34 protein-coding genes and 1 pseudogene are annotated in these 43,521 nt (G+C 66.0%); 20 read left to right on the top strand and 15 right to left on the bottom strand.

Going from position 1 to position 43,521, the window contains the following annotated elements; genetic code table 11:
* Positions 1 to 260 (bottom strand): putative quinol monooxygenase (locus D7Y21_RS18585; RefSeq protein WP_121714806.1); only part of this gene is annotated, 260 nt, incomplete at its 3' end.
* 87 nt (positions 261 to 347) lie between these two features.
* On the opposite strand from D7Y21_RS18585, the gene D7Y21_RS18590 reads away from it, so the two are divergent.
* The 4 genes from D7Y21_RS18590 to D7Y21_RS18605 all read left to right on the top strand — a co-directional run bounded on the left by D7Y21_RS18590 (position 348) and on the right by D7Y21_RS18605 (position 3,498).
* Positions 348 to 1,241 (top strand): 1,4-dihydroxy-2-naphthoyl-CoA synthase, encoded by an 894-nt coding sequence (locus D7Y21_RS18590; protein WP_120564234.1) that lies wholly within the window; start codon positions 348 to 350, stop codon positions 1,239 to 1,241.
* A gap of 36 nt (positions 1,242 to 1,277) precedes the next feature.
* The gene (locus D7Y21_RS42815; protein ID WP_233612182.1) at positions 1,278 to 1,757 is read left to right on the top strand and encodes a hypothetical protein; all 480 of its coding nucleotides are present in this window, start codon (positions 1,278 to 1,280) and stop codon (positions 1,755 to 1,757) included.
* An 8-nt stretch (positions 1,758 to 1,765) separates the two neighbouring features.
* A complete protein-coding gene (locus D7Y21_RS18600; RefSeq protein ID WP_121714761.1) occupies positions 1,766 to 2,143 on the top strand; it encodes a hypothetical protein in 378 nt (125 codons plus the stop codon).
* 74 nt (positions 2,144 to 2,217) lie between these two features.
* Positions 2,218 to 3,498, top strand: coding sequence for a transposase (locus D7Y21_RS18605; protein WP_121714763.1), 1,281 nt, complete (start codon positions 2,218 to 2,220; stop codon positions 3,496 to 3,498).
* A gap of 492 nt (positions 3,499 to 3,990) precedes the next feature.
* Here D7Y21_RS18605 and D7Y21_RS18610 read toward each other — a convergent pair.
* Positions 3,991 to 5,158, bottom strand: a pseudogene (locus tag D7Y21_RS18610) (IS4 family transposase).
* A gap of 206 nt (positions 5,159 to 5,364) precedes the next feature.
* Here D7Y21_RS18610 and D7Y21_RS41480 point away from each other — a divergent pair.
* The 3 genes from D7Y21_RS41480 to D7Y21_RS18625 all read left to right on the top strand — a co-directional run bounded on the left by D7Y21_RS41480 (position 5,365) and on the right by D7Y21_RS18625 (position 9,470).
* Positions 5,365 to 8,097: an ATP-binding protein gene (locus tag D7Y21_RS41480; protein WP_147469318.1), complete on the top strand. Its 2,733-nt coding sequence runs from the start codon at positions 5,365 to 5,367 to the stop codon at positions 8,095 to 8,097.
* Between the two features lie 333 nt (positions 8,098 to 8,430).
* On the top strand, positions 8,431 to 8,976 hold the full coding sequence (locus D7Y21_RS18620; protein WP_121714767.1) for a winged helix-turn-helix domain-containing protein: 546 nt from the start codon (positions 8,431 to 8,433) through the stop codon (positions 8,974 to 8,976).
* Positions 8,940 to 9,470, top strand: coding sequence for a transposase (locus D7Y21_RS18625; RefSeq protein ID WP_158627314.1), 531 nt, complete (start codon positions 8,940 to 8,942; stop codon positions 9,468 to 9,470). Before D7Y21_RS18620 ends, D7Y21_RS18625 begins: the two co-directional genes overlap by 37 nt.
* A gap of 44 nt (positions 9,471 to 9,514) precedes the next feature.
* Here the strand turns inward: D7Y21_RS18625 and D7Y21_RS18630 are convergent, their stop codons facing one another.
* Positions 9,515 to 9,727: a 2OG-Fe(II) oxygenase gene (locus D7Y21_RS18630; RefSeq protein WP_370038852.1), complete on the bottom strand. Its 213-nt coding sequence runs from the start codon at positions 9,725 to 9,727 to the stop codon at positions 9,515 to 9,517.
* Positions 9,728 to 9,756: 29 nt separating this feature from the next.
* The gene (locus tag D7Y21_RS18635; RefSeq protein WP_121714771.1) at positions 9,757 to 11,820 is read right to left on the bottom strand and encodes a lipoxygenase family protein; all 2,064 of its coding nucleotides are present in this window, start codon (positions 11,818 to 11,820) and stop codon (positions 9,757 to 9,759) included.
* A 283-nt stretch (positions 11,821 to 12,103) separates the two neighbouring features.
* On the opposite strand from D7Y21_RS18635, the gene D7Y21_RS18640 reads away from it, so the two are divergent.
* The 4 genes from D7Y21_RS18640 (at position 12,104) to D7Y21_RS18655 (ending at position 16,541) form a co-directional block, all read left to right on the top strand.
* Complete coding sequence (locus D7Y21_RS18640; protein WP_121714773.1) at positions 12,104 to 14,134, top strand: lipoxygenase family protein; 2,031 nt, start codon at positions 12,104 to 12,106, stop codon at positions 14,132 to 14,134.
* 21 nt (positions 14,135 to 14,155) lie between these two features.
* Complete coding sequence (locus D7Y21_RS18645; RefSeq protein WP_121714775.1) at positions 14,156 to 15,574, top strand: cytochrome P450; 1,419 nt, start codon at positions 14,156 to 14,158, stop codon at positions 15,572 to 15,574.
* A gap of 101 nt (positions 15,575 to 15,675) precedes the next feature.
* Positions 15,676 to 16,155: a hypothetical protein gene (locus D7Y21_RS42820; RefSeq protein ID WP_233612184.1), complete on the top strand. Its 480-nt coding sequence runs from the start codon at positions 15,676 to 15,678 to the stop codon at positions 16,153 to 16,155.
* Positions 16,156 to 16,163: 8 nt separating this feature from the next.
* The gene (locus D7Y21_RS18655; protein ID WP_233612185.1) at positions 16,164 to 16,541 is read left to right on the top strand and encodes a hypothetical protein; all 378 of its coding nucleotides are present in this window, start codon (positions 16,164 to 16,166) and stop codon (positions 16,539 to 16,541) included.
* Positions 16,542 to 16,619: 78 nt separating this feature from the next.
* On the opposite strand, the gene D7Y21_RS18660 is transcribed toward D7Y21_RS18655, so the two are convergent.
* The 3 genes from D7Y21_RS18660 to D7Y21_RS41485 all read right to left on the bottom strand — a co-directional run bounded on the left by D7Y21_RS18660 (position 16,620) and on the right by D7Y21_RS41485 (position 19,339).
* Positions 16,620 to 17,741, bottom strand: coding sequence for a DUF3103 domain-containing protein (locus D7Y21_RS18660; protein ID WP_233612187.1), 1,122 nt, complete (start codon positions 17,739 to 17,741; stop codon positions 16,620 to 16,622).
* Positions 17,742 to 17,957: 216 nt separating this feature from the next.
* Positions 17,958 to 18,158, bottom strand: a complete 201-nt coding sequence (locus D7Y21_RS18665) for a hypothetical protein (protein WP_120564241.1) — start codon at positions 18,156 to 18,158, stop codon at positions 17,958 to 17,960.
* Positions 18,159 to 18,727: 569 nt separating this feature from the next.
* Positions 18,728 to 19,339, bottom strand: a complete 612-nt coding sequence (locus tag D7Y21_RS41485) for a hypothetical protein (RefSeq protein ID WP_147469319.1) — start codon at positions 19,337 to 19,339, stop codon at positions 18,728 to 18,730.
* A 292-nt stretch (positions 19,340 to 19,631) separates the two neighbouring features.
* On the opposite strand from D7Y21_RS41485, the gene D7Y21_RS18670 reads away from it, so the two are divergent.
* Positions 19,632 to 20,036, top strand: coding sequence for a transposase (locus D7Y21_RS18670; protein ID WP_121714780.1), 405 nt, complete (start codon positions 19,632 to 19,634; stop codon positions 20,034 to 20,036).
* Between the two features lie 6 nt (positions 20,037 to 20,042).
* Here the strand turns inward: D7Y21_RS18670 and D7Y21_RS41490 are convergent, their stop codons facing one another.
* The 4 genes from D7Y21_RS41490 to ada all read right to left on the bottom strand — a co-directional run bounded on the left by D7Y21_RS41490 (position 20,043) and on the right by ada (position 23,364).
* Positions 20,043 to 20,378 carry a hypothetical protein gene (locus tag D7Y21_RS41490; protein WP_147469320.1) on the bottom strand — a complete coding sequence of 112 codons (336 nt, stop codon included), beginning with the start codon at positions 20,376 to 20,378 and terminating at the stop codon, positions 20,043 to 20,045.
* A gap of 1 nt (position 20,379) precedes the next feature.
* Entirely contained in the window at positions 20,380 to 21,408 is a 1,029-nt protein-coding gene (locus tag D7Y21_RS41495) for a PIN-like domain-containing protein (protein ID WP_147469321.1), read from the bottom strand.
* A 184-nt stretch (positions 21,409 to 21,592) separates the two neighbouring features.
* Positions 21,593 to 22,273 carry a 2OG-Fe(II) oxygenase gene (locus tag D7Y21_RS18675; RefSeq protein ID WP_233612189.1) on the bottom strand — a complete coding sequence of 227 codons (681 nt, stop codon included), beginning with the start codon at positions 22,271 to 22,273 and terminating at the stop codon, positions 21,593 to 21,595.
* 17 nt (positions 22,274 to 22,290) lie between these two features.
* A complete protein-coding gene (gene ada, locus D7Y21_RS18680) occupies positions 22,291 to 23,364 on the bottom strand; it encodes a bifunctional DNA-binding transcriptional regulator/O6-methylguanine-DNA methyltransferase Ada (RefSeq protein WP_121714784.1) in 1,074 nt (357 codons plus the stop codon).
* Positions 23,365 to 23,594: 230 nt separating this feature from the next.
* Here ada and D7Y21_RS18685 point away from each other — a divergent pair, with 230 nt between their 5' ends.
* The 7 genes from D7Y21_RS18685 (at position 23,595) to D7Y21_RS18715 (ending at position 36,993) form a co-directional block, all read left to right on the top strand.
* Positions 23,595 to 26,867 carry a C45 family autoproteolytic acyltransferase/hydolase gene (locus tag D7Y21_RS18685; protein ID WP_121714786.1) on the top strand — a complete coding sequence of 1,091 codons (3,273 nt, stop codon included), beginning with the start codon at positions 23,595 to 23,597 and terminating at the stop codon, positions 26,865 to 26,867.
* Positions 26,868 to 27,014: 147 nt separating this feature from the next.
* Positions 27,015 to 27,635 (top strand): TetR/AcrR family transcriptional regulator, encoded by a 621-nt coding sequence (locus D7Y21_RS18690; RefSeq protein ID WP_121714789.1) that lies wholly within the window; start codon positions 27,015 to 27,017, stop codon positions 27,633 to 27,635.
* Position 27,636: 1 nt separating this feature from the next.
* The gene (locus tag D7Y21_RS18695) at positions 27,637 to 29,268 is read left to right on the top strand and encodes a DHA2 family efflux MFS transporter permease subunit (RefSeq protein WP_120564248.1); all 1,632 of its coding nucleotides are present in this window, start codon (positions 27,637 to 27,639) and stop codon (positions 29,266 to 29,268) included.
* A 3-nt stretch (positions 29,269 to 29,271) separates the two neighbouring features.
* On the top strand, positions 29,272 to 30,504 hold the full coding sequence (locus D7Y21_RS18700; protein WP_121714791.1) for an HlyD family secretion protein: 1,233 nt from the start codon (positions 29,272 to 29,274) through the stop codon (positions 30,502 to 30,504).
* 239 nt (positions 30,505 to 30,743) lie between these two features.
* The gene (locus tag D7Y21_RS18705; RefSeq protein ID WP_121714793.1) at positions 30,744 to 32,753 is read left to right on the top strand and encodes a LodA/GoxA family CTQ-dependent oxidase; all 2,010 of its coding nucleotides are present in this window, start codon (positions 30,744 to 30,746) and stop codon (positions 32,751 to 32,753) included.
* Entirely contained in the window at positions 32,750 to 33,922 is a 1,173-nt protein-coding gene (locus tag D7Y21_RS18710) for a tryptophan 7-halogenase (protein ID WP_120564251.1), read from the top strand. Before D7Y21_RS18705 ends, D7Y21_RS18710 begins: the two co-directional genes overlap by 4 nt.
* On the top strand, positions 33,919 to 36,993 hold the full coding sequence (locus D7Y21_RS18715; RefSeq protein ID WP_147469322.1) for a hypothetical protein: 3,075 nt from the start codon (positions 33,919 to 33,921) through the stop codon (positions 36,991 to 36,993). Before D7Y21_RS18710 ends, D7Y21_RS18715 begins: the two co-directional genes overlap by 4 nt.
* A gap of 80 nt (positions 36,994 to 37,073) precedes the next feature.
* On the opposite strand, the gene D7Y21_RS18720 is transcribed toward D7Y21_RS18715, so the two are convergent.
* The 3 genes from D7Y21_RS18720 to D7Y21_RS18730 form a co-directional block, all read right to left on the bottom strand.
* A complete protein-coding gene (locus D7Y21_RS18720) occupies positions 37,074 to 38,111 on the bottom strand; it encodes a hypothetical protein (RefSeq protein WP_121714798.1) in 1,038 nt (345 codons plus the stop codon).
* A 196-nt stretch (positions 38,112 to 38,307) separates the two neighbouring features.
* On the bottom strand, positions 38,308 to 38,790 hold the full coding sequence (locus tag D7Y21_RS18725) for a GNAT family N-acetyltransferase (RefSeq protein ID WP_121714799.1): 483 nt from the start codon (positions 38,788 to 38,790) through the stop codon (positions 38,308 to 38,310).
* 5 nt (positions 38,791 to 38,795) lie between these two features.
* Entirely contained in the window at positions 38,796 to 40,082 is a 1,287-nt protein-coding gene (locus D7Y21_RS18730; protein ID WP_120564489.1) for an MFS transporter, read from the bottom strand.
* A gap of 193 nt (positions 40,083 to 40,275) precedes the next feature.
* Between D7Y21_RS18730 and D7Y21_RS18735 the strand changes: the two genes are divergently transcribed.
* Positions 40,276 to 41,841 (top strand): glucan 1,4-alpha-maltotetraohydrolase domain-containing protein, encoded by a 1,566-nt coding sequence (locus tag D7Y21_RS18735; RefSeq protein WP_121714801.1) that lies wholly within the window; start codon positions 40,276 to 40,278, stop codon positions 41,839 to 41,841.
* A 161-nt stretch (positions 41,842 to 42,002) separates the two neighbouring features.
* On the opposite strand, the gene D7Y21_RS18740 is transcribed toward D7Y21_RS18735, so the two are convergent.
* Positions 42,003 to 43,521, bottom strand: a 1,519-nt coding sequence (locus D7Y21_RS18740) for a hypothetical protein (RefSeq protein ID WP_121714804.1), incomplete at its 5' end; no start/stop codon positions are given.

The raw sequence follows: 43,521 nt of genomic DNA on the forward strand, positions 1-43,521 counted from the left end.
GCCATCATGGGGGTGACGGTGTCACGCCACGTGAGGTAGTGGGCGGTCTCCTTGTGCGCGGCGGGGGCGTCCGGGGAGCGGTAGGCCTCCACGAGGACGAAGCGGGTGGGGTCTTCGTTGTCCTGGCAGACATCGAAGCGGGCGATGCCGGGCTCCTTCACGCTCTCGCGGGCGTTGGCGAGGGTGGCCTGGAGGAAGGCGTCGACGTGCTGGGGCAGCACGTGCACATGGACATGGACGACGAGCAGGCTCGTGGACATGGCGCGCACGGTAGCGCGGGCGTCCCCGAGCGGAAACCGCTAGGGTTCCGGGCCGTTCACTCCCTCAATTTCGGAGCAAGACTGCGCATGGTCTCGGACCTCTTTGACGCGTCCCGCTGGCAGCCCGTGGAAGGCCACAAGTTCAAGGACATCACGTTCCACCGCGCGGTGGATCAGGGCACGGTGCGCATCGCGTTCAACCGGCCGGAGGTGCGCAACGCGTTCCGCCCGAAGACGGTGGACGAGCTGGCCCGGGCGCTGGAGGCCACGCGGTTCATGACGGACGTGGGCGTGGTGCTGCTCACGGGCAACGGGCCGTCGCCGAAGGACGGCGGGTGGGCGTTCTGCTCGGGAGGCGACCAGCGCATCCGCGGCAAGGACGGCTACAAGTACGAGCCCGGCGAGGACGCTGCGGACCCCGCGCGGCTGGGGCGGCTGCACATCCTGGAGGTCCAGCGGCAGATCCGCTTCCTGCCGAAGGTGGTGATGGCGGTGGTGCCGGGCTGGACGGCGGGTGGCGGGCACAGCCTGCATGTCGTGTGCGACCTGACCATCGCGAGCAAGGAACACGGGATGTTCAAGCAGACGGACGCGGACGTGGCCAGCTACGACGCGGGCTACGGCAGCGCGCTGCTGGCGCGGCAGGTGGGGCAGAAGCGGGCGCGCGAAATCTTCTTCCTGGGCCAGGCCTACACGGCTGACGAGGCGTTCCAGATGAACGCCATCAACAAGTCCGTGCCGCACAAGGACCTGGAGAAGGTGGCGCTGGAGTGGGCGGCGGAGATCAACACCAAGAGCCCCACGGCCATCAAGATGCTGAAGTATGCCTTCAACCTCCCGGATGACGGGCTCGTGGGCCAGCAGCTCTTCGCGGGAGAGGCCACGCGTCTGGGCTACGGCACGGAGGAGGCACAGGAAGGCCGCGACGCGTTCGTGCAGAAGCGCAAGCGCGACTTCAAGCGCTTCCCCTGGACGTACTGAGCAGGCGTTATCCTGAGGCCGCCAGGGGGGCATCGGATGCGCTTGTTGAAATGGGCGTCGTCAGGACTTCTGTTGCTGATGCTGGGCTTGGGATGTGCACATTCACCAAGCCCGGCTCCGCATGCCTACGTGATCACGGACTCAGCCGAAGGCGTAGGAGCGTCGCTTGCAACAGGAGGTGCGGGCGGGAGGGATTGTCAGGCGGAGCATGAAGCCTGTTTCCGAGAGTGCTGGCGGAAAAGCCGGCCTCCGTACCCGCATAAACATGACGAATGGTACTACAAGCGCTGCACGGCGGACTGCGGCAAGGCGTACAACGACTGCGTGGATGAGGTGGGCGAGCAGACCGCCAGCGCGCAACGCCTTGAGTTCGAGAGCGTCCATCAGGCCAGGAAATGGCTGCTGGAGCACAAGTCGGAAGTCGCGCTTGGCACGCTGGTCATTGTCGGCGGCACTGGCTTCATGCTGACCATTGGCGCGGCTGGAGCTTTGATCCTGGCCCCACTCGCTCTGTAGGAACACCCATGGCCTACAACTCCAATTTTGACGTCGACGCCGTGATGGCCGTCCTTGGGACGATCGGAGAGCGGTTCCAGGATGGAACTCCCGAGGACGAAGCGCTGAGAATCGCTGCGGTGGCGCTGCTCTACGTCCGCGAGAACGGGAAGCTGGAGGACTACCGGGAGTACTTCCGGAGGTTCTTCATCCCCGCTTCGGAGTCCATTGTCGTGGTCCAATCGTTCTCCACGACAGAGGAAGCTGACGCGTGGCTCGCGCAGAGACTGGGGCAGGAGGGCGACCTGGTGCGTGTCGCGGGAAAGGGCTTCCGGGTCATTCCTCGCAGGAAGGGCGGCGGGCTGATGTTTCTCCGCACTCCACTTCCCGAGGAAATGGAGCCCTGAGGGGGTGAGAAAAAATTAACGATTCTGATGCATCCAAGGGATGCATAAGTGCTGCTGTGCGAGCATGAATCGCCATGGCGGGGAGCAAACGGCCACGAGTGCGTGTGCTCCGGCCGAAACGGACGCAGGTGCTGGCGGCGCGGACCTACGAGCAGTTGGTTGACCGAGGTCATCCAGTGCGCGCCGTATGGGCGGCTGTCGAAGCGTTGGACATGTCGGACTTCGAGCGCGCCATCCGTGCGCGTCCCCATCACGCGGGTCGTGCGGCAGTGGACCCGAGGCTGTTGCTGGCGCTGTGGGTGTATGGGCAGATGGAGGGCCTCTCCAGTGCTCACGCCATTGCGGTGAGGCTGCGTACGGACGTTGCGTATTGGTGGTTGTGCGGCGGCGTCAGTGTGTCGGCGCATACGCTGTCCTCCTTCATGACCCGCTCAGGCCCTGCCTTCCGGGCGTTGCTGGGCAAGCTGCTGGATGACCTGTGCAGCCGCGGTGCCGTACACCGGCCACGGCGACTTGCGCAGGACGGCACGCGTGTGCGTGCTTCAGCAGGGGCTGCCTCTTTTCACCGCAAGGCCACCCTGCAGAAGCGGGCAACCGTGGCTGCTGCCGCCGGCCCGTGCCAGCAGGGCGCGAGTACCAAGGCACGTGCAGCACGCAAACGCGCTCGCGCCGATTTACAGGCCCGGGCGGCACTCGCGCTCGCTGCACTGCCGGCAGCAGCACGCCGTAAGAAACGTGCGAAGGGGGGCGCTCATGGCGAACCCCGAGCCTCTCTCACCGACCCACAGGCCCAAGTGATGCGCATGCCAGACGGCGGCTTCCGTCCTGCCTACAACGCGCAGGCCGTCTCGGACGTCGAGAGCCGGTTGGCATTGGCCGGTCGTGTCACCGATGCGGGGGCGGACGCTGCACAGTTGCTCCCCATGGTGCAATGGGTGGCCCGCGTCCTGGGACTCAAGCCCGAAGCCTGGTTGGTGGACGGGGCCTATCGGAATCTCAAGGCCTTCTCCGCGCTCGAGTCGCAGGGCATTCGTGTCTTTTCTCCCTTACCGGCGCGCAAGAACCTGCTTCCACCGGAGGGGCGGCGCAGGGGCCGACGAAGCGACCCCCTCAATGCGTGGCGTGCGCGGATGCAGACACCCGCCGGCAAGCGCACATACGCCCAGCGCGCACCGACGGCGGAGTTGCTCAATGCTCAGGTCAAGGAGCGCCAAGGACTGCGCAGGCTTCACGTACGAGGTCGCAAGCGAGCCGAAGCCGCGTGGTTGCTCGCACTCGTCGCCCACAACCTCCTGCTCGCCATCGCGCAAGGGTGGCTCGACGAGTCGGAAGGGTCATTTCTTCTCACGCCCTGAGCGCTGCGACAAGCAGTGTCCAAAGTCAGAGCCTATGTCCGCGCCATGGACGATAATTCCCGCCGTGAGAATCATGCGGGATCACACGCGACTGACACCATGGCGGACGTTGACGCGGTACGCCCCCGAGTGTGTGCCTTGGACGCGGTAGTGATGGCCTATGAAGACAACCGCATCTCCCTAACGTAGGGGGACGACCTCCGTGCGGGACCGCATCCGCAGCCGCTACTCCATCAGCACGAACTCTCCGCCCGTGAAGTCCCGTTCGGTTTCCGGGTGAATGGAAATTACCCTCTACAGGCAGTTGTAGCCAGCTCCTCCATGGAGCAGAAGCTGTGGCGTGGGCCGCACCTATCCGGCTTCATGGCAGCATGCAAGGCAGTCAACCTGTCCTTCATCCATTTCCTGCCGACGACTCACTTCTCCAGGTAGCTGTCTATGCCTCATCCGGTTTACGTGCTGCCCCTGGGCTGAGGCATCCCCTCATCTGAATCAGATAAGCCCGAAGGCTTCGCGGAACACGGCGTGCTCACGTACCAGTTGACCAAACCGTTCCACTAGCGGCTGCAGTCGCTCATCGCTCATGCGCGGCATGGCCATGAAGTAGTAGGCGCCTTGAGTGAAGAGCGAGTGAGTCCGCTTCTTCGCGGTGTTCACCTTCAAGTGCTTGTCGTAGCCGAGCGCCTCGCCCGCGGCGCCCAGCAGCGTCAGCAGCACCTGCGCCAGGGCGGAGATGAGAAGCAGCCGGTCTCTGCGGTCCGGTGTCTTCACACCAACCTGCTTCAGGCCCATGCCGAACTTGAGGTCCTTCACGTCCCGGAACGTCTCCTCGATGGTGAAGCGGCGGCCATAGGCGTCCATCACCTCCTGGGCAGGCGCCTGGTTGAAGCTGGTGGCCAGGCACCAGGACTCCTTCATCCCCTTCCTCTTCACACACACCACCGCCCCCACCTGGGCCCCTGCCGCAGTGACGCGAGCCCCCCGCAGCAACTTCGCCCGGCCGCCCTCCGGCACCCACTCGGCCGCCGGCTTCGTCTCCCCTTGCTCGGACGTGACGAGCACGTCCGAGCGGAAACGCACCACGTACTCGAAGTCCAGCTGCTTCAGCAGGGCGTAGAACTTCGCATCCGCGAAGCCCCGGTCCGCCAGCACCGTCACCTGCACGTGGGAGGGAACCAACTCCCGCAGCCGTTGGAGCACCAGGTCCTCGGTGAGCTGCCGATTTCCTGCGGAGGCCGATTTGACCAGCGTCGTCCACACCAGCGGCGTCGCTCGTCCATGACGGGTGACGAGGCTTGCCACCAGGGACTCCTGGTCGTCCTTCTCGAAGTCCGTCCAGTCCAGTGCGATGACGGCCTCCGTGCGCTCGGCCAGCACGAATGGCACCCAGGCCCCGAAGAGCTTCCAGACCTCAATGCCACCATTGGACAGCAACCGGTCCACCTGCTTCACGGCGTGCTTGGATGTGACGTCCTCGCCCCTCGCCCCTCGCCCACGCCATGGCTTTGCCGATAGCCGCCACGGACAGGCTGGTGGCCTGCACCGCCCCCAGCGTCGCGTGGGAGAGGGACAGGATGCGCTTGACGTGCAGGTCATCCTCGAACACCTCTGTCAGGAACGACCGCACCTGCTCTTCGTCGATGGCCACCTTGCGCGTCATGGTGGCCTGCCTCTGTGCCCAAACGCCAGGGCCACCGCACGCAGCCGCCGAGCGACCGGCTGCTGATCAACTCGCTAGATGAGGGGATCCCTCAGGCCCCTGGGGGCAGGCCTTCTTGGCTCCTACTCTCAAACTGGCCACCCTTCAACAGGCCTACGACTCCTCCTATACTCCCGCATCAATCATTAATTTGAGGAGTGAGTTTGATGCTCGATGGGTTTCGGCACAAGGTGATCACAACGCTGATTGAAGAGATTGCGCTGCTCGCCGGCGGGCGGTTTGAGCAATTCGGCTATGTTGTGATGCGGGCCATCCAGCCCGTGCATTGGAGCGAACGCGGCACAACGATTGTAGGGGCGCCACGCGGATATACGGTCGATACGTCAGCTAATGGGGCGGCGTTTGTGGCCGAGATGAGCTCGGATGACGACTACTTCCAGGGGAGCATGCCAAAGCCCAGGGACGACCTCTCTCATGCGATCAGTCTGCATCCGAATGTTCAAAAGATTTGGCTGCTATCTTCGCGTGAGGCAAGTGCAGGGGAAACAACAAAAATCGCGAACTTGGCTGCGGAATTCATGGCGGGTGGAACGTCTAGGAAAGTAGAGATCCTGGATTCAAGAGCCATCGCGAACCATATCTTCGATGCCATTGAATCGGAACGACTCGTTCGCGATCTTGCTGCATTCCTGCCGAGTATCGGGCGATTGGCTGACGAGCATGCGTTTAGTCATCACATTCCTGTTTATGGAGGCTACCTGCCACGAGCACTCGCCGAAAGGGCTGTCGCCGAGCGACTTGCAGTTGGGCCATTTGTAGTCATCAGCGGGATCAGCGGAATTGGAAAAAGTGCGCTCGCAGCTCGAATTGCGGAAACGCTCAAATCGACGTTTGAACTTGTGATTTGGCTTGATGCGCGTGAACTGCAAGATGTTAAGCAGCTTGCCGATGTGGACGTCCGGCGCACTGGCACGCGTCACAATGTCGCCAGTCTGCTCCGGCGACACAAATGTCTTCTAGTTCTGGACGACGCAACACTTCCATCGGAGCAGGTCAACTCCATGAACTGTGGGGCCTCAAAGGTGATTGTGACATGCCAGACGACCTCCGATCGGCTGGCGATCACTTTGGAAGACCTCGATCGTGACTCGGCGCAGACTCTTCTTGAATCAGGATTGACAGATCGGTGCCCCGAAGCGGTCTTGAAGCGTGTGCTCACAAACGTGGGCGGACATCCACTGCTGCTGAGGGCCTTGAATCGGGTGGCGCATGACGACGGATGGGAAGGCGTTAATGCATGTTGCTCGGATGCGGTGAGTTCCATCGAAGACGAACGGCACGACAAGGTCTGTCAACGTATCCTTCTGCGGCATAGGATTCCGCTGTCTGCTGAATTTGAGTTCATTAAATGGTGTGGCGAGGCGCGTGTTGATGCTGAGTTGATGATGGCCTGTGTGTCTGCGCTTGCGGTCAGGAATCTCAGGAAGCGTGCGTTCCTTGCGGCAACTGTAGCGGGGGCAGTGCGTGTGCATGATGTTGTGTATAAATCAATTCAGGCTGTTGTGACCGTTTCTGGTGAGCGCGAGTTGATGTTTCGCGAAAAGTTGGATGGATTTATTCGGGCTGAGCACGAGCGTGGGGACATGCTGGTCCGACGCGTTACCAGTGTCCATTCACGACTGCTGCTCCGCTTGCTCCGCACGGACCAGCGCCCTGCTTTCGTCTACTCAGCGGCGTTGGTAAGAGCCGCTAATACGCCGTCGGCAGTGCTTGATGGTTCCGTGGCAACCGCGCGAAACCTTGCCTCTTTGGATTGTTGGTCTGGACACGAGATTGAGATTCGGGCGGTTATTGAGAGCGTTGAAGCTTTGTATACGCTTACCTCGGCGAGTCGCGGTGTAGAGGAGGCTCGTGCCTCATTGAGAGAGAATATCAAGGCTCTCAAGATGCTTAGTGGTAGTCCAGCAGCGAACGGCGAGTTGCTTCGGGACCTCAATCACCACCATGCGAAAATGCTGGAGCGTCTCGGCGAGTATTCGCAGGCGGAGTCGGAATTTCGCGGAATTTTGCTCAGCCACCCACAGTTCGCAGCCGCTCGGCTCCAGTTGGCCCGACTCCTTGAGAAGACGCAGCGCAAATCAGAGTCGTTGGACCAGTGCCGGGAGATTCTCGTGCAATATGAGGCAGACGAAAGCACTGTGTCTTCAGCGGTCTTGCTCGAAACTCTGCGACTTTTTGCCGCGCAGGGTTCACCTGCGGAGTTGGTAGCTCAAGAATCGGTGCTTATGCGGAGTTTGGCGCGTGCGCGCGAGCTCGACCGCGGACATGCCTTCCAGCTTATTGCGTCAGTTTCGCAGAAGACTCACTACACAATGCCGGAGTTGACGCTGCGGTTGTTCGAGGCGATCGAGTGGCGCGACTCTGTTCCCTCGTCAGAGTCCGAGCGCTTCAACTGGGCTCAAGCGCATAAGGCTGCAGCGAAGGCCGTCCAGGCGAGCGATCCGCGTCGACGGGAGTTCTTGCTTGCGTCCGATGACGTCTACGCAAGCATGGCTGCGCCTAACAGTTACCAAAAGATCCAGCATTCAGAGGCGCTGATTTTGCTTGAGGAGTTTGCTGGCGCGAACGAGCGACTCGATCAGGTGCCAAGTAGGGATCGCCAGTGCTTCTGGTGGCAGCGAAAGGCACAGGCGCTTTTGGGCATGAAACAGAGCGCGCGTGCGCTGGATGCTATCAATGAGGCACTTGGTGGTTTGAAAGACGAGAAGTTCATGCCGGCATTTCTTCATGATCGGTTTAAGATTAAAGTGGCGCTCCTTGATTTGTCGGCGGGGCAGGACTTGATTCAGGCGATTGGTCTGTTGGTGCCAGGTGATAAGTACCGCAATGAGCTTGAGATGGAGTTTGTTCGATTTACAAAAAATAACCAAGCGGGCTGAGGGGCGGTGTGGTTGTGGGGGGCTTGATTGATAGTTGTGAGAAGGACTGAATTGGCGCCGCCCCGTTCACCTTGCAGAGTCTGTAGATTGATAGATGATGTCATGTCGACACCTAAGCCCTTGGGGCTCTACTCCCAACACGAAGTCGATTGCGCTCAGAATTGAGAAGTTGTCCACACAGGTGCGCCTCGCTTCTTCTTGGCCTAGGCAGTTTCAGTGGCAGTCCATGCGCAAAGGTGTCGACGAGGAACGCCGGTCATGACCTCTAATCCCCTTCAGGGAAGTTACCGAAGGGTGAAGGGAGTTACGCCATGAGGAGGCAGGAGGCTTCTCATGGCGTGGCAGCCGAGGAGGCTGACGACAGAGCAACTGGAGGAGCGCCGGTTGGAGGCGGCCCGGTTGCTGGAGAGTGGGCGCTACACGCAGGCGGAGGTCGCGCGCCAGTTGGGCGTGAGCCCGAGTACGGCATGCGAGTGGGCTCGACGCATCGAGGAGGCAGGAGTCGCCGGGCTGAAGTCCCGAGCGCGAAGCGGGCGCCCCTCGAAGCTGACGGAGGGGCAGTGGCTGGACGTGAAGGGAGTGGTGGAAGCAGGAGCCAAGACGGCGGGCTTCACCACCGAAAGGTGGACACTGAAGCGAGTGGCCCAGGTCATCCAGCGTCGCTACGGCGTGCATTACCACCCCAACTACCTGGCGGAGCCACTGCACCGGTTGGGCTTGTCGGTGCAACGGCCCAAACCCAAAGCTCGCGAGCGAGACGAGGCGCTGGTGGAGGCGTGGCTGAAGCGGGACTGGCCACGCATTAAAAGGGGGCTGCGCGCCGAGGGGCAGTCATTGCCTGCGTGGACGAGACGGGTAGTACGTTTCGGGCCCGGCTAGGTACCACCTGGGCTCCCATAGGCCAGCCGCCTGAACTGCGACGCGTCTCCATGAGACGTGAAGTGTCCAGCGTGGTGGCACTGGTGGCTCCCTTCGGGCGCAGAAAGGCCCGCCTCTATGCGCGGCATTTCGAGGGCAGCGTGCATAGCGCCCAGGTGGTGGCGGCCCTGCGTTACTTCCGGCGCAAGGTGGGCCACCCGCTGGTGGTGGTGTGGGACAGGCTGGGCGCCCATCGCTCAAACGAGGTGAAGCGCTTCGTCGAGTCTCACTCCTGCGACTTCGTCCTGGAGTCGTTTCCCGCCTACTCGCCAGAGCTCAATCCCGAGGAGGGCTGCAACAGTCAGGTGAAGCGCTCCATGCTCAACTCCACGCCCGAGTCGACCGCGGAGCTACTGCGCCAGGTGCGCGCTGCATTTGGCCGCCTCGGCCGCCATCATGCGGCCCTGCGTGGCTTCTTTGCCCACGCAGGGCTCTCCCTTCATGGACTTACCTGAAGGGGATTAATACCCTCCGCAATCCTGACTCTTGCTTTCATTGTTTAAGGACGGCCGCGTCGTGGAAGATGCTTCCATCTTCCAGCCGTGTGCCTCATGCCGGAGTGCACGCGGCTGACACCGTGCCGCAGATTGACGCGGTAGGTACCCCGCGTACCCTGGACCGGCCGTTGATGGACCGCGAAGACGACTGCATCTCCCTGGCGCAGAGGAACAACCTCCGCCCGTGACTGCATGCGCGGCCGCTGCTCCGTCAGGCGGTTCCCCTGGACGTACTGATGCCGCTTTAGATGTTGATGCGGGAGCTGACCGTCCGGACATCCAGGCCCAGGGCCGCGAAGTCCGCGGCATGGGCCCGGAGCAGCTCCAGCAGACGGGGATGCAGGTCTTCCTCTTCGTTGGACAGGATGAAGCCGTAGTTCGTCTTGGACAACATCCAGGAGATCCACAGCATCTCCGTCGCCGCGTCAGGCGGCGGCGCGACGTCCAGGTCTTCCTCGGTGGACAGCGCGCCGCCCTTGCCCCAGCGCAATCCCAGACACGAGTACAGGACCTCGCCCGCGTCCTCCCACTGGAGGTTGTTCGCCCAGGCGTGCCGGAACGTCGCGAAGAAGATGACATAGCGGCAGAGGTGCTTCAGCGCCTCCATCTCACCGGGCTGGGGCGTCTCCGTCCGCGTCACCGAGCTCACGGCCCTGGCTGCCGGCTCCGTGACCTTCGCGTCCAGGTCCATTCGCTCCGAGCGCACGAACCACGGCGCGTCCTTCCCTGGCACCTTCGCCCGCAGATAGCGGCACACGAACGCTGGCGCGGAGTGCGTGACGAGGTCGTCCGAGAACCTGCGCACCTCCTGCCATTGCGCCTCCACCTCCGCGCCGTGCTCCGCGAAGAACGCGTCGATGTGCTCTCCGAGCAGCTTCCAGAAAAGCCGGCCCGCGTGCGCGTAGCGGTGCCCCTCGCAGACGGGCGCCGCGGGGGCGAAGCCCTTCCAGTCATAGCTGCCCATCAGGTGCTCCAGCCGCTGGTGGATACCTGCTTCCGTCAGCGCACTGGCCCGCGTGATGTACCCCGAGGGCCCCACCAGGAACCCATTGGCGGCGTGGTTGATCAACACGACTTCGCGCAGGTGCGGCATGAGCAGCCAGCGCAAGGGATTGCGCCGCAGGTTGCGGTGCGCGGCGATGGCGTACTGCTCCACGTTGAAGTGGCACTGCCCCAGGTGATTGCCCAGCTCCACGTCCAGCGTCGCGCTCACCCGCGCCATCCGCTTCGCCGCCTCCCAGGCCGCGCCATCCGCGGGCGTGTATGTCCGCCGCGTCACCGGTGAGCCGGGCGCCGTCGCTCCGGGCTCCCGCATCCCCAGGATGATCCGCTGGGGCATCAGCTTCCCGTCCACCAGCCGCAGCCGGAGATCCACGTCCGGCAGGCAATGCACGCCGTCCTGCTCATAGGCATTCCACGGCAGGTACAGCCGGAAGGCCTGTTCGTCCCCAGGCACCTCCGGGTCGCGGTCCAGGAGGGTGGAGAACATCCCGTTGAGCAGCCGCTCTCCGAACCACGCATCGCTCCGCGAGGAGCCCGGGGACTCGCGCTCCATCCGGACCGTCATCGTCTCCGGGTAGTCCGCCTGGATCTTCGCGAGGCTCGGCGCCTGTCCCAGCCGGATCTGCATCTGGTGCTGGCGCTTCACCAGTTCGATGGGCGCGACGGCCTTGAGCATCGCCAGGGCTCGGCCGGGCGCATACGCCGTTGGCGGAGTGCCTTCCTCCACCACCAGCAACCGCGCCAGCGGCGTAGACGGGTCGTATTCCCAGTAGGGCAGCCGCAGCGTCCCGAAGTCGTGCTCCAGTCCAACGTGATCGTCCGGCCCGCGCTCCGAACCGATGCGCCTCCAGGTCTCCACCACGCGGCCGTCCTGACGGAACGTGTGCTGCGGCTCGAAGAAGCGCAGCTCCAGGTCCGGCGTGTCTCCTTCACCCGCGTCCGCCGGGTCGTAGCGGAGGGTGAATGAACCATCCGCGGCCGTGAAGCCTTCGCCCAGGAAGTCGTCCGGCGTGCCGAAGTCCCGGTCCCACAGCTCAAGCTTGATGTGATGCAGGGGAATGGGACCCTGGGGCCCGTCCTGTTCGAACATCAACCTGCCGGTGACGACGGCGGGGAGGGCCGACGAAGCCCGGAGCGCTCGCGGCGCACGCACCTGCTTGACCAGGTTGCGGCTGACCTCCAGCCGCTCCTTCAGCCCCAGCCCCGCGTACCACCGGGTCAGCTCCTCCGCCTCCAGGAGTGGCGGTTCCACGGCCTTGGATGAGAACCCCAGCGAGGTCAACAGCCGGCGCCACGCACCAGGCATCAGCTCCGCGCCTCAATGCCTGCCGTGGTCGGAGCCGACCCTCGAACGGTACCGCGGGAACCCCCCTCAGCCGGGGGACAACGGGAAGCGGGCTTCATCTCGCGGGAAGGTAGCATGCCTGCGGCAATCCCATACTCGCGCCCTCGCCCCCGAGGGCAGGCGGCTATCGGATCCACGGCAGCCAGCTGCCGTCACATGCTCCGCATGAGCGGTGACGCCTCCGCACATTGTCCGCCCCTCTTCCACCGGCGTACCTTGCGCGCCACGTGCTAGTGGAGAATCCATGGGTACCGATTACACGCTAACGATTCGCACGAGCTCGAAGCTCGGCGCGGGAACCAACTCGGCCATCTCCGTGGTCCTGGTGGGCACGAAGGGCGAGAGCCGGCCGTACCTCCTGGACAAGCGCTTCCACAACGACTTCGAGGCCGGCGCGGTGGATGCCTACACCGTCAAGGCCGAGGACCTGGGCGACCTGCTCGTGCTCCGGTTCTCCAACGCTGGCGGTGGCGTCGGGGGCGACTGGCTCCTGGACTCGGTGACCGTCACCACGACGGGGAGGCACTGGTTCTTCCCGTACTACCGCTGGGTCCTGGGCAAGACCACCGCCGACGTCCTCGAGGGCACCGCGCGGCTGCCCCAGCAGGTCCAGCACGAGCGGGAGAAGATGGCCCGGAACGACCTGCTCCTGGCCCGCCAGCGCATGTACCCCTGGCGCCCTGCGGAGGCGACCGCCGGGCTGCCCGGCGCGCTCGACATCACGGAGGCGCGTCCGCTGCCGAAGGACGAGCTCTACCGGGGGCTCGTGGATGGCAGCTACGAGGTCGTCATCGCGAAGACGCTCGCGGCCATCAAGCTGCACATGCCCGTGCTGAGCAAGGCGTGGAACGGGCTCGTGGACATCTTCGACTTCTTCAAGGGCCTCGAGCTGCCCACGCTCGCCCGGCGCTGGCAGGACGACGCTGAGTTCGCCCGGCAGGCGGTGCAGGGCATCAGCCCCGTCCACATCCAGTCCATCACCGCGCTGCCGGAGGGCATGCCCGTGACGGATGACGCGCTGAAGGGGCAGCTGTCGCCGGGCACGACGCTGGAGCAGGCGCTGGCCGGCAAGCGCGTCTTCCTGCTCGACTTCGAGATCCTGGGCGACGTGCCCATGTTCAAAAAGACCAACAAGGAGGGCGTCGAGGAGCGCCGGTGGGCGCCCGCGTCCCGGTGTCTGCTGTACCTGGATGACACGCGGCAGCTGCGGCCCATCGCCATCCAGCTCGGCCGTGACCCGGAGCAGGACCCGGTGTTCACGCCCAATGACAGTGCGCACGACTGGCTGGCCGCGAAGATCTACCTGCGGTGCAGCGAGGGCAACACGCACCAGATGGTGGGCCACGCGCTGCGCACCCACTTCGTGGCGGAGCCGTTCGTCATGGCGACGATGCGCAACCTCCCGGACCCGCACCCGGTCTACAAGCTGCTGCGCCGCCACTTCCGCTACACGCTCGCCATCAACGAGGGCGCGCGAAAGGGCCTGCTCGCGGAAGGCGGCGTGTTCGACGACCTCATCGCCACCGGCGGCCCCGACCAGGGCCATGTGTTCCTGGGCAAGAAGGGGTACCGGACCTGGAAGCTCACGGACAACCAGCCGCGCCAGGACATCGAGCGGCGCGGTGTGCTCGACCCCGCGGTGCTCCCGAACTACCCATACCGGGATGACGCGCTGCTGCTGTGGGACGCCCTGGAGGAGTATGTGGGCGGCGTGCTGGGGCACTTCTACAGGTCCGACGAGGACCTGGTGCACGACACCGACATGCAGCGATGGTGGAAGGACCTCACCGAGCACGGCCTGCCCGTGGAGAAGCTCCCGTGCGCGGAGCTGAAGCGCGTGTCCGACCTCACGGACATCCTCACCACGGTGCTCTTCACGGTCAGCGTCCAGCACGCGGCGGTGAACTACCTCCAGTACGAGCACTACGCCTTCGTGCCCAACGCACCGCTGTGCATGCGCCAGCCTCCGCCGCGCCAGAAGGGCGTCCTGGGGGAGAAGGACATCGAAGCGATGATTCCCTCCAAGACGCAGATGCTCTGGCAGGTGGCCGTGGGCCGCGCGCTGTCCAGCTTCGGTGACGACGAGGAGTACCTGCTCCACGAGGACGGCTGGCGCGAGGAGTACTTCCAGGAGCAGGAGCTCCTCGCCATCCGTGACCGTTTCCACTCCCGGCTGCGCGCGCAGAGCGAGGCCGTGAAGGCGCGCAACGCGAAGCTCGCGGTGCCCTACACCGTCCTGCAGGCCGACCGTATCCCCTGCGGCATCACCGTCTAGCGCCGTCAGGAGACACCGCCCGTGCCCAACGCCCTCTCTCGCGGCATCTTCAACCTGTTCTTCGGCGCGAAGCGAAAGCCGTTCGCGTCGCTGCCCGGTCCCCAGCCAGGGATCCTCGGCACGGCCGGGGACTTCCTGGGGGCTTCGCCCTGGGACGTCTGCGCCCGCTATGGCCGCGAGTACGGCGGCGTCACGCTCATCTGGATGGGACCCAATCCCGGACTGGTGCTCAACGATCCGGCGCTCATCGCGGAGGTCTACGAGTCCCCGCGCCGGATGGAGTTCGAGAAGGGGAACATCAGCGAGCAGATCCGCCCCTCCACGACGACCGACACGGCCTTCACGGCGGAGCTGCGTGGCGACTGGGTCCAGAAGCGCGCCCTGGAGCCCGGCGCGCAGCCCTGGGCCACGGAGTGGCTGGCGGACCAGGTGGGCCCCATGCAGGTGGCCATCTCCGAGTCCGTGGACGCGCTGCTCAAGCAGGGGACCATCGATTTCACGCCCGCGCTGCGCAGGCTGACGTTCGACGCGTTCTCGGTGGCTCAGGTGGGGGAGAAGCTGCCGGATCAGGTGTTCGAGGACTTCATGCTGCTCGCGAGGGCGGCGGACGCGCGCATCCAGTCGAAGCTGCCACTGAAGTTCGTGAAGCCGCCGAAGGACTTCGAGGCGGTGAAGGCGCGCTTCTACGGGCACTTCGTGGACCGCATCCGCGAGGCTCGCAAGCGGCAGGACCCGGGTGCCATGGACGTCATGTCCCGCTACCTGCGGGAGACACCGGGCATTGATGATCAGGTGCTGGCCCACATGCTGGGGGGCACGTATTTCGGCGGGGCGTTCTCCTCCAGCGTCACGCTGGTGGGCGCGTTCCACCAGCTCAACAAGTACCCCGAGGCCGAAGCGCGTCTGGCCACCGAGGCCGCCTCCCTGGTGGCGGACGGGCCGCTGACGTTCCAGAAGCTGGAGGCCGCGAAGTGGGCGGAGGCGGTGGCGTATGAAGCGCTGCGCATCCTGCCGGCGGTCCGGGTGATGACGCGCACGCCGTCGAAGGACGCGCAGTTGGCCGGGGTCACGTTGCCGGCGGGTTCGATGATCATGATCTCGAACCAGCACCTGCACCGCGACCCGGCGCACTGGCCGGACCCGGAAACGTTCAAGCCGGAGCGCTGGCTGGACGGAGGCACGACGCAAGACCCGCTGGGGAGCGGTCACTTCTTCCCCTTCGGGCGGGGGCCGCGCGCGTGCGTGGGCGCGGACTTCGCGATGACGTTCCTGAAGACGGCACTGACGACGATTGCTTCCCGCGTGAAGGTCCACCTCGACTCGACGGAACCCTTCGAGGAGGGCTTCTTCTTCGGCGTGGTGCTGCCGAAGGGCGTCACCGGGAAGCTCGTCGAGCGGGCAGCCCCGTCATCCGAGAATGTGCGCGCCCGGAGCGCTTAGGTCGCGTCGTGAACGTTTGTGCAGAAGAGCAGACGTAACTTCAAGCGGTTCCCCTGGACGTACCGAGCAGATGTTATCTTGGGCCGTCAGGGGGGCTTCGGATGCGCATGTTGATATGGGCGCCGTCAGTACTTCTGCCGCTGATGCTGAGCTTGGGATGTGCACATTCACCAAGTCCAGCTCCGCATGCCTACGTGGTCGCGGAGTCCGCCGAAGGCGTAGGCTCGTCGCTTGCGATAGGAGGGGCGGGTACAAGGGATTGTCAGGCGGAACATGAAGCCTGCTTCCGAGAGTGCTGGCTGAAAAGCCGGCCTCCGTACCCGCACAAGCATGACGAGTGGTATTACAAGCGCTGCACGGCGGACTGCGGCAAGGCGTACAACGACTGCGTGGATGAGGTGGGCGAGCAGACATCCAGCGCGCAACGCCTGGAGTTCGAAAATGTCCGGCAGGCCAGAGAATGGCTGCTGAAGCACAAGTCGGAAGTCGCGCTTGGCACGCTGGTCATTGTCGGCGGCACTGGCTTCATGCTGACCATTGGTGCGGCGGGCGCGTTGATCCTGGCCCCACTCGCTCTGTAGGAGGACCCATGGCCTATAACTCCAATTTCGACGTCGATGCCGTGATGGGCGTCCTTGGGACGATCGGGGAGCGGTTCCAGGATGGAACTCCCGAAGACGAAGCGCTGAGAATCGCCGCGGTGGCGCTGCTCTACGTCCGCGAGAAGGGGACGCTTGAGGACTACCGGGAGTACTTCCGGAAGTTCTTCATCCCCGCTGCGGAGTCCATTGTCGTGGCCCAGTCGTTCTCTACGGCGGAAGAAGCTGACGCGTGGCTCACGCAGGGGCTGGGTCAGGAGGGCGACCTGGTGCGTGTCGCAGGGAAGGGCTTTCGGGTCATTCTTCGCAGGACGGGCGGCGGGCTGATGTTTCTCCGCACGCCGCTCCCCGAGGAAATGGAGCCCTGAGTTGCAGGGACCCGGGCTGGATGCGCCCGGTCCCTGCTGGCCAAGCGAGCCGATACGACTCTCGGTGCCTACCGGCTGCTACTGGCCCACGAGCTCGTACGGTTTGAGAGACACCACCGCGTTGCCGCGTGCTCCGCTGTAATTGGTGTACGTGTGGTTCTTTTCCAGGGTGTAGAACGAATCGACATAGTCGTCGTCGTTGGTGAACCACTCACCCGGCATGCGATCCACCAGCCCGCTGCCCAGGGCCACCAGGGCGCCAATCTCCGGCTGGCCGATGGCGGTCAGGATCTGGCTCGCGACATTGAACAGGTAGCTCACCAGCTCCTGGTAGCTGGTGTTGTCGTCGTGCTCCATGAGGATGACGTTCGCCGCCGCCCAACGGTAACGCTCCCAGAAGATCAGGACCTGGTTCGGGGAGTAGGTCCTCCCCTCCGTGTCCAGATAGGGCATGTCGACGATGTCCAACTGCGGTGCGTCACGGCTGGGGTCGACACCATTGACGATGGCATAGACCTCCGCGTTACCGGAGATCCAGGGCTCCTCGTCGTCGTTCAGGTAGATGCGATCGAGGATCGTCACCGGCGTGCTGGTCGCCGCGGCGGCCGTGTCCAGGACGGGCAGGGGACGTTGCCCGAGGGCCACGAGGTGCTCGCGCATCAGCTTGATGCCGGCGGCCAGGTCTCTGCGCCCATCGATGTCCACCACCAACACCGGCTGCTCGGGCATGCGGTGCACGTCGAGGTGGTGCACGCGGCCCAGGCGATCGAAGGCCTCGATGAATCGCCACTGGGAGTCATTGCCATCCGGCTCGTACGCGTAGAGAGGTTCAACGCCTTGCTGCAATGCCGACAGCATGGACTCGCTCGCCAGACGAAGCTGCAGCAGGCTGTCGAGCTCACGATCGATGCCCTTGAGCCGACGGATGCTCAGGTCCGCTCGCTCCGCCACGCCCGTGACGGAGGACGGGGCCGACACGGTGCTCAGCCACTGCTTCAGATCCACCGCGAGCTGCTCGCCGCTCAATCGGGAAGCGAGAGCCTTTCGCATCACCGTGTCCTGCTTCGCCAGGGTCAGCGCCACCTCGCGCTTGTCGGCGGCCAGCGACACGCTGATGCGCTCGCGCAGCGCCGCTGGCTTCATGGCGGCGGCTCGAGCTTGGGGGACTACGTTCACGCAAATGAACAGCGCGATGACCATCCCTATCCGCTTCATTGGATTCTCCGGTGGGTGAGAGAGGGTGCTGGGCCAGCAGCCGCAGGTGCACGGCAACGCTGACCTGCCATTATTCATCATGGCCTGTATTCATGGATATAGAAGAAAAAGCAGGATTGCGTGAGTCGCTCCCGGTGAGGCCGCCTCTCGTTGCAGGGACCCGGGCCGGATGCGCCCGGTCCCTGCGGCTGGCTCACTTCATCAACGCGACATCGAAGCGAAGCCGTCCACGAACCCGATCGTCGGGGTGTACTGCTCCAGGTGCTCGCGGACCGGGCCGGGCAGGTCGGAATCCAGGGCGCTGGCCGAGTCCTGGACCGTCAACGGCTGACTCGCGACGACCGTCAAGGTGAAAGCACCCTGGTTGTTGTTCTCGTTGGTCTCCGCGACGTCATCGTCCACCCGTGCAGAAGCATCCGCCCGAGCGACTTGTAGGCTATCCTGTCTGATTTCCTTGAAGACAGCCCTCCAAGTCGCTCATACGCTCCCATGATCGTCGTGCCGGCGCGTTCCCTTCATATCCATCCCCTCGCGTGCCGCTTGCGCACAGCGGACTTGCGAGAACTTCAAGCGACAACTGCCGAGGCTCCGACGGCAGTTCTGGAACGCCTCCTGCGTCAATCTGCGCCCTGCCTCACGCTTCTTGGACAGGCGGGGGACGTGGTTGGGATGTTTGGCGCTGTCCCAAGCCACTCTCACTCTGGCGAAACGTGGCTCCTCGGGACGAACGAGTTCATGACGAACCCGGCGTCAATCGTGCGACTCACCTTTGAGTGGGTCCCAAAGCTCCACCAGAAATACCATTGCCTCTGGTGCAACGTGGACAGCAGAAACGTTGCGCATATCCGTTGGTTGCGCTGGGCAGGCTTTGCTCAAACGGCGACGCTTGAGTCTCATGGCGTCGAAGGACGGCGCTTCTATTGTTTTGCACGGTTTGCGTACACAGCCATTGGCCGGCGGTGAGGGGGCCGTCAGGGATGGCTATCCGCTGCCGCACAGCCATCGTCTGGCGGATGAGCGAGTTTTTCTTCAATCACCTGCAGGGGCGGCGCAGCGCCCTGGCGAATTCCGGCGAACTCTGCCCGGAGCCTGACACTCGCCCCCTCAGCAGCCCAGCCATCAACATCGCCGGGAGCGAAGACAAAGAATTCAAACGCCGTGGGTGACACCCAGTGGCCATGACCATGGTGGTGAGGCTTGGGCAATTCCCCCGAGTAACGCAGCGTTGCGAAGGGGGGGCGGCGGCCTGCCAGGTAGTCTTGCAGGGCCCCCAATTCGACAATGTGATAGCCCACCGAGCGCCCCAGAAAAAGCGCGACATGGCGACAGTCCGGAGAGAAAATGTTGCAGCTCCAGTCGGACGGGAACAACAGTTCTTCAGGCTTGAACTCCAGTTCCTCACCGCTCGGGAACTGAAAGCGCAGCGTGTGAAACCCGAATACAGGCGAAAACTCCTTTGGGACCGGCTCACCGAACCAGCGGGCAACGACACCCGTCGAACTCCCCGCCAATGAACAACGCAGCGTCGTAAGCGGGATGTCTGCTGGCGCTTCAACGACCGCAGGACCGGCATCGGTGGGCACGCCAACCCTGCTTCGTGCAACGTCGCCAGTGGATACTTGCTCTCGGGTGCAACCCCCTTTGGACCCGCAGGCCACAAGGAAAACCAAGGTGAGCAGCACATATGTGCGCATGGGGTTCAAATCCTCCAGGCCTTTTCGACATCCGCCCGTGGCGCGACGATAGCGCCGCTTCCCCATCGACCCAAGCCGCCCCATGATTCGAGACGCGTGCCTTCCATGACCCGTTCGCTCGTGCTCGGTTTGTCCCAGTGGACCTCGTACACGATCCCCGAAATGATGAGGCACATATGATATGCGTATTCCGACCATGCCGATCACTGAGTCCGTGACGGCCGCCAACGTCCACGACACGCACGAACTCTTCCTCCTCGTCGACTCCGTGCCCGCAGTGAGGATGCCCTCGGGCCAGCGGCGCCTGCTGCCTGGGAATCTGCATGGTGACAAGGCCTACGCCTCCAGGAAGAATCGGCGCGGGCTCCGCTTGCGTGGCATCGTCGATCGCATCGCGCGTCCCGGCGGTGAGTCCAAGGAGCGGCTCGGACGCTATCGCTGGGCCGTGGAGCGCATGCTGGCCTGGAAGAACCAGCTGCGCCGACTTCGAGTTCGCGACGAACGCAGGGACGACGTCCACTTCGGCCTTCTCGTCTGTGGCTGCCGCGTCATGCTCCTGCGTCGCCTCTGTCCTGACGTTTGTTAGAGACTGTCACTCGATGAGATCACCTGGGGTTGCCGACGCAGTGACTCGGACGCCATCAAAGTTGTCATCGAAATGCTGAAGAAGCATTTCTACAAAACGACCGTGGTAGATTGCGTAAAGCCCTACTGAGACATGCGTATCCTTCCTGCCAATCATGTTGAGCGTTAGTCGATCGGTGCTCGAACGAGCGCTGAACCAAGCCTGACGCTTATATGGCCCTTCCAAATAAGTAAAATCGCCATCTCCATCATATTCCCAGTTCGCAACCAGACCATCATCAATCGCGTTGCGGATCGCCCTTAAGAGTTCCCTGGGCATCTTGGCTTGGACAACGATAGCCATTCTAGTCGCCCTCGCCTGGGGTGAGCTTCATGTTCCTGTCGGAATCCGGTGATTTTGATTCGGAAACGCCCGAAAGTTTCTCTTCGCCACGACGCACTTTCGGCTGCTCTGTGCCCAAAGCCTTTGCAGCAGTAATCTTCACGTCCCGATCAGGAGAAGTCGCAGCCTCATGTGCCCTCAATTCCTCTTTTACGGGATCCGCTACCGGTTTGCCTAGAATCTCGCCAGCAAGAAAAATGAACGACTCAATGCGGAGCGTAAAGAAGTTCTGGCCGACGACGGTGCGATACTCCGCTATCAACTCTGGGCGTGCTCCACGTAGCTTCTTTGTAGCCGGATCTTTCTCCCACCAATCATCCTTGCTGTCGTCGATCACTAGAATAGTAGGGCACTCCTTCTTCTTGGCATGCTCAAGAATCTGGCTCCATCCAAAGTAGTCGCCGTACGCGAGAAGACCCTGCGCTTCTTTCGCTTGGTCGCGCCAGCCAGGAGGAATGTTTAGGCTAAACCTGAATTTTGCATCCTCAACCATTCTTCTGTAGTCAGCCATGGTTGGAGCATCGCCAGCCCTCGTGTCTATTAATTCCGAGAGTTGCTCAAGCCATGGGTCAACATTGGCCATGCTCTCCAGCGCCTTAAGATGCTCTTTTAATTCCTTCTCGGCAGCGTCATAAAAATTCTTGAGCGGATTGGCTAGATGCGTGCGCAGGAAATGGTCGGCGCTAATGTCGTTGTCGTACTGCGCGACAGGCTTCCGAAATTCCGAAAAAGCCTTGCTAATTGACTTATATCGATTGACTTGCTTGTGAATTACGCTCCGCCGATTTCGCAGAAACTCTTGCGCGAACTGGTGAGGCATCCATAGTTGCTTTTCGAGCCTTTTTAGGAAGTCTAAAAGGGTCAGTCGTGTCGTCTCTGAAAATGTGTATGTGTCCAGTAATGCACTGGCGTCGAATACAATGAGTGCTTGTGTCCAAAGAAGATTGTCTTTCGCGTCGCGTGCGAAGTATTCTGGAAATGCCTTCTTCATGCTCATGCCATGTGGAGAGGTCGGGTTAAAGTTCAGGCTGGAATGCAGTTTTTCTCACATGCCGAATGCTGCTTCAAGAGTTCACGATGGGTAGAAGGGTAGTGCTACTTGGTCGCTTCGGGCGCCCTCTGAGAGAGTCATCCCGGTGAATCGCTGGGTTTCCGAGGGGAGTGACCGAGCGGTATTAGATTGCATCATGAAAGATGATGCCCGTGGTGTGCCTCATGCCGGAGCGCACGCGGCTGACGCCGTGCCGCAGGTTGACGCGGTAGGTGCCCCGTGTGCCCTGGACCGGGCGATGATGCACCGCGAAGACGACCGCGTCTCCCTGACGCAGGGGGACGACCTCCGCCCGTGACTGCATGCGCGGCCGCTGCTCCGTCAGCACGAACTCTCCGCCCGTGAAGTCCCGTCCGGGCTCGGAGAGGAGGATGGCCACCTGGAGCGGGAAGACGTGCTCGCCATACAGGTCCTGGTGCAGGCAGTTGTAGTCGTCCTCGCCGTAGCGCAGGATCAGGGGAGTGGGCCGCACCTGACCTGCTTCATGGCAACGCGCGAGGAAGTCCGCGTGCACGTCTGGATACCGCACGTCGATTCCCATGGCCGTGTTCCAGCGGTTTGCGATGGGCGCCAGACACGGGTACAGCGCAGTGCGCAGCTCCGTCACGACCTCCGGCAGCGGGTGGTCGAAGTATTTGTATTCACCCCGGCCAAACCCGTGCCGCGCCATCACCACTCGACTGCGAAAGGCATCGTCCACGTCGTAGAGCAGCGCCAAGGCTTCGCACTCGTCAGGCGTGAGCAGTTGCTCCAGCACCGCGCACCCACGGGCATCCAGCTCCCGGCCCGCTCCCTCCCAATCCACCGCGCGAACCCGCCCCCTCACCGCTGCGCCTCTCGCTCCAGCAGCGCGCGCTTGCGCTCCACGCCCCACCGGTATCCCGACAGCGCGCCGTCATTCCGCACCACCCGGTGACACGGAATCACCACGGCCAGCGCGTTCGCGCCACAGGCCTGCGCCACCGCCCGCACGGACTTCGGTGAACCAATCCGCTCCGCGATGTCCATGTAGCTCGCCGTCTTCCCCGCCGGGATCTCCCGCAGTGCCTGCCACACGCGCTGCTGGAACGCCGTGCCTCGCACGTCCAGCGGCAGGTCCAATCCCACGCGCGGCGCCTCCACGAAGCCCACGACCTTCGCCACCAGTTGCTCGAACTTCGCGTCCCCGCCCACCAGCGTCGCCTGGGGGAAGCGGTCCTGGAGGTCCTTCGCCAGCGCGTCCGGATCATCCCCCATCAGGATGGCGCACACGCCCCGGTCGCTCGTGGCCACCAGGATGGGGCCCAGCGTGCACTCCGCGATGGCGAAGTGGATCTCCGTGTTCGCGCCCCCGGCGCGGAAGTTCGTTGGTGTCATGCCCAGAACCTGGCTGGAGGTTTCGTAGAAGCGACCGCTCGAATTGAATCCGGCGTCGTAGATGGCCTCGGTGACGGAGCCGCGCTTCGTCAGCCCCGTGCGGATCCGCTCCGCCCGCTGCGCCGCCGCGTAGCCCTTCGGCGTCAGCCCCGTGACGGCCTTGAACACCCGGTGCAGGTGATACGGCGACAGCCCCGCGCGCTCCGCCAGCTGCTCCAGGCTCGGCATCTCTTCAGAGGCCTGGATGAAGCGGCACAGCTCGGCCACCCGGTCCGCGTGCTTCACGGCGAGCGACGGCTCCCCCGGCTTGCACCGCTTGCACGCCCGGTACCCCGCCTGCTCCGCCGCCCCCACCGTCAGGTGGAAACCCACGTTCTCCGGCCGCGGCGTCCTCGCGCCACAGGACGGACGGCAGTACACACCTGTCGTCCGCACGGAATAGAAGAAGCGCCCATCCGCCGCCGCATCCCGAGCGACGACCGCCGCCCAGCGCGGGTCGCCCACCGTCGCCGCCGCGAGGGCCTCCGTCTTCGTCGCCATGCTCCGCCTCCTTTCGATGACCACGAGGCGAAACCTAACTCCCGGCTCCCAGGCCAGCACTCCGCGCCTTGCGGTCGAATTCGGACCGTCATGGAACGGGGCGTCATGGCGTGACGCTGTCCAATCGCGCCAGGAGTGAACCGTCAGCCGCGTCCACGCAATGCGTACCAGCACGCCCGCGTACGACGTGACAGGATGCCGCACCCTTTCCTCCTTCCCATGAGCAAGCCATGTCCCACCTGCGTCTGATGTGGAAACGCTCCCGTCTGCTCTGGCCCACGCTGGCCGCATGCGCCTCGGCCTCCGCCTGGGCGGCCCCTGCGTCCATCGCGGTCCCCAACGCCGGCTTCGAAACCGCCGCTACCTCCGGCCTTCCCCAGGGCTGGACGGCGTCGGGCCAGGGCAAGGTGTCCGCCCGCACCGACGCGAAGTCGGAGGGCAGCCGCAGCCTCGTCATCGAAAGCCCCCAGGGCGGCGCGGAGACCACCGTCGCCTCCGAGCCCGTGAAGCTCCAGGTGGGCCGCCTCTACCGGCTCTCCGCCTGGGTGCGCACCCAGGGCGTGCAGGCGGACGCGCAGGCCCGCTACCCCACGGCGCTGGGCGCGTGTCTGTCCATGCAGAGCTTCCCCTTCACCAACTGCTCTCCTCCGCAGGGCGCGGACCAGAGCGGCCGGGTGCAGGTGCTGTTCTTCGCCACCACGTCCAATGACCGCGTGCGCGCGCACCTGGGCCACAACGGCAAGGCCACCGGCACCGCGTGGTTCGACGACGTGAAGCTGGAGCCGGTGGACGACATCACCCAGTACATCCCCATGGAGAGCGTGCGGTGGGCCGGCAAGGGCTTCCGCTACGACGACGGCGGCTGGGTGTACGTGCACATCGAGGGCGAGCCCTACGAGCGCGGCCGTCAGTACGGCGAGCTCGTGTCGCAGGAGATCGTCCGCTACATCGAGAAGCTGGGCATCCAGAAGGACAAGGCGGACGCCGCGAAGGGCTGGGCGCAGGTGCGCCTGCTCGCGGACTCGCTGTTCCTGCGCCGCTTCGACCCCGAGTACCTGGAGGAGATGAAGGGCATCGCCGACGGCGCCAACGTGGGCGGCGCGAAGTTCAAGGGCCCGGATGGCAAGGAGCGCGACCTGGACGTGCTGGACGTCGTCGCCATCAACTCCGCCGTGGACCTGGGCCAGCTGGAGGACGCCAACCGCGTCACCGCGTCTCCGCTCTCCGGCCGCACCTTCCTCAAGGGCGAGGACGAGAACGGCCGGGCAGGGGAGGGTGACCACTGCTCGTCCTTCGTGGCCACCAAGTCCGCGACGAAGGATGGCCGCGTCGTCATGGGCCAGATCTTCATGTGGAACGGCTACACCGGCGTCCACTGGGACGTGATGCTGGACGTGCAGCCCACCAAGGGCCACCGCTTCGTGATGCAGACCTTCCCGGGCGGCATCCACAGCGGCTCCGACTGGATGCTCAACGACGCGGGCATCGTCATCGGTGAGACGACCGTGGGCCAGACGCCCTTCAACATCGACGGCACCCCGCAGAGCAACCGCATCCGCAAGGCCGTGCAGTACGCCAACTCCATCGACGACGTGGAGCGCATCCTCAAGGACCGCAACAACGGCCTCTACACCAACGACTGGACGCTCGCGGATACCAAGACGGACGAAGGCGCGTGCCTGCTCCTGGGCACCGCGAAGACGCGGCTGTGGCGCACCGGCAGCAAGGGCAAGGCCTCTGACACGCCTGGAAACCTCAAGGACTTCATCTGGGCCAACAACAACAACCGCGACCCGGAGGTCCGCAAGGAGTCCGTGCCCAACGCGAGCAACGCCCCGGTGGACCTGGCCTTCAACACCTGGAACCGCGACATCGCCTTCCAGGAGGCCTACGCCAAGTACGGCAAGGGCGGCTTCGACGTGGACAGCGCCACGCGCATGATGGCGTCCAGCCCCATCAACCGTCCGCACGCGTGCGACGGGAAGATCACCACCTCGGAGATGACCGAGAAGCTGATGTTCCTGGCCCACTACGGCAAGACGACGCTGCGAGAGAAGATGGTCGGCAGCCGCTGGATTCCCGACCTGCCCGGCGCCACGCCGCACCTGTCCCTGGGCTACACCGCCTTCAGCCCCATCTACGTCGCGGACCAACTGAAGGCCGCCAAGGCGAAGCAGAAGCCGGAGCCCAAGGCGGACAAGCCCAAGCGCGACTTCGCTCGCGTGAAGGACGCGCTGTCCTTCGACGAGAAGAAGCTCTGGGCCAACACGGTGTTCCCCGCGACGGATGCGGACAACTGGTTCGGCAGCGGCTCCGCCGCGTACTGGACCCAGCTGAGGGACCTGCCGGAGGGGGATGACCTCTCCAAGGCCTTCGACGCCCAGCGCGACGCGCTCGCGGACCTCAACGCCCGCTACCTGTACGTCACGGCCCGCGAGGGCGACGTGGTGCCCACCGCCGCTCGCACGGACTATGGCCGTTATGGCCAGTACGCGGTGCCTCGCATCAAGGGCACGTACCTGCTGCACCAGCTGCGGCTGACCCTGGGCAACGCGAAGTTCGCCAAGGTGATGGGCGCGGTGCACTCGAAGTTCGCGAACAAGAAGCTCACCACCCAGGACTTCATCCGCACCGCGTCCGAGGCCGCGGGCCAGGACGTGGGGCCCTGGGTGAAGCAGTGGGTGGAGCGCGGGGGCCTGCCCGCGCCGCGCCTCACCTCCCGCGCCCAGAAGGCGAAGGAGGGCTACGAGGTGACGCTGAAGGTGGACCAGTCCGGCACGCCCTGGCGCTTCGCCACGCTGGTGGAAGTGCAGACGGAGAAGGGCGCCGTGCTGGAGCGCGTGGAGGTGAAGGGCGCCAGCGACACCTTCACCGTGAAGGTCCCGGACCGGCCGGTGCGCGTGGTGTTCAACGTGGGCAACGACATCCCCGTGGCCCGCGAGCGCTACCAGACCCTGGCCAACACGCTGGATGACTGGGACAAGCTCCTCTTCGTGTACGGCTCCGCGCGCCAGGTGGAGTCCATGCGCACGCTGGCGACGAACTATCGCGAGCAGCTGGCGGATGCGTCCCCGGAGCGCCTGGCCCCGCTCAAGCCGGACGCGGAGGTGACGGACGCGGAGCTGGCGGACCGCGACCTCGTTGTCTTCGGTGGCCTGGAGGACAACGGGCTCATGGCGCGCCTGGCGGCGGAGAAGAAGCTGCCGGTGGAGCTGGGCCGGCGCTACTTCCGCTGGCAGGGCAAGACGTACGGCCGCGCGGATGACGGCCTGGCCCTGGCGCTGCCCAACCCCTGGAACCCGAAGCGCACGCTGTACCTCTTCGTCGCCAACAGCGGCCTGGAGCTGTGGCACATGACGCGCTCCTTCCAGCGCGGCCTCCAGAGCTGGGCCCTGTTCCGCGCGGGCGAGGTCAGCGGCAAGGGCTTCCACGCCACCGAGGGCTTCACCCAGGAGCTGTCCGTGGACCTGCCCGCGCCCAAGCTGGGCATGCTCACCCCCTGAGCCACCGTCGCTGAAAATCCAGCAGCGCCCAGGAAGGGCCGGCGGAGCGCACTCCCGCCGGCCCTTCTTGCGTTCGCCTGCTGTCTCCCTCTGGAAACCCGGTCGATTTGACTCCGGCGCGGAGAGGGTTAAATCTCCATTCATAAAATGAATCGAGATTCAAAATCTGAGGCGCCCGTCAAAAAGCTGCGCTCTCGTCTGAAGGAGGCCACCGCTGACGCCATCCTGGCGGCGGCCGCGGCGGTGTTCGCTCGCGACGGCCTGCACGCGGCGAAGATGGAGTCCATCGCCGAGCAGGCAGGCGTGTCGGTGGGGACGCTCTACAACCACTTCACCGACCGCGCGGCCCTGCTGGACGCGCTGCGCGCGAAGCGGCGGCAGTTGATGCTGGACCGGCTGGACGCGGCCCTGGCCCCCGTGGCCGAGCGGCCCGCGCGCGAACAGCTGCGCGCCTTCGTGACGGCGCTGTTCGCCCACGCGGCGGAGCGCGACGCGTTCGTGCGGGTGCTGGTGCAGCTGCCGGAGGACCCGGCGCGCAAGAGCCGCATCCTGGCGGAGCTCAGCAAGCGCGTGGGGGGCATCATCGACCGGGGCATCCAGGCCGGTGAGGTCCGCGCGGAGGGCCGCGCGTTCTACCCGACCCTCCTGATGGGAATGGTGCGCGGCACATTGGACCGCCTGCGCGAGGACGACGCCGCGAACCCTCCGGCAGCCGCCTGGGCGGAGGAGATCCTCCGCGTCTTCTTGAAGGGCATCGAGGTCGACTGAAATGGCGACAGCCGTCGCAACACCGGAGGTCCTGGCGCAAGTCGCGCCCAAGGCCCCCGTCAACAAGTGGCTCGTCACGCTGTCGGTGACGTTCGGCACGCTGATGGGCGCCATCGACTCGTCCATCGTGAACGTGGCGCTGCCGCAGATCCGCGGCGCTGTCGGCGCCACGGTGCAGGAGATCACCTGGGCCACCACCGGCTTCGTCATCGCCACGGTGATGGTGATGCCGCTCACGGGCTTCCTGGGCCGCATGTTCGGCCAGAAGCGCGTGTACCTGGCGTGCCTGGTGCTCTTCGTCGCGGGCTCGTTCCTGTGCGGGCTCGCGTGGAACCTGCCCACGCTGGTCCTCTTCCGCTTCCTGCAAGGGTTGGGTGCCGGCGCGTTGCAACCCACCGAACAGGCCATCCTCCGCCAGACGTTCCCGCCCAAGGAGCAGGGCACCGCGATGGCCATCTTCGGCATGGCCGTGATGGTGGGCCCGGCCATTGGCCCCACGCTGGGCGGCTACATCGTGGACAACTGGCACTGGTCCTGGATCTTCTTCATCAACGTGCCGGTGGGCATCCTGGGCTTCTTCATGGTGGCCCGCTTCGTCCAGGAGGACGAACAGCTTCGCGCCACCGCGCGCCAGGAGGCCGAGAAGCAGCGCAAGCACATGGACTGGTCTGGCATCACGCTGCTCTGCATGGGCTTGGCCTCGCTCCAGTACTTCCTGGAGGAGGGACAGGCGGATGACTGGTTCGAGTCCCCCGTCATCGTCATCTGCGCGCTGCTCTCCGCCACGTGCCTCATCGCCTTCGTCATCCGCGAGCTGACCGCGGAGGCGCCCGCGGTGAACCTGCGCCTCTTCAAGGACCCGGTGTTCGCGTCCGGCACGCTCCTGGGCGCGCTGGTGTTCGCGGTGCTCATGGCCAGCATGTTCCTCTTGCCGGTGTTCATGCAGGAGCTGTTGGGCTTCACCGCGACGCAGTCCGGCTTCTCGCTGATGCCGCGCACGCTGGTGATGATGTTGATGATGCCCATCGTCGGGCGGCTGTACGGCAAGGTGCCGGCGCGGGTGCTGGTGGGCGTGGGCATCGTGTTCGCGGGCTTTGGCGCGTACGAGATGAGCCACTTCTCGCTCGCGACGGGCTCCAACAACATCATCGCGGCCATCGCGTTGCAGGGCGTGGGCTTCAGCCTGATGTTCGTGCCGCTCAGCGCCACGGCGCTCGGCAGCATCCCGCGTGAGCGGATGGCGGACGCGACGGGCCTCAACTCCCTCTTGCGCCAGATTGGCGGGTCCGTGGGCCTGGCCATCTTCACCACGCTGCTGTCGCGCTACACCGTGCTGTCCAAGGCCTCCATCGCGGCGCACCTGAACCCGGAGCGGTGGGAGGTGGCCAGCCGCATGGCCGCCACCCAGAAGGGGCTCATGCAGCACGGCCTGGACGCCGCGGGCGCCAGCATGGCCAGCCTCCAGCTGATGGTGGGCAACGTGTCGCGGCAGGCCATGGTGCTCGCGTTCGACAAGCTCTTCGTATTGGCGGCGCTGATGTTCGTGGTGGTGCTGCCGCTCATCTACTTCCTCAAGGACCCCCCGAGCCTCGGCGGGTCCCACGAGAAACCCCACATCGACGTGGAGATTTAAGACATGGCGACGACAACGACAGCTCCCCAACTCGTCCCCGAAGCGGCGCCCGCGCCCGCCTCCGCGGCGCAGGCGAAGCGCGGCAAGCGGGGCTTCCTCATCCTCGGTGGTGTCGTGGGGGCCATCGTGCTGGCCATTGGCGGCTTCAAGATCGTCACGGCCGGACAGGAGACCACCGACGACGCGCAGGTGGAGGCGGACGTGGTGCCCCTGGCCGCGCGCGTGTCCGGCCCCGTGGTGAAGGTGGCCGTGCTGGACAACGCCACCGTGCAGCAGGGCGACGTGCTCCTTCAAATCGACCCGCGTCCCTACGAGGCGCGCGTGAAGCAGGCGGAAGCCGAGCTGGAGTCCGCGCGCGCCCAGGCCGCCGCTGCGGACGCGCAGGCCACGGTGGCGGAGGCTGGCGCGAAGGGTGGCCTCTCCAGCGCGAAGGCGCTCGTGTCCACGAGCACGTCCGCGGTGAGCGGCGCCCAGGCGCAGGTGGCGGCGGCCCGCGCGGCGCTGACTCGCGCGGAGGCCCAGGCCCGCAAGGCCACGCTGGACCTGGAGCGCACCCAGAGCCTGCGTCAGCAGAACGTGGTGGCGCAGAGCGCGCTGGATGACGCGCAGACGGCCAACGAGACGGCGCAGGCCGCGCTCGAAGGTGCTCGCGCGCAGCTCTCCCTGGCGGAGGAGGGCCGGCGCACCGCGGAGAGCAAGGTTGCGGAGGCCAGGGGCCAGCTCGACGTGAGCGCTCCCATCGACGAGAAGATCGCCGCCGCCCAGGCCAACGCGTCGCTGGCGCACGCGCGGGTGAAGGGCGCGGAGGCCGCGCTCGACCAGGCGAAGCTCCAACTGGAGGACACGCGCATCGTCGCCCCGGCGGACGGCCAGGTGTCCAAGCTGTCAGTGCACGCGGGCCAGCTGCTAACCCCCGGCCAGGCCGTGGCGGAGCTGGTGCCCACGACGACCTACGTGGTGGCGAACTTCAAGGAGACGCAGGTGGGCCACATGCAGCCCGGTCAGCGCGTGGAGGTGGAACTGGACGCCTTCTCCGGTGAGAAGCTGGAGGGCAGGGTGGAGAGCCTGTCCGGCGGCACCGGCTCCCGCTTCTCCCTGCTGCCGCCCGACAACGCGTCCGGCAACTTCGTGAAGGTGGTGCAGCGCGTGCCCGTGCGCATCTCCTGGGTGCACCCGCCGCAAGGCCTGGCCCTGCGCGCCGGCCTCTCCGCCGACGTGACGGTGCACACGAAGTAGCCCCCCATCCCGAAGCCCCACACCCCGGCGCCGCGCCCCGCACAGGGACGCGGCGCTTCTTTTTTGACCCGAAGGGGGGCTGACACGTCAGGGGCAATGATTGACGCGTCACGGGCCACGTCCGGCACGGCGGAAGATGGCCTCTGTCTGTAAAAGCTCGTGGTTCCTGGAATTCCGGAGGTTGCCCGGCTGGGAGTGTGTCTTGCATCAGCTCCTCCTCCACCGCGAGGAGCAAAGGCATGAGCACGACCTACAAGATTCACCCGGCCATCGGCGTGGCCCGCGTCGGAGACAGCGAGGACTATTACCTGGGCCCCGAGGAGGCAGGAGGACTGCCGCTGGAGGTGGGGGGCGGCAGCGTGACCCGGTTTCGCGACGCCAGCATGGCGGTGCGCAGACAGGCGGCGCGCTTTCAAATCCACGCCTATGACTCGCCCGGCTCGAACGGGCGCAGGGTCCAGCCGGGTGAAGGCGGAATCAAAGACATCCGCTGGACGGTCCACCTGGCCAACAAGAAGTCCGCCTGGTACGAGTTCCGGCAGCAACAGGGCGCGGACGGCACCTACGCCGTCGACCACCCGCTGCGCAATCCGCGCACCGTGGGGGCTGATCGCAACGCGCTCATCCTCGATGCGGGGCCGCGCACCGTCGCCTGCCGGGGCAACGCGGGCTGCCCCACCACCGTGGAGTGTGAGCTGCTCGCGGCGTCGGCCCGCCCTTCGCGGCTCCTCCCCGAAGGCAGCGACATCACCACCCTGGGGAAGCTCGTCACGGATGCCCGGGGCTACCTCCACGCGGTGGGCGGCTACGGCAGGTCCGGCGTGTCGGTCCGCTACGACATCACGAGTGGACTGCTGGAGAGCTGGGCGCGGCACCACACGCTGGAAGGCGTCAAATGCCTGCACGATAAGGCGCAGGACATCCTCGTCGCGCTGAAGGCCATCGCGGACATCGGCTACGACACCCAGGAGGCGTTCGACGCCGCCGTGGACTCCGTCCTCATGGACCCCAACCTGGGGCTCTCGACCGAGCAGAAGGCCGCCGCGAAGGGGTTCATCGACATGAACGCCTACCCCCAGCCCCGGCTGGACACGTACGCCAACAACACCTTCTGGTGGGATGACATCTCCGACGGGCCCGTCACCGCGACGCTGATCATGGATGACGACTCGGAGCACGCGGTGGAGTTCCCCGCGTGGGTGGTGGTGGGGCCCCCCGGGTACGCGCCGCAGATCCTCAACGTCATCACGCTCTACGACACGCTCTTCGACACCTTCGTCACCCAGCGGGGGCTCGTCCCCGGGCTCTACCAGAACGGGCAGTTCCAGCAGGACTACGCGCCCAACTTCCAGGCGGACCTCCTTCCCATCCTGAGCCGCCCCGCCGCCTATCAGTGGGTCGCTGACGTGGGCCCGCAGGGCAATGGCAGACACGACGCCATCCAGGGCGGCAACCTGGGCCCCCGCTTCCTTCAGCGAATCCGGAACCCCGAGGACGTCAACGCGCCGACGCCGGACCTCATGCCGAAGATGGCGGGCGACAACCCCATCTCCGACGTCATCCCCCGGAAGTTCCTGAGCCTCACGCGGACCCAGTACTTCCTCCTCCAGCAATACAGCGCGGGCAAGGTCGACCACTCGCCCCCCGCGTCCCCCGCGTCGGAGGGAGCGCGGTTGGACCGCGCCGTGCTGGAGAACTGCGTGGGCGGCGCGTTCTGCCCGGGCATCGAGATGACGTGGATTGCCCGGGATGCGAACTTCTTCCAGGAGGACCCGGCCGCGGGCTTCCGCTTCAAGCACCGCGACAGGCCCAACGGCCAGCCGCTCCAGTGGAGCATCAATCCGCACGACGGGCTGGGCCTGGAGCCGGGGGATGCCAGCAAGTACATGGCGCTGCCCTGGCAGGCCGACTTCAACGAGTGCTCCAACCAGACCGTCCAGGGGACGTCGCTCTGGTGGTGGCCCGCCCAGCGGCCCTACTTCGTGAGCTACCTGGGAGACGACCAGCAATGGCACCAGGACTACTGGACGCGTCCGACGGACATCAACTTCGACACGGACGAGGACATGGTCTTCCACTGGAAGGAGCTGGGCTTCGTCCTCAAGCGGTCGGATGCCCCCGCCTCCCTGCAGGGCCCTGAGGCCGCGCCAGGAAATCCGCCCGCGCCCACGTTCATCGAGGTGGAGCGGACGTACGCGCCCGCCACGGGCCAAGAGGAACCGGCCCTCGCCAAGGTGGCCAACTCGTGAGCGAGGACTCCTGCGACGTGGCCGTCATCGGCGGCGGCCCCGCGGGCGCGGCCATGGCCGTGGCCTTGAGGAGGAAGGCGCCGTCGCTCTCCGTCACCCTGGTCGAACGAACCACCTACGACGCCCCCCGGCTGGGAGAGACCCTGCCACCGGACGTCCGCCTGGCGCTGTCACGGTTGGGGGTCTGGGATGGCTTCCTGCGCGACGGACACCTCGCCTCCCGAGGCACGTCGTCATGCTGGGGCCGGGCGGAGCCGGGCTTCCATGACACGATGATGTCCCCCTGGGGCTCCGCCTGGCATCTGGACCGGGCGCGCTTCGACGAACGGCTGAGCCTCGAAGCCTTCCGGCAAGGCGCCCGGGTGCAGCGAGCGACGACCCTGGTGGATTCGGAGTCCCTGGGGCGCAACGGCTACCGGCTCCGCCTGGCCCATGAGGCAGCAGACCCCAGCACGCTGCGGGCACGCTTCGTCGTGGACGCCACGGGAGGCAAGGCCACCTTCGCCTCGGCACGCGGCGCGCGGCGGCTCGTGAGCGACCGCTGCTTCGCCGTGTATGGCGCCTTCCAGCTTCCGGGCGACGCGGCCTTCCCCACCCACGCGCTGGTGGAGGCCTGCCCGGAGGGCTGGTGGTACTCGGCGCTGCTGCCGAGGGGGCGGGTCGTGGTCGCGCTCGTCGGCGATGGCGACTCCTTGCGCGGCTTGCGGTGGGCCACGCCCGCTTCCTGGATGAACCTGCTGAGGCAGGCGCCGGCGACCCGGGCGCGGCTGGACGTCTGTGATTTCGCCGGCGAGGCGCTCGTCGCGGTGCCCGTGCTCGTCGGACAGTTGGACCGGCCGCGGGGAGAACAGTGGCTCGCCGTGGGCGACGCGGCCTGCACCTATGATCCGCTGTCCTCCCAGGGCATCACCAAGGCGTTGGACTCCGCGCTCCTGGCCGCCGACGCGCTGGAGCGCTGCCTGCGCGGCGACGCGGACGCGCTCCAGGACTACGAGTCCACGCTGAACACGCGGTTCCAGGACCATCAACGCACCCGCGCGGCCTACTACCGCCAGGAACAGCGGTGGCCCCAGGCCCCCTTCTGGAAGAACCGGTGGGAGGCCTTGCCCGCTCCCGCCGCGCCCCCAGCGCAGCTTCTCCGCCCCCATTCCACCGAGGTGAACCCATGAAGACGAGGTATCAGCGTCATGTGATTGTCGCGGCGGGCGCCGTGCTCGCCATCGCGGCCGCGGTGGTCGTGCGGAGCTGGGAGCCGAAGCCCGCGGTCCTGGCCACGAGCGGCAGCGGAGGGGATGGCCTCGTTCCTCCGCCCTATCCCGTGTTCCCGCGAGGCAACGCCCTGCTCACGCCCCTCGCCGAGTCCAGCGACGAGGCCCAGGCCTTCCTGAAGTTCTACTCGACGCAGCTGGGCGTTCAGCTGCCCAGGATCCAGCGCGGCGACCTGGTCAAGCTGCCGCCCCGGAACCTGGACATCGCGCACAACGGGCTGAACCTCGGCAGCCAGGAGTTCAACTCCTCCCTGGTGTGCCAGTCCTGCCATGACTCGGATTGGAAGGCCCAGAAGAGCGACCTGCCGGAGATGGCGTTCTGGCAGCAGCCCACGGTCAACAGCCTCTGGCCGAGCGGCGGGGACCCCATGAACCTGACCGCCAACTGGTCCCCGTTCGGAGACTGGAGCGCCTCCATCAAGGCGCTGGCGGGCAGGGACCCTGTCTTCCTCGCCCAGGTGGAGACGACCCGTTCGCTGTCTCCGCACCAGCCCTATCAGGTGGACCAGCTCTGTCTGCGATGCCATTCCCCCCTGGCGGAGCGCCAGGCCCTGGCCAACAACGCCCCGTTCGACCACTTCACCCTCTACGCGACGCCAGAGGGAGCCCCCTACAAGAACCCGTTCCCCTCGACCCCCGAGGCGGGTTCGCAATACGCGACCTACGGCGCGCTGGCCCGGGACGGACTCTCCTGCGCCGTCTGTCATTCCATGGCACCGAAGGAGGGCCAGCCCTGGAATGGCACTGACTACAGCTTCTTCTATGGCTCCGACGGAGACCTCTTCGGCGCCACCGTGTCGGACCGGCTGGTCAGCGCGGAGGAGAAGAAGACGCAAACGCCGCCGTCCTTCCCCTTCACCTCGTCCATGAACCTGCACCCTGGCGCCATCCTCGGGCCTGACTTCGGCCTCAACGCGAAGCCCATGGCCGCGGCGGGGGTGAGCCTGGAGACCGCGGCGCACGTGGACGGACACAGCTACCTGCGCGACTCCATGGTCTGCGGCGCCTGCCACGTCGTCATCCTCCCCAAGGTCCCCACCAATTACAGGCCTGGCATGCGCATCTCCGAAGCGAGCGAAGGCTACGAGCGCCCCGCGAGCTGCGACGCCAGTCAGACGACCTTCGACGCCAACGGCAACTTCACGAAGGACCCTTGTGTCGCGCTCGCCTATGAGCAGACCACCTACTTCGAGTGGCTCAACAGCGGCTACCCCGACTCCAAGACGACGTGCCAGGGCTGCCACATGCCGCTCACCTCGCCGTCATCCCCCCACGACAACCGCGTGTACGTGGCGCAGTACAATGACGACCTGGACCCGTTCTACCAGGGCAGCCCGCCCCCGGTGGCGCGCGAGTACAACCGGCACACGCTGCTGGGCATCAACCTGTTCGTCCACGAGATGTTCCAGCAGTTCCCGGACGTGCTCGGGCTGGACTTCTACCTGTCGCCGGACTCACGCGTCCCGCCCTACCTCCAATCCCCAGACATCCTGAACCGCACGCCCAACCTCGTCCCCAACCCGGGCGCCGAGGATGGCAACACGAAGGGCTGGAGCGAGCAGAGCGCCATCGCCGCCGTGCAGAAGCTCCCGGGCGAACAGGGCCGCTCCATCCACCCGAGCCACGGCCGCTACTTCTTCCAGCTCAAGGAGGGCAGCGCGACGCTGAGCATCGACCTCAGCCGCTACCAGGACGCCCTCCAGAAGGGCGGTGGCAAGACGACCCTCCTCTGGGGCGCCACCGCCTGGTGCGACCAGCTCTCGTGCGGCGAACTCGTCGTGCGCACCTTCAACGCGCAGGGAGCCCTGGCGTCCACGACCCCTCCGCTCGCGGTCGACCCGGGACAGTCGAGGTGGCAGGCGCGTCAGGCGACCATGGCCCTGGGCGCGGACATCCGGCGGCTGGAGCTGGGCTTCACCGGCCGGAGTGGCGAAGTGCTTCTCCTGGATGACCTCTTCATCGCCCTACGCTTCCCGGATGGCACCATCGCACCGCTGACGGATGCCAGACGCAACTACGTGGTCGCGCAGAACCTGCTCAACGCCGAGCAGTCCATCCTGGACCTCGCGTACAGCACGGCCCAGGGCTCCTACAATCCGCGGCTCCCCGCCGTGCAGGTCTCCCTGGGGAATATGTCCACGGACAGCGGCATGCTGAGCGTCCCCGTCACCCTCAGCAACAACGCGGGTCACAAGTTCCCCAGCGGCGCGGGCTTCCGCCGGGCCTTCATCCAGTTCGAGGTCCTGGACGCATCCGGCAAGGCGCTCTGGGCGTCGGGACAACCCAACGCGCAAGGCGCCATCTGCAATGGCCCCTGCAATGCCAGTGGCGACAACATCCTCACCAGCGAGTTCTCGTCCGACCCCGGCAAGCTCCAGCCGCACTACCAGACCCTCCAGCGGCAGGATCAGGTCCAAATCTACGAGACCCGCGTCATGGACGACGTCAAGAAGGTCACCAGCCTGGAGCTCCAGCAGTTCAAGGACCTGAAGGACAACCGGATCCTCCCCGCGGGCTGGAAGCCGCCGAGCCTGCGCAAGGGCGGCGAGCTTCAGCTGGGCCTGGACCTCTACCAACTGGCGCAGATCACCATGCCCCTGAGCGAGGTTCAGGGAACCCAACCTGGCATTGAGAGTGATCCGGACTACCCCAACGACAGCCATCCCCAGGAGGCCGAGGGCGAAGACACGCTGGTGTACCAGGTTCCCTTGTCTGAGATTCCTTCGTGGGCCTCCATCCGGGTCCGGCTGAACTACCAGAGCATTCCTCCGGGCTATCTCGGCGCGCGGTTCAAGGACGCGCTCCAGGGAAACCAGCAGCCGGGGCCCGCCATGAGCCGACTCATCTACATGAGCAGCCACCTCAACACGAAGACGTCCATGCAGAGCCAGACCTACGGCGCAATCCAGCCCACGGAGGTCATGAACAACTGGTCCATGGTCCTGGGTGAGGCCCGCGTAACGAAGCGCTGAAGCCCAGCGGCATCAACGAAACGGCCACCGGCTCTCAAGAGCCGGTGGCCGCTTTCACTTCTCCAGGCGTGCTGTGCCGCTCAGCGGAAGACGGTGGTGTGGGAGCCGAGCACGATGCCGCGCTTGCCCGCCAGCGCCTTGCTCCGCTCGGGAGTCATCCCCAGCTGCTCCGGCGTGAAGAGCCGGCCGTAGAGCCGGTGGTCGGAAGAGACGAACGGGAGGACCCGGACCGTGATGGACATCCCCGGGAGCGGGGCGTGGTTGTTGGACCAATACGAATAGTCGATGGTCGTCTTGTAGTTGGCCGGCACGAGGCAGTCGATCCCCGTGTGCCAGTTGCGGTTGCCACTCTGGTCCGGAAGCGTGTCGGGCACCGTCGTCTTCCCCAGGCTGATGAGAGGCGAAGGCCCCGGAGTCCCCGCCGAGAAGGCGACGCTCGCCCCCGCGGGGACGTTCACGCACTTGATGTCGAAGGTCACCATCGCCGAGGCGGAGCCCTGATCGAAGTTGATGCCCTTGGTGGTGTAGTCCGGCTTGTTGGCATCCACGATGGTGACGTTCCGCCAGCCGAACCCCGGGTTGTCCAGGATGAACTCCGTCAGCTGGTCCATGTTGCCCACGGCAGCGGTGGGAACAGGGTTCGGGTGCGTCGTTGTGGAGACCCGGGAGATGAGGCAGTAGTGGTCCGGGGTGGGGGCCCTCCAGACGAACGGGTTGTCCGTCACGGCGACCTTGCCGCTGTCTGCCTTGATGATGTTCTTGTTCCCCTTGTCGACGTTCTTGTCGCTGGTCTGCAACTCATTGTCCGCCCACAGGTAGGGGTACAAGAGCAGACTCGCCGGAACGGCATACAGCGACACGCTTCCGGACCGGGATTCACCCGCCAGGTTCTTGGCGCGCAGGTAGATGTAGTTGTCGCCGCTCTCGATCAGGTTCTGCCCCACATCCGAGCTGTAGTTCCCGGCGAAGAACTCCGCCGGATTGAGCGTGGGGGAGATGCCCTGGGGGATGATGTCCGGCGATTGATAGGCAATCGTGTTCGTCGGCTCGTTCCCGAAGTTGCGCTCACCGGTGTCACCGGTGTTCACACGGAAGAACAAATCATTGTACTGGGTCATGGGTGTCCACCTTGGCTTGGGTGAGGTTCCCCGTGAGGCTGGCTCGCAGGGGTGCGGCCCTGCGGTGCATCCTGAATGCCAAGGATGTTCGAACCCCAACTGGCTGGAACCATTCGGGCGGACCGGCGAAGCGGTGGGCCTTCCCCACGACCCTGACGTGGCAGGCACGGAGTCTGACGTGTCAGCCCGCCTGCCGTCAGAGCGTGACGGCCATCTCCACGTCCGCGCGCGAGTAGCCCGTCTCGTGGGCAATCTCCGGGCCCGTGCGCGTGGTGACGAAGCCGTGCTTGCGGTACAGGCCCAGCGCGGGCCCCAGCGCGCTGTTCGTCACCAGGACCATCCGCTTCGCGCCACGCTCACGGGCCGTGGCCAGCGCGGCCCGCATCAGCGCGTCGCCCAGGTCGCGGCCCCTCGCCTCCGGGGCCACCGCCATCTTGCACAGCTCGAACGTGTCCGCGTCCTCGCGCCTCAGCGCGCACGTGCCCCGCACCTGTCCGTCCACGAGCGCGAAGAACACCTCGCCCCCCGGCGCCACGAACATCCCATGAGGGTCCGCGAACGAGGCCTCGTCCGAGCCCTCGATGCGGAAGTCCTTTTCAATCCACTGCCGGTTGAGCCGCGCGAAGTGCTCGCGCAGCTCCGGCCGGTAGGGGACGACCTCGACGGACGCAGGGGCCATGGCGCTCACGCGGTGGCGGGGGCCGCGGCGGGCTTCTTGCGCAGGAAGAGCACGAAGATGAGCGCCACGATGCTGATGCCCACCAGCGTAATCAGCCCGTCCGCCGCGATGGTGGCGCGCGTGCCGATGCCGCGGAACTCCGACGCGTGCCCGTCCAGCGCCGTCGTGTAGCTGATGGCGAAGTTGGAGGCCGCGACGAAGAGCGAGTACTTCGTCGTCACCGCCGCGCCGTCGTTCACCATCTCCAGCACCATGCCGGCGAAGGCCGCGAAGCCCGCGCCGTTCGCGAAGCTGTACGCGAGCGAACCCCAGATGTACGTGTCCGTCGTCATGGGCCCCGCCGCCATGGCGAACGCGGCCATCGCGGTGGCTCCCCCCATCAGCGCGTACGCGAGCTTGCGGTTCATCCGGTCCGACAGCCAGCCGCCCATCAGTGAGCCCACCGCGCCGGTGACGGCCATGCCCGGACCGTTCACCATCTCCACCGTGTGCTCCGGCACCTGGTACGCGCCCGCCATCGCGCTGAAGAGGTTGCTGAGCGCGCCGCAGCTCACCGGCGCCAGGCAGAGCACCAGCATGATGATCCCGTCGCGGCTGAAGGCCGTCTTCACCAGGTCCATCACGATGCTCTTCACCCGGTCCACCGCCGCCTTGAACAGCGGCCCGGTGGGCACGGCGGAGGGGTCATGCCGCTCGGTGATCCAGAAGATGCCCGCGCCGCTCGCCAGCACCAGCGTGGCCAGCACGATGCCCGCCACCTGCCGGGAGAACTGGGTCGCCAGGAAGATGGCCAGCGCGCCCATCATCGCGGTGGAGCCCACGTTGCCCGCCATCTGCCAGCCGCCCGTGCGCCCCTTGTCGGACGGCTTGGACGTCGTGGCCATCAGCCCGTTGAGCGCCGCGTGCGCCGTCGTCGCCGCCGCCTGCAACGCGGTGAGCATCAGCGTGAAGACGCCCAGGTGCTTCGCGGGCTCCGGGAACATCGCGCACGCCAGGAGCAGCAGCGCGGTGAGCAGCGTGCTCACGCCGTACCAGACGCGGCGCCACGGCCCCAGGTCGATGAGCGGCACCCACAACAGCTTCCACGCGTGCGGTGAGAACGCCGTGCCGGACAGCACGCCAATCTCCGCCAGCGGCATCCCGTCCTTCGCCAGCCAGTACGGCACCGCCGTCTGGAGGTAGCCCACCGCGGCGCCGAACTGCACCTCCAAGAGGCCGAACAGCGGGGGCCAGGCCCAGCGCGGTTCCTCGGCGGGAGCGGTGGCCGGAAGGGCGGTCTCTTGTTCAATCAAGGGCGACACCTACAGGGGAGGACAGGGGAGGGTGGGATTCTAGACACCTCTGGCGTCCTGCACAGCCCGACGCACCGCGCCGTCTCCTCGGAAGCACGGGGCGGGAGGGGCCCCTTCGACGGGGAGTCCTGGTCCGTGCCGGGAGGCAGGACTAGCTTGCCCGCGCTTTCCCCCACAACCCCGAGGTCCCCCGATGACGTTGAAGACCCGACTGCTCGTCGTCTCCACGGCTGGCCTGTTCGCCGCCGCGCCCGCCGTGGCCAGGCCCCTGGATGGCGCCAGCACCGACGTGATGATCCAGGGCTTCCACTGGAACTCCGCCAGCGCGGGCGGGTGGTGGAACACGGTGAAGAACAACGCGGCCGCGGTGAAGGCCGCGGGCTTCACGATGATCTGGCTGCCGCCGCCCTCGGACGCGGCGTCCACGGAGGGCTACCTGCCCCGGCAGCTCAACGTGCTCAACTCCAGCTACGGCACGGAAGCGGAGCTCACCCAGGCGCTGGCCGCGCTCAACGCGCAGGGCGTGAAGCCCATCGCGGACATCGTGGTGAACCACCGCGTGGGCACCGCCAACTGGGCGGACTTCACCAACCCCACCTGGAGCGGTTGCAGCGCGGTGGCCGCGGGGGATGAATGGACCAGCGCCTGCGGCAACGCGGACAGCGGCGAGGGCTACGCCGCGGCGCGCGACCTGGACCACTCGCAGGCGAACGTGCGCGCGGACCTGAAGACGTGGATGAACACCCGCCTGAAGGGCGTGGGCTTCGCGGGCTGGAGGTTCGACTTCGTGAAGGGCTTCGCGGGCAGCTACGTGAAGGAGTACGTCACCGCGACGGACCCGTGGTTCTGCGTGGGTGAGTTCTGGCCCACGAACTACTTCGACGCGAACAACCCCAACAACTGGAAGCAGCAGATCACCAACTGGGTGGACGCGACCACGGGCACCTGCGCCGCGTTCGACTTCGCCACCAAGGGCCTGCTCAACGACGCGCTCACCAACAACAACTACACGCGCCTGAAGGCGTCCGACGGCAAGCCCGCGGGCGGCATCGGCTGGTGGTCCAGCCGCCACGTCACCTTCGTGGACAACCACGACACCGGCCCCAGCGAGACGTGCGGCAACGGGCAGAACCACTGGCCGGTGCCGTGCACCAAGGTGATGACGGGGTACGCCTACGTGCTCACCCACCCGGGCATCCCCACCGTCTACTGGGCGCACTACTTCAACTGGGGCCTGGGCAGCTCCATCAAGACGCTGATGGACATCCGCAAGAACGCGGGCCTCACGTCTGAATCCACCGTCAGCATCCAGCGCGCGGAGAGCGGCCTGTACGCGGCCATCATCGGCGGCAAGGTGGCGGTGAAGCTGGGCAGCGGCTCCTGGACCCCCGGCACCGGCTGGACGCAGGCCGCCTCCGGCACGGACTACACCGTGTGGACCACCGGCACGCCCCCCACCGGCACCACCGCCAACGTGGAGTTCGTGTGCAACAACGGCACGACCGTGATGGGACAGAACGTCTACGTCGCCGGCAGCGTCGCGGCGCTCGACTCGTGGAGCCCCAGCACCACGAAGATTCTCAGCCCCACCGCGTACCCCACCTGGCGCGGCACCTACGCGCTGCCCGCGAATACCCCGGTGCAGTGGAAGTGCCTCAAGCGCGATGGCAGCGGCAACGTCGTCTGGCAGGGCGGTAGCAACAACACCGTCACCACCCCGGCCGCCGGCGGCAGCATCACCGCCACCGCCAGCTTCTAGGGCGCACCCCTCTTAGACCTCTTCGGCGTCGGCTCCCTGGGGGGATGAGGGCGTGCTGGCTGGCGAGCAGGGATGCGCTGCAAGGGGCTGCTCCAGCGGCACGCCCTGGCCCCTGTGTGGACGGTAGCCCCCTGGCCACTCCTGGCCTGGGGGTTCCACCGTCATGGGGAAGACATCAGCCGGAGGCCATGCTCGCGCACCAGCGTGGCCCGCGCGGCCTCGGAGACAGCCGTCTCGCGCAGGTCGAGTTCACGAAGGAGGGGAAGCCGGTGGAGCGCGGGCATGCCGGCGTCCGTGACCTTCGTGCGCAGCAGGTACAACGTGAGCAGGGAGCCCGGGAGGTGGACGAGCGCCTCGTCCCCGATGCGGGTGCCGGCGAGGCTCAACCAGGAGAGCTTCTCGAAGCCCGCGAGCATCCTCGCCCCGTCGTCGTTCAGCCAGGTGCCTCCCAGGTCGAGCATGACGAGGTGGGGGAGCTTCTGGAGCGGTACCAGCCCCGAGCCGCTGATGGGGGTCCCCGAGACCTGGAGTGACTCCAGCTCCCGCAACTCGGAGAGCTGGCCAAGCCCCAGGTCCGTGAGGAGCGTGCGGATGGCGCGGAGCGACTGGAGCCGGGAAAAGGTCTGAAGGGTGGCCACCCACCCGTCGCTGAAGCCGGTCCGGCTCAGATCCAGGTGCCGCAGGACCATGCGCGAGCCGAGCTGCTTCAATGCATCGGGGCCGATGCGCGTGGCACTGAGGTCGAGCCGGGAGAGCCGCTCCAGGGGCTCCAGCGACGCGAGCGACGCGTCCTCCAGCGCGAGACCCGAGAGCCCGAGGCTCTCGAGCGCCTGGTGGCCGCCCAGCGCCGGGAGGCCGCTCCCGGTGACTGCCGTGCGCGACAGCTCCAGGTCGCGCAGGTGGTGGAGGCCTTGCAGGTGGCGCAGCGCCGCGTTCCCGAACGGGGTGTCGTCGAGATGGAGAACCTCCAGCCGTGTGAGCCCGGCAAGGTGACGACCCCCTGGGCCGCGGATGCGGGTCTTGCTGAGCACCAGCACCCGTAGCACCGGCAACCGCGCCAGGTGGACGAGCCCCGCATCCGTCACCCCGGTGCTTCCCAGGTGGAGCGCGTCCAGCATGCTCAGCCCTGCGACGTGTGCCAGGCCTGAGTCCGAGACGGCCGTCCGCGCCAGGCCCAGCCAGCTCAGGGCCGGCATTCTCCTCAGGGCGCCGAGGCCGGCATTCGTGACGTGGGTGCCGCTCATGACGAGTGTGCGCAAGCGGTCCCCGGGCAGGGACGCAAGGACCGTGTCATCGGCCGTGGTGTCCGAGAGATCCAGCCACTCCAGCTCCGTCTGTGCCGCGAGCAGGCCGAGCCCCCGCGGGCTCACCGACGTGCCGCTGAGCGAGAGCCGGCGCAGCGTCGTCAGCGAGGCGAGGAGAACCAGCCCCCGGTCGGACACCGTGGTGGCATCCAGCCGCAGGATGGCCAGGTGTGGCATTCCCTGGAGAGAGGCGAGCCCCGCATCGGTTACCCGTGTCCCGTCGAGGTGCAGGGCCTTCAGCCGTGCCGCGTTCCTCAGGGCGGCGAGGTGCTCATCGCCGAACGCGGTGTCGGAGAGATGGAGCGATACGACGGAGGTGTCCTCGACGAGGAGCGCGAGCAGGGTTGGGGCGGGGGGGCCCTGCTCCCCGAAGGAG

The organism is Corallococcus sp. AB045 (assembly GCF_003668895.1).
Classification (GTDB): domain Bacteria; phylum Myxococcota; class Myxococcia; order Myxococcales; family Myxococcaceae; genus Corallococcus; species Corallococcus coralloides.

What these genes read in the sequence shown, in the direction of transcription:
- D7Y21_RS18590 (WP_120564234.1), top strand. Translation starts at nt 348, where the DNA reads ATGGTCTCGGACCTCTTTGACGCGTCCCGCTGGCAGCCCGTGGAAGGC.
- D7Y21_RS42815 (WP_233612182.1), top strand. Translation starts at nt 1,278, where the DNA reads ATGCGCTTGTTGAAATGGGCGTCGTCAGGACTTCTGTTGCTGATGCTG.
- D7Y21_RS18600 (WP_121714761.1), top strand. Translation starts at nt 1,766, where the DNA reads ATGGCCTACAACTCCAATTTTGACGTCGACGCCGTGATGGCCGTCCTT.
- D7Y21_RS18605 (WP_121714763.1), top strand. Translation starts at nt 2,218, where the DNA reads ATGGCGGGGAGCAAACGGCCACGAGTGCGTGTGCTCCGGCCGAAACGG.
- D7Y21_RS41480 (WP_147469318.1), top strand. Translation starts at nt 5,365, where the DNA reads ATGCTCGATGGGTTTCGGCACAAGGTGATCACAACGCTGATTGAAGAG.
- D7Y21_RS18620 (WP_121714767.1), top strand. Translation starts at nt 8,431, where the DNA reads ATGGCGTGGCAGCCGAGGAGGCTGACGACAGAGCAACTGGAGGAGCGC.
- D7Y21_RS18635 (WP_121714771.1), bottom strand. Translation starts at nt 11,820, where the DNA reads ATGCCTGGTGCGTGGCGCCGGCTGTTGACCTCGCTGGGGTTCTCATCC.
- D7Y21_RS18640 (WP_121714773.1), top strand. Translation starts at nt 12,104, where the DNA reads ATGGGTACCGATTACACGCTAACGATTCGCACGAGCTCGAAGCTCGGC.
- D7Y21_RS42820 (WP_233612184.1), top strand. Translation starts at nt 15,676, where the DNA reads ATGCGCATGTTGATATGGGCGCCGTCAGTACTTCTGCCGCTGATGCTG.
- D7Y21_RS18655 (WP_233612185.1), top strand. Translation starts at nt 16,164, where the DNA reads ATGGCCTATAACTCCAATTTCGACGTCGATGCCGTGATGGGCGTCCTT.
- D7Y21_RS18660 (WP_233612187.1), bottom strand. Translation starts at nt 17,741, where the DNA reads ATGGTCATCGCGCTGTTCATTTGCGTGAACGTAGTCCCCCAAGCTCGA.
- D7Y21_RS18670 (WP_121714780.1), top strand. Translation starts at nt 19,632, where the DNA reads ATGCGTATTCCGACCATGCCGATCACTGAGTCCGTGACGGCCGCCAAC.
- D7Y21_RS41490 (WP_147469320.1), bottom strand. Translation starts at nt 20,378, where the DNA reads ATGGCTATCGTTGTCCAAGCCAAGATGCCCAGGGAACTCTTAAGGGCG.
- D7Y21_RS41495 (WP_147469321.1), bottom strand. Translation starts at nt 21,408, where the DNA reads ATGAAGAAGGCATTTCCAGAATACTTCGCACGCGACGCGAAAGACAAT.
- ada (WP_121714784.1), bottom strand. Translation starts at nt 23,364, where the DNA reads ATGGCGACGAAGACGGAGGCCCTCGCGGCGGCGACGGTGGGCGACCCG.
- D7Y21_RS18685 (WP_121714786.1), top strand. Translation starts at nt 23,595, where the DNA reads ATGTCCCACCTGCGTCTGATGTGGAAACGCTCCCGTCTGCTCTGGCCC.
- D7Y21_RS18690 (WP_121714789.1), top strand. Translation starts at nt 27,015, where the DNA reads ATGAATCGAGATTCAAAATCTGAGGCGCCCGTCAAAAAGCTGCGCTCT.
- D7Y21_RS18695 (WP_120564248.1), top strand. Translation starts at nt 27,637, where the DNA reads ATGGCGACAGCCGTCGCAACACCGGAGGTCCTGGCGCAAGTCGCGCCC.
- D7Y21_RS18700 (WP_121714791.1), top strand. Translation starts at nt 29,272, where the DNA reads ATGGCGACGACAACGACAGCTCCCCAACTCGTCCCCGAAGCGGCGCCC.
- D7Y21_RS18705 (WP_121714793.1), top strand. Translation starts at nt 30,744, where the DNA reads ATGAGCACGACCTACAAGATTCACCCGGCCATCGGCGTGGCCCGCGTC.
- D7Y21_RS18715 (WP_147469322.1), top strand. Translation starts at nt 33,919, where the DNA reads ATGAAGACGAGGTATCAGCGTCATGTGATTGTCGCGGCGGGCGCCGTG.
- D7Y21_RS18720 (WP_121714798.1), bottom strand. Translation starts at nt 38,111, where the DNA reads ATGACCCAGTACAATGATTTGTTCTTCCGTGTGAACACCGGTGACACC.
- D7Y21_RS18725 (WP_121714799.1), bottom strand. Translation starts at nt 38,790, where the DNA reads ATGGCCCCTGCGTCCGTCGAGGTCGTCCCCTACCGGCCGGAGCTGCGC.
- D7Y21_RS18735 (WP_121714801.1), top strand. Translation starts at nt 40,276, where the DNA reads ATGACGTTGAAGACCCGACTGCTCGTCGTCTCCACGGCTGGCCTGTTC.